We start from the raw sequence: 56,737 nt of genomic DNA on the forward strand, positions 1-56,737 counted from the left end.
CCCGAGCGGGCCAGATCCATAGCGGCGGTCGCCCCGGACGGGCCCCCGCCGACGACGACGACGTCGAATTCCTGCATCCTATCTCTCCCCGATTTCATTCGCCTGGCACCAGTGCGGCCCGTGTGATCGTTGCCCGTTCCATTACGCGCCATGCCATCGCGGCGGCCGCAAGGAACAGGAATGCTTCGAACAGGAACACACCGGCAAAGGCGTCTCCGTCACCCAAAGGTCCGCGCAACAGATCCACCGCGGCGGCCCCGGTCAGCCCGCCGAAACCTGCGGCGACCGCCTGCGCGGCACCCCACAGTCCCATGCGCGTGCCGGTCCGGCGCTCACGACCCTCGGCGGCAAGCGCCATCATCGACCCGATGGCCGCGACGGCGAACATGCCGTTGAAAAAGCCGAGCGCCACGACAAGCGGGGTCAGCGGCAGGGTGATCCAGGCAAGGCCAGTAAGCGAAATTATGTAAAGCGATGCCGCCGATCCGACGCAGCCCGAGATGACCCAGGATCGCAGCGACCCAAGCTTCAGACCCGTCGCTGCGATCCCGACCAGCAGCATGCCGATGAAGACGCCGCCGTTCTGTGCGCCGGATAGTGCCGTGGATTGGCCGGGCGTGAAGTCGAAAACGAGGCCGGCGAAAGGCTCCAGAATGAGTTCCTGCATGAAATAGGCATTCATTGAGAGGAATACGAAAAGGGTGAAGTTCCGCGCCTTTCGCTCGGCCCAGATTTCGCGCAAGCCGTCCAGGAAGGGCGTCGGGGGTTCAGGCACGGTCGGCGTTACCCGCGCCTCGATGCCCAGAACCGCCAACACGGTCAGTACGAAGGCTCCGCCGGTGACGACGGCGACCACGGCCATCAATCGTGCAGGCGTATAGGGGTCGAGAAACTGGCCCGACACGCCGGCCGTCACCGCGATACCAAAAATCATCATCAGCCAGGTGATCGTCGCGGCCGCAGCCCGCCTGCGCGGTGCGGTCGCCGTGGCCAGAAGCGCCAGAAGCGACGTGCCCGACGCGCCGACACCAAGGCCGATCGCTGTATAGGCCAGGATCGAGACGGTCAGCCCGGTGGCATAGGACGCCGCGAAAAGCGTCACACCCCAAGCGGCCGCCAACCCGCCGAGGGCCAGGACGGCCATGCCGCCGATGATCCAACGCGTGCGCGACCCGCCGGTGTCGGACGTGAACCCCCATCGCGGGCGGCTGAGCTGGATGCCGTAGTGCAACGCCACCAGCGCGCCGGGCAGGACGGCGGGCAACGCGAATTCCACAACCATAAGGCGATTCAACGTCGAAGTTGTCAGCACGACGACCGCGCCAAGCGCCATCTGCACCAGCCCTAGCCGAACGATCTGCGGCCAGGTCAGCGTCATGCCAGCCCCCGGAGGGCGAAGGCGGCGACCATCATGCCGGAAATATACAGAAGAACGCCGGTCCCGTTGTACCAAGGTGCCTTGGCTTTCGGATCGCGCAGCATTACCCGCATCGCCGCGAACTGACCGAGGATCAGGACCGCGACGACCGCCGCGAAGATCGGTTTGGACCACAGGAGTAACAGGCCAACGACCACCAGCTGCGGTACGGTCATCACCCAGCAGGCGACGCGCGCGGCGCGGTCAGGGCCAAGAGTGACGGGCAGGGAATTCACGCCCATCACGCGGTCGCCCTCCAGCGCCTTGAAATCGTTGAGGGTCATTATGCCGTGCGCGCCAAGGGCATAGAGCGCGGCCGTGGCCACGATTTCCCATCGCGGGGCACCTGCGACAAGAATCGCGGCCCCGGTGAACCATGGCAGCCCTTCGTAGCAAAGCCCGACAAGGCCCGGCCCCCAGATGCCGGAGCGTTTGAGGCGGATCGGCTCCACCGAATAGGCCCAGGCACCGATCACGGCGAAGACGGTCGCGCCAAAGCCCCAGGGCCCGAATTGCGATCCGACGGCCAGCGACAGAACGGACATGGCCAGCGCGATCCACAGACCCCAGCGGCCCGGAATGCGGCCCGAGGGAATCGGTCGGTCGGGTTCGTTGATCGCATCGACGTGCCGGTCGCACCAATCGTTGGCCGCCTGGCTCATCCCGCAGGTGATCGGTCCGGCCAGCACGATGCCGAGGAGGACAATCGGCCATTCCGCCCCGAGCGCCACGCCCGAGGACACGGCCCCGCACAGAAAAGCCCACATCGGGGGAAACCAGGTCACCGGCTTGATCAGCCGCAGCATGGCGGCCGGTTCCGGCAGGGTCCGGGCGGGACCGACGGGGGAGAGTGAAGTCATGTGTAAACGTAAGCTGACAGTGTGGGTCGCGGCAAGTGTAAACTTGCCGCGGGCAGCCGTCAGACGGAGTCGCGCTTGAGCAGACCGTATTTGCGCAACTTCACATAGAGAGACTGCCGCGACAGGCCCAGCATATCGGCGGCGGCAACACGGTTGTTCGACGTCAGATCGACAGCGGCGCCGATGCACATCCGCTCGATCACGTCGGTGGCCTGCGCCACGATGTCCTTGAGCGATTGCTTGCCCAGCAGATCGACGATCGAATCAAGGTCGACCGACGGATCTACCCCGTCCTTGCGCAGGGCTGTCGACCGGCTGGTGTCGCGGATGACGAGGCCGAAGATCGACCGGATGCCGGCCCGCAGGCGGGTCACGGAAATCTCGACCGACCGACCCTGCCCCGAGGCCTGGGTGATCTTGGTGGAAAACAGGCGGAGAGAGCCGGAGCGGCTGGCATTCGCCAGCAGAACCGACAGATCGACACTGCCGCGCACCAGGAAATCGGCCAGACTGCGGTCGCGCACGCCATCTTCCTGCGGCATTTCAACCAGATCGAGAAAACTTCCGTTCGCACCAAGGATCCGCCCGTCGCCCGTCGTGAAGACAATCGCATCGGGACTTGCCGCATAGAAGGCGGCCAGCCGGTCGGCGGCAGTCTCGCCCTCGGAAGCGGATTTGCGGCGCGACGTCACACGACACAAAAGCATGTGCGCCCCCGGAATGCGGAACGACGTCGGCGCGATGTCGATGTCGGAGCCGTCGATCCTCAGCGTCGCGCTGACGACGCCGTCGGGCTGACGTGCGGTGGCGACCAATTGCTCCACCAGATCGACATCCGGCCCGGCCCGCAAAAGCGATTCGATCGCCGTGTCCCGAAAATCCGGCAGATCGTGGCCGAACAGCTGCGATGCGGCGTTGTTCGCCTCGGTCACTTCGCGCCGGGCAACGTTGATGAACAGACAGGCGTCGGGCGTCGTTGCCATCAGAACGCGCAACCGCGTCTCGGTCGCGCGCTGCGCCTCGTAGTCCCGCTCCATCGCCATCTGGGCGGCCACCAGCTGCTGCTGGACCTCGGCCAGCGGGCGCAGGTCGCGGCCCAGCATCAAGACGTCCGTCTCGTGCCCGATGCGGTGGAAACTGAACGACATCGGCACGTCAATGCCGCTGGTCTCGTGGTGCAGGTTCAACTCGCTCAGCGGCAATTGCGAACTGCCCTGACGCAAATCCTCCAGACAGCGCTCAAGCTTGGGCACGCTTTCGGTGGTCAGATGACCCTGCAGGGTGACGCCGGCCCAAGCCTCGACATTCACGCCCAGATCCAGACCCGGGCGGACCCGAATGTCCGAGATCATGCCATTCCACGACACCAGAAGCGCCATGTCGGCGACCCCGGCGACCAGATTGGCCAGAATGTCGGACCGCGCATCCGGAAGCAGACCCTGAAACCAGGCGCCGGCCCCAGAGCCGTTGATGTTCATGAGGTGCCCCGCGTGCGTCGATCGGGGTTGCGGCATTCCGACAGCGCAAGGTCCAGATCATTCGTCACCACGTCGGCACCGGCCGCCATGCATCTGGATTTCGCGAGTTCCAGTCCGCCGCCGCCCAGAAGGACACGAGGGGCCGGACCCAGGTTGCGCGCGCGCTCGACCGTGGCCCTCAACGTGGCGAGGCTTTCCTGCCCCGAGGCGGAGATCATGACGATGTCTGCGTCCGACACCGTCGCATCGTCGCGCAGGATCTGCGCGGCTACGCCATGGCGCAAAAGCTGTGCCGCGAAGACCTGTTGTCCCAGACGATGCTGCCCGCCCACGGGTCGAACAAGATAGATCCGCCCGTGCGGCAGATCCGGCGCGAGGTCGAGATCGTCGAGCTGCTGGTCGGCCCAGTTGAGAATGTCGCGAAGCCGGGCGGACCCGATCGTCACATGGGCGAAGCCGGAACGGTCGGTTACCCAATCGGCCCCCAGACGACGCGCGACGGCGGGCACATAGACGTCGATCAGGTCGACAAGGCGGCATCCGTCATCAATCATCGCGGTCACGACCTGTCGCCAGGTGTCCGGATCGGGTGACACCACGGCGGTCGACAGGCGCAGGACCATGTCGTGACGGGCCTGCGGCTCCAGATCGATCGCAATCTTCCGCATCGCCCCCCGCGCCAGGCGGGAAACCTCTTTTTGATAAGAAACAAACGGATGATCGAACGACGGGGGCAGCTGAGAATCCTCCCGGAGGATGACCGGAAATGGTCCCGCCCATCGTCGGACATGGGTCGGGTGGTGTCAAATCAATATGACAAGTCCGGCCGGGGCTGCAATAAAACCCTTGCTTATATGATCCCACGGCGGCCTGAGCGTCAACTTTATCGGACCAAACGGGCGGCAGGTGTAAATCGACATTGACACATCGGGAGCCGGATGACACGATTTCAGCAGAACATCATCGGGGAGAAGAGATGTCGGACGACGCGCACCACCCAGCATTCGCTGCCGGTCTGTACACACCCGAACAAAGGGTGCGGCGCGACGCGACGATCTGGACGACCGTGCAGGGCATTCTGGCACCGGTGCAGTTTCTGGTGTTCCTCATCTCTCTGGGGTTGGTCGTGCGCTACGTATCGACAGGCGAAGGCTACGGCCTCGCCACGGCGTCGATCCTGGCCAAGACGGCCTGTCTCTACATCATCATGGTGACCGGCGCGATCTGGGAAAAGGCGGTCTTCGGGCAATACCTTTTCGCGCCTGCCTTCTTCTGGGAAGACGTGGTCAGCTTCGGCGTCATCGCGCTTCACACCCTGTATCTGTTCGGTCTGCTGACCGGCGCCATCGCGCCCCAGGCGCTGATGACGATCACGCTGGCGGCTTACGTCATCTATGTCGTCAACGCCGGCCAATTCGTCTGGAAGCTGCGCGCCGCGCGCCTGCAGGGGGCCGCCGCATGACCGAACATATGCCGCCCCCGGCCCAGGGTTGCCGCAACACCCCCGTCCTCAAGGAACGGGGTCAGCGCGAAGTGTTCTGCGGCCTGACCGGCATTATCTGGTTGCACCGCAAGATGCAGGACGCGTTCTTCCTGGTGGTGGGCAGCCGCACCTGCGCTCACCTGCTGCAATCGGCCGCCGGCGTGATGATCTTCGCCGAGCCGCGATTCGCCACCGCCATCCTCGAAGAATCGGATCTGGCCGGTCTCAACGATGCGCACGCCGAACTCGACCGTACCGTCTCCGAACTTCTGGCGCGGCGCCCCGACATCCGGCAGCTCTTCCTCGTCGGCTCCTGCCCGTCGGAAGTCATCAAACTGGACCTCGGGCGCGCGGCCGAGCGGCTGACCGTCGAACACGCCCCCCGCGTCCGGGTGCTGAACTACTCCGGTTCGGGGATCGAGACGACGTTTACCGAAGGCGAAGATGCCTGCCTCGCTTCCATGGTGCCCGTCCTGCCCAAGACCGACGCGCGCGAATTGCTGGTCGTCGGTGCCCTTCCGGACGTGGTGGAAGACCAGATGCTGGCCTTGCTGGACGCGATGGGCATCGGCCCCGTCCGCCTGCTGCCCGCGCGATCCATCGACGCGAACACCGCCGTCGGGTCCAATACGAAATTCGCGTTGGTCCAGCCGTTCCTGGGCGAAACCCATGACGCCCTGACGCGGCGCGGCGCGGCGCATATCGCGGCGCCCTTCCCGTTCGGCGACGAAGGCACGACCGCTTGGTTGCGGGCTGTGGCCGACGCCTTCGACGTATCCGACGCGACGTTCGCCGCCGTCACCGACGCGCCGCGGGCCCGCGCCCGCAAGGCCATCGCACAGGCGTCGGACGCGTTGACCGGCAAGTCGGTGTTCTTCTTTCCCGACAGCCAGCTGGAAATCCCCCTGGCGCGCTTCCTGGCGCGCGAATGCGGAATGCTGCCGGTCGAAGTCGGCTCGCCCTATATCCGCGACGCGCTGCACGGGCCCGACCTCGACCTTCTGCCCGAAGGACCGACGATTTCCGAAGGGCAGGACGTGGACAAGCAACTCGACCGCTGCCTTGCCGCCCGGCCTGACCTAACGGTCTGCGGCCTGGGCCTCGCCAACCCGCTGGAGGCGCAGGGCCTGAGCACGAAATGGGCCATCGAACTGGTGTTCACCCCCGTCCATTTCTACGAACAGGCGGGCGACCTCGCCGCCCTGTTTGCGCGTTCCCTCAAGCGCCGCGCGGTCCTCGATCGCGGCGCCTCCGCGGTGGCCGCGGAATGACCGGTCTGCGCCCAGAATTGCTGACGTGCGTGAACGCGCCCCGCGTGGCGGAACGCTGCCTCACGCCGTCGCCCATCTGGCGGATGGGCGCGTGAAGCTCACCGTCTGGACATACGAGGGCCCGCCCCACGTCGGTGCCATGCGCGTCGCCACCGCGATGAAGGGCCTGCACTACGTGTTGCACGCCCCGCAGGGCGATACCTACGCCGACCTTCTGTTCACCATGATCGAACGGCGCGACCATCGCCCGCCCGTCACCTACACCACGTTCCAGGCGCGCGATCTGGGGGCCGACACGGCGGGCCTGTTCCGCACCGCCTGTCAGGACGCCTACGACCGGTTCAAGCCCGAGGCGATCATCGTCGGCGCGTCCTGCACCGCCGAGCTGATCCAGGACGATCCGGGCGGTCTGGCCGAGACGATGGGCCTGCCTGTGCCCGTCATCGCGCTGGAACTGCCCAGCTATCAGCGCAAGGAAGGCTTCGGGGCGGACGAGACCTTCTACCAGATCGTCCGCGCGCTTGCCGGACCGATGGAGAGGTCGGAGCGGGTCACCTGCAACATCCTTGGCGGTACGGCCCTGGGCTTCCGCCACCGCGACGACATTGCCGAAATCACCAACCTGCTCTATGAGTTGGGGATCGAAGTGAACGTCTGCGCGCCGCTCGGGGCCACGCCCACCGACATCACCAAGATGGGCCGCGCGCATTTCAATGTCCTGCTCTACCCGGAAACGGGGGAGGCCGCCGCGCGGCATCTGGAGACGACCTGCGGCCAGCCCTACACCCGCGTGGTCCCCATCGGCACCGGTGCCACCCGCGCCTTCATCGAGGAGGTCCGCACGCTGTCTGGCTCCACCGCACCCATCGACGACCAGGGCCTGCGCCAGACGTGGTGGACGCGGTCGGTCGACAGCATCTATCTGACCGGCAAGCGCGTCTTCATCTTCGGCGATGCCACCCACGCGATGGCCATGGCGAAAGTCGCGCGCGACGAGATGGGGTTCGAGGTCGCGGGTCTGGGCTGCTACAACCGCGAATTCGCCCGCCCGATGCGCGCGCTGGCCAAGGAATTCGAGCTGGAGCCGCTGATCACCGATGATTACCTCGAGGTCGAGCGCGCCATCGAGGCCGCGCAGCCCGAAATGATCATGGGCACCCAGATGGAGCGGCACATCGGCAAGCGCCTGGGCATCCCCTGCGCCGTCATCTCCTCGCCCGTCCATGTGCAGGATTTCCCCGCCCGCTATTCCCCGGTGATGGGTTTCGAAGGCGCGAACGTTCTGTTCGACACGCTGGTCCACCCCCTCGTCATGGGGCTGGAGGAGCATCTGCTGCACATGTTCCGCGAGGATTTCGAGTTCAACGACGCCGCCGGCCCCAGCCACCACGGCGGCCACGCCCCGAAGCCCGTCGAGAAGGCCCCGGCCCCCGCCGCGGAGCCCGAGACGGCCCCCGCCGGCGAGGTCGTGTGGCTTCACGATGCGGAACGCGAGCTCAAGAAGATCCCGTTCTTCGTGCGCGGCAAGGCCCGCCGCAACACCGAGACCTTCGCAATGGGTCAAGGCATCACCGAAATTTCCGTCGACACCCTCTACGAAGCGAAGGCACATTATGCGCGATGACGTGACCCACCGTCCGTACCGTATCACGCTCGTGACGCTCGACCGGCATGCCGCCGGGCCTGCGGCCCGTGTCGCGCCAACGCTGGAGGCCGACTTCCCCGGCCTGCAACTCACCATCCACGCCGCCGCCGAGTGGGAGAAGGACCCCGCAGCATTGGATGCGGCACGCGGGGACATCGGCCGCGCGGATATCGTGGTGACATCGGTGATCTTCCTCGAAGACCACATCAAGGCTATCGTGCCCGACCTGCAGGCGCGCCGCGACGCTTGCGACGCGATGGTCAACATCGTCTGCGATCAGGAAATCGTCCAACTGACCAAGATGGGCGACCTGGACATGTCGCGCCCCGCATCCGGCGCGATGGCGATCCTGAAAAAGCTGAAGCCCGCCAAGAAATCCGGGTCCGCCGGGGCCGGCCAGATGAAGATGCTGCGCCGCCTGCCCAAACTGCTCAAGCTGCTGCCGGGCAAGGCGCAGGACCTGCGCGCCTGGTTCCTGTCGATGCAATACTGGCTGGGTGGATCGGACGAGAATGTCGACGGCCTGGTCCGGTTCCTGATCTCGCGGTATGCCAGCCGACCGGAATGGCACGGCACCGACGCGGCCTTGCCCATCGAATACCCCGACGCGGGCCTTTATCACCCCGATCTGCCGGGCAAGCATATCGCGACCGACATCCTGGACCTGCCGCTCAAGCCCGGCGCGGCCACGGTCGGCATCGTGCTTCTGCGGTCCTATATTCTGGCGGGCGACACCGCGCATTACGACGCCGTCATTCGCGCGTTCGAAGCGGCCGGCCACCGGGTCCTGCCGGTCTTCGCCAGTGGCCTTGATGCCCGTCCGGCGGTCGATGCCTATCTTGCCGGGCACATCGATGCGCTGGTTTCGCTCACCGGGTTTTCCCTCGTGGGCGGTCCCGCTTACAACGACAGCGAAGGCGCGGTGGCGATGCTCTCGGGTCTCGACGTGCCATACGTCGCGGCGCAACCGCTGGAATTCCAGACGCTGAACGAATGGGCCACCGGCGCGCAGGGCCTGTCCCCGGTGGAGGCCACGATGCTGGTCGCCCTGCCGGAAATCGACGGTGCCACCAACCCCACCGTTTTTGCCGGGCGCCACGCGCCGCAGGGCTGCACGGGGTGCAAGCTGCGCTGCGCGTCGCAAGGCGCGGTCAAGGCCATGGCCCCCTGCCCCGAACGTATCGCCGCGCTGGTCGACAAGACCGCCCGCCTTGCCACGCTGCGCCGCAAGGCCAATGCGGCCAAAAAGGTCGCGATCACGCTGTTCGGGTTTCCGCCCAACGCCGGGGCCATCGGCACCGCCGCTTATCTTTCGGTGTTCGAAAGCCTGTTGAACACCCTGCATCGCCTGGCCGCAGACGGCTATGACGTCACGCCCCCCGCCTCGGTGGAGGACTTGCGCGAGATTGTTCTGAAGGGCAACGCCGCCCAACAGGGAACCGAAGCGAATGTCGGTGCCGTGGTGACCGCCGACCAGATCGTCACGCGCACCCCGTGGCTGTCCGAGATCGAAGCCGTCTGGGGCCCCGCCCCCGGCCGGATCCAGGCCAACGGCCGCGAAGTCCTGGTGATGGGCGCGCATTTCGGCAACGTCTTCGTCGGCGTTCAGCCCACCTTCGGCTATGAGGGCGACCCGATGCGGTTGCTATTTGAAAAGGGCTTCGCCCCGACCCACGCCTTCAACGCCTTCTACCAATACCTGCGACAGGATTTTTGCGCCGACGTCGTCTTGCACTTCGGGATGCACGGCGCACTGGAGTTCATGCCGGGCAAACAGACGGGCATGGGTCCGAATTGCTGGCCCGACCGGCTGATGGGCAATATGCCCAACGTCTATCTTTATGCCGCCAACAACCCGTCCGAGGCGACGCTGGCCAAACGCCGCGCAAACGCGGTCACGGTCACGCATCTGACGCCGCCGCTGCAGAACGCGGGGCTCTACCGTGGCCTTGCCGATCTCAAGGACAGCCTGACCCGCTGGCGCGAGACGCCGGGCGCGGAGCGGGCCGAGCTGGAAACGCTGATCGCGGATCAGGCAGCCGCCGTCGATCTGGTCGGCGCGCCAGATACGCTCTGGCTCAAGCTGCTGGAAACCGAGGACGCGCTGATCCCCGACGGGCTGCATATCGTCGGTTGCACCCCTGATGCCGCCACCGTCGAAGCCACCCTTGACCAGATGTCCTTCGCAGATGCCAAGGCGCGCGATGCCGCCCGCAAGGCGCTGATGTCGGACGCCGAACTCGACGGGTTGATGCGCGCGCTCAACGCTCAATTCATCGCCCCCGTCCCCGGCGGCGACGTGATCCGCGCACCCGAAATCCTGCCGACGGGCCGCAACATCCACGCCTTCGACCCGTTCCGCATGCCCACCGCCTTCGCCATGGCCGACGGCGCGCGCCAGGCGCAGGCCGTGCTCGACGCGCACGACTCCATGCCGCGCACCATCGCGCTGGTGCTCTGGGGGTCCGACAACATCAAATCGAATGGCGGCCCCATCGGTCAGGCGCTGGCGCTGATGGGCTGCACCCCGCGGTTCGACAGTCATGGCCGTCTTTGCGGCGCGGACCTTGTGCCGCTGGAAACGCTGGGCCGGGCCCGCGTCGATGTGGTGATGACACTGTCGGGCATTTTCCGCGACCTGCTGCCGCTGCAGACCAAGTTGCTGGCCGATGCCGCGCTCAAATGTGCCGAAGCGGAGGAACCCTTCGCCCTCAACCCGATCCGCCAGCATGCACTCGCCTTCATGGCCAAGACCGATTGCGACATGAAGACCGCTGCTCTGCGCGTCTTCTCCAACGCCGAGGGCAATTACGGCTCCAACGTCAACCAGCTGGTCGATTCTTCGGCCTTCGACGACGGCGACGACCTGGCCGATGCATATCAGGCGCGCAAATCCTTCGCCTACGGCACCGATGGCGAAGCCTCGGCGCAGAAAGATCTGCTTCAGGATACGCTGGCGAACGTCGACATCGCCTACCAGAACCTCGAATCCATCGAACTGGGCGTCACTTCCGTCGATCACTATTTCGACACGCTGGGCGGCATCGCCGCGGCGGTCAAACGCGCCCGCGGCAGCGACCCGGCAGTCTATATCGGCGACCAGACGCGGGGTGGTGCCACCGTGCGCACCCTGTCCGATCAGGTGGCGCTCGAAACCCGCTCCCGCAGCCTGAACCCCGCTTTCTACGAGCCGCTGCTGCAACACGGCCACGAAGGCGTGCGCCAAATCGAGGCGCATATCACCAACACCGTCGGCTGGTCCGCGACCACCGGCAAGGTGGAGCCCTGGGTCTATGCCCGCCTGTCCGAGACGTTCGTTCTGGACGAGGTCATGCGCAAACGTCTGTCCGACCTCAGCCCGCAAGCCTCGATGCGCATGGCGAACCGCCTGATCGAGGCTTCCGACCGGGACTATTGGCAGCCCGACGCCGAAACACTCGCCCGGCTGCATGACGCCGCCGACGCAATCGAAGATCAATTGGAAGGGATCGCAGCAGAATGACCAATCTTATGATCCCCGGAAAGGCCGACCTATGAGCCCGCTCGACAACATCCCCCTGCTGAAAAAAGCCGCCGGACTGGACGGTGAAGGTTCCGTTCAGGTCCACCAGGACGCCTCCGACAAGATCGAGGGGGCCAAGGTCTTCTCCGTCTACGGCAAGGGCGGGATCGGCAAATCGACGACCTCGTCGAACCTGTCCGCCGCGTTTTCCAAAATGGGCAAACGCGTGCTCCAGATCGGGTGCGACCCCAAGCACGACAGCACGTTCACCCTGACGGGCATGTTGCAGCCAACGGTCATCGACATCCTCAAAAGCGTCGATTTCCATGCCGAGGAACTGCGCCCCGAAGACTACGTCTCGGTCGGCTATAACGGCGTGAAATGCGTGGAGGCCGGTGGCCCGCCCGCCGGGACCGGCTGCGGCGGTTATGTCGTGGGCCAGACCGTGAAATTGCTCAAACAGCACCACATGTTGGAGGACACCGACGTCGTGATCTTCGACGTGCTGGGCGACGTGGTCTGCGGCGGGTTCGCCGCGCCGCTGCAACACGCCGACCGCGCGCTGATCGTGACGGCCAACGATTTCGACAGCATCTACGCGATGAACCGCATCATCGCCGCCGTGCAAGCCAAGTCGGCCAACTACAAGGTGCGGCTGGCGGGCTGTGTCGCCAACCGCTCCAAGGACACCGACGAGGTGGACCGCTACTGCAAGACGGTCGGCTTCAACCGCATCGCGCACATGCCCGACCTCGACGCGATCCGGCGCTCACGCCTCAAGAAGAAGACCCTCTTCGAGATGCCCGACGACCAGGACGTGATCGACGTGCGCAAGGAATACATCCGCCTGGCCGAAACGCTGTGGAACGGAACGCTTCCCCTGGCCCCGGCCCCCCTGCCCGACCGCGAAATCTTCGAGCTGCTCGGATTCGATTGATGACCTACGACGCCACCCTGTCCCGCGTCGAGACCTACTTCGACCGTACCGCGACCAAGACGTGGGAGGCGCTGACCTCCGACGCGCCGGTCTCGGGCATTCGCGCCACCGTGCGCCGGGGCCGCGACCAAATGCGGGCGATCCTTCTGTCCCAGATGCCGCGAGACCTGACCGGTCTGCGCATCCTGGACGCGGGCTGCGGCACCGGGGCGCTGGCCGTCAAGATGGCGTCGCGCGGGGCCCAGGTGGTAGCGATCGACATCTCTCCGCAACTGATCGACATCGCGCGCCGCCGTGCCCCCGACGGCAGCACGATCGACTGGCGCGCGGGCGACATGCTGGACGCGGGTCTGGGCACCTTCGACCACGTCACCGCGATGGACAGCCTGATCTACTATTCCGAAGCCGATTTGGCCGCCGCCCTCGACGCGCTGGCGATCCGAACCCGCGGGTCGATCCTGTTCACGGTCGCGCCGCGCACCCCGCTGCTGATGGCGATGTGGAACGCGGGCAAGCTCTTTCCCAAGGCCGATCGCTCCCCCACCATGGTGCCGCAATCCGCCGCCCGCCTGTCGCGGCGCATGGACGCGACGTTGACGCCGGTCACGCGGGTCAATTCGGGCTTCTACATTTCCAACGCCATCGCCGCGCGCGGCTGACGGCACCGCGCGTCAATCCAGGCGGACAGTCTGCCCGAAAACTGTAAATGCACGTTGACACCTGATGGATCGGGTGTCACATTTTCGGGACACGCAGCTGCCCGGGGATAGCATGTCAGACCGATTCCATCTCATCCTGTCGGCCTCGGCATCGTCGGTGCACGCATGATGCCCCGCGCTGCCCTTCAGCGCATGACGATCAACATGCTGCCGTTCTCCGACGCGGTCAGCGAGCAATTGCCCCTGCGCCAGCTTCTGCGCTTGTCGCTCTTCCAGGTGTCCGTTGGCATGGCGTCGGTGATGCTGCTGGGCACGCTCAACCGCGTTATGATCGTGGAGTTGGGCGTCGCCGCGACCATCGTTGCCATGATGATCGCCATTCCCGTCCTGGTCGCCCCATTCCGCGCGTTGCTGGGCTTCCGCTCCGACACCTATCGCAGCGCAATCGGCTGGAAGCGTATCCCCTATCTTTGGTTCGGATCGCTCTGGCAGTTCGGTGGTCTGGCCATCATGCCGATGGCGCTTCTGGTGCTGTCGGGCGATCAGGTCGCTGGCCCGGACTGGGCCGGCACCGTCGGGGCCGCCCTCGCATTCCTGATGACCGGCGTAGGCATGCACATGACGCAGACCGCGGGCCTGGCCCTCGCCGCCGACCGCGCGACCGAGGAAACCCGCCCGCAGGTCGTTGCCCTACTCTACGTGATGTTTCTTGTCGGTATGGGCGTATCCGCCGTCATCATCGGCACCCTGCTGCGCGATTTTTCGGCCCTGCGCCTGGTGCAGGTGGTGCAGGGCACAGCCGTCGTCACGATCGTCCTCAACGTCATCGCTCTGTGGAAGCAGGAAAGGGTCAATCCCATGACGCGGGCGGAACGCGCCGTTCCCCGTCCGCCCTTCACCGAGGCCTGGCGCGATCTGACCGCGCAGGCCGGCGTCGCGCGCTTGCTGGTCGTCGTCTTCCTCGGCACGCTGGCGTTCCAGATGCAGGATGTCCTGCTGGAACCCTACGGCGGCGAGATCCTGGGCCTGTCGGTCTCGGCCACCACGCTGCTGACGGCGCTCTGGGCGATCGGCGCGCTGATCGGCTTCGGCCTGGCCGCGCGCGGGCTGAAGCGTGACCGCGATCCGCACCGCATGGCCGCCGCCGGCATTCTAATGGGCGTCGCCGCCTTCACCGCCGTGATCTTCGCAGCGCCGCTCGACTCTCCGGGCCTGTTCTATTCGGGGGCCTTCGGCATCGGGCTGGGCGGCGGGCTCTTCTCGGTCTGCACCCTGACCTCGATCATGGCCTTCGATGGGACCGGCACAGCCGGCAAGGGGCTGGCCCTTGGGGCCTGGGGCGCGGCACAGGCGACGGCCGCCGGCGCGTCGATCTTTGCGGGCGGTGCGCTGCGCGACGGGATCAATGCGCTCGCCCTCGCCGGGGATTTCGGTCCGGCGCTCGCCACGGCCGCGACGGGATATTCCACCGTCTATCACATCGAAATCGCGCTGCTTTTCATGACGCTCGTGGCCCTGGGGCCGCTGGTGAAATCGCGCAGCATCCATGCCGCCCCGTCCGCCACCCGCGGACTGGCCGACTTCCCAACATAATAGCAGGAGGAGACACCCATGCTCGGAACCACATTCTTCGGAGACTTCGATCTCGCCTCGGCGGCGATCTGGGGCTTCTGGCTCTTCTTCGCGATCCTCGTGGTCTATCTCCAGGTCGAGAACCAGCGCGAAGGCTATCCGCTGGTCGACGACGACGGCAAGGAAGCCGCGAGCCCGGGCCTCTTCCCCCTCGCGAAAGCCAAGACCTTCATCCTGCGCGACGGTCGCGGCACCGTGGTCGTCCCCCAGGAGCAGCGCCCCGACCGCGACGACTTGGCCCTGGCCCGCACCAGCGAGGCCGCAGGCTCTCCTTACGTGCCGACGGGTGACCCGATGGTCGACGGCGTCGGCCCCGCGTCCTGGGCGAACCGCGCCGATCACGCCGAACTCGACGGGCACGGTCACCCCAAGATCAAGCCGCTGTCGAACGTCGAGGGGTTCAACGTCTCGGCCGGCATCGACCCGCGCGGCCTGCCCGTCCAGACCGCCGATGGCGAAGTCGTGGGCCGCATCACCGACATGTGGATCGACGCGCCCGAGCAGATGGTCCGCTATCTGGTGGCCGACCTGAACCCCGAAGGATCCGGTCAGGAGCGGCTGATCCCGATGAACTTCGCCCGTATCAAGCGCAACCGCGTTCAGATCGACTCGCTGCACGCCGAACACATGGCGGGCATCCCCACCATCCGGAACAACGGCGAGATCACCCTCCTGGAGGAGGAAAAGATCATGGCCTGGTTCGGCGGCGGCACGCTTTATGCGACCAAGGCGCGGCTCGAGCCGCAACTCTGACGACACCCTCCGGGGCGCGCATCCGTGCCCCGGAGGATCACACGCAAGCGGGAGGAACGACCCATGCACCACGATGATTTCAAGTTCGAGCCCGTCCACGGATTGCCCGAAGCCCTGCCGGACGGAGAGCATATCCTCTGGCAAGGCTCCCCGGACCCCAAGCGTCTGGCGCGCAGCGCCTGGAAGGTGAACTGGGTCCTTGGATATTTCGCACTGCTGGCATTCTGGCGCGTCATGGCGTCGGCCGCCGATTTTCCGCTGACGCAAGCCCTGCTGCACGCCGTGCCCTTCGTCCTGGCCGCCGGCGTGGCCGCCGCGATCCTGTACGGCATGGCCTGGGCGCAGGCGCGCGCGACGGTCTATACGCTGACCAATCGCCGGGTCGCGATGCGCATCGGCGCCGCGCTGACGATGACGCTGAACCTGCCCTATGTCTGCATCACCAACGCGAACCTGGCGGTGTCCAAGGACGGCACCGGCAACATCGCCTTCGATCTGTCGGCCGACGGCACGCGCATTTCGTATCTGATGTCCTGGCCCCACGTGCGCCCCTGGCATTTCGCACCCGCGCAGCCCTGCCTGCGCGCGATTTCGGATGCCGCGCGCGTTGCCCGGATCTTTGCCGATGCCGCCGAAACCCGCGTGGCCGAGCCGCGGCTGACCCGCGACGACGCCCCCCAGACAGCCATCGCCGCGGAGTGACCCCCATGCAACGCAATCCCACCGCCTCCCTCGCCAACCAGATGAAGCACCGCGACCGCGAAATGGTCCCGCGTTTTCTGGTGCAAGCCATGTTCGCCCTGATGATCGGGACGCTGGCGCTCGTTGCCTACGCCCGTCTCACCGACCGCCCGTTGGAAGGCACGCGCCCGACGGCGACCATCGTGGAGGAACGCAGCTTCACCATGGTCGGCGACCGCGGCACCGGGGTCGGTCTTTTCGACGCAAACAACGTGCAAGTCGCTCATTCCAATGATAACAAGAAGGGGTTCATCGACGTCATCTGGGTGTCGGTGAATCGCGAGCGCCTTGTGCAAGGCGCAGACATGGCCGCCCCGATACGGGTCGTCCGCAGGGACGACGGGAAAACGGCCATCCTGGACGATGCGACAGGCTGGTCCATCGTCCTGATCGGGTACGGTCGTGACAATGTCGCGGCCTTCGCCGACCTTCTGGACAGCTGAACGGAGGACTAACGACCATGGGACTTCTCACCCGCACCAAGGAAACCGCACCCTGCGAGATCACCATCTCGCACCGGTTCGAAGAGCTTTCGGCGCATTGCAAGTTCCTCAACGGCGCCGTGATCGGCCCCGGTGATACCGTGGAGGTCGACGGACCCGAACTGATGGCCGCCTACGGCGAGGTCGTGTCCGACACGCGCACCGCGACGATCACGCGGGCCAGCGATCTGGAACGCCTCTGGACCCGCTGGACCGGCGATTTCGAATTCATGGAACTGTGCGAGTTCTCCTTCTCCGAAGAGGTCCTGTCATGAACAAGCCCACCCATTCCGCCTTTGCCGACACCGCCGAAGAGGCGATCGCCGCCCAGGATGCCGCCGCCGAACGCGATTTCGCCGATGGCATGACGTCCGAGATGGCCACCGAAGTCGCCATGCAGAACACCCTGCTGACGCCGCGCTTCTACACCACCGATTTCGAGGAAATGGACGCCATCGACGTCACCCCCGTGCGCGAAGACTGGGACAAGTTGATCGCACAGATGAAATCCGACCCCAACCGCGGCCATTTCAAGAAAAACGACGATTGGCAGGTCGACTGGGAAGGTATGGAGCCGGCCCTGCGCAAGGAGTTCATCGACTTCCTGATCTCGTCGTGCACCGCCGAATTTTCAGGCTGCGTGCTCTACAAGGAAATGAAGCGGCGCGGCAGCAACGACGACATCACCACTCTGTTTCAGCTGATGGCCCGTGACGAGGCACGCCACGCCGGGTTCATCAACGACACCCTGCGCGAGGCGGGGATCCGGGTGAACCTGGGCTTCCTGACGCAAAAGAAGAAATACACCTATTTCCGGCCCAAGTTCATCTACTACGCGACGTATCTGTCCGAAAAGATCGGCTATGCCCGCTACATCACCATCTTCCGCCACCTGGAGGAACATCCCGACAAGCGGTTCCACCCGATCTTCAAGTGGTTCCGGGAATGGTGCAACGATGAGTTCAGCCACGGCGAAGCCTTTGCCCTGCTGATCAAGACCGATCCCAAACTGACGTCGGGCGTCAACAAGCTGTGGATCAAGTTCTTCCTCACGGCGGTCTATTCGACCATGTGGGTCCGCGATCATCAGCGGCCCGTCTTCCACGACGCCCTCGGCGTCGATGTGACCTGGTACGGGCAGGAGGTCTTTCGCAAGACATCCGAGATCACCAAGCAGGTCTATCCCTTCACACTCGACATCGATCATCCCCGCTGGCTGAAGAACCTCAACAAGATGGAGGAAGCCTCCCGGCAGATCGCCGCCGCCAAGGCGCGCGGCGGGATCGAGGGGGGCGTGGCGCGCGCGGGCGGCATGGCCAAGGCGGCGTTCTACTTCGTTTCGACCCTGCTGATCCCGTCGATCCCGAACGAGGTGCCCGAAAGCCCCCGGATGGAGCCCGCATACTGACATGCTCGACGCCTGGATCATGACACCCTGGATCGCGGCGGTCTTCGCCGTCTTCGCTTGGTGGTTCGCCACCGGGGCGATCCTGATCGTGGTCCGACGCTCGGACGCGGGCGACCGGATGGCCCATGGCCGCTCGGTCGTCCTGGCTGTCCCGCTTCTGGCGCTCGGCATCGCGGGGTTGATCGTCACCTCCGGCGATCTCACGCCGCTCAACATCTATCTGTCCTTCGGCTCGGTCCTGCTGATCTGGGGCTGGATCGAGCTGGCCTTTCTGGCGGGCGTCATTACCGGGCCCGAACGCGGCGACTGCCCGCCGGGCCTGACCGGCTGGCCGCGATTCGTGCGTGCCTGGACAGCGATGTCCCACCACGAAATCGCACTGCTGCTGGGTCTGCTCGCCGTCGTCGTGGCCAGCCATCCGGCGGAAAATCCCTTCGGCCTTTGGGCCTATGTCATCCTGTTCTTCGCGCGCATCTCGGCCAAGCTGAACCTGTTCTTCGGGGCGCCGCGCATCAACACCGAATTCATGCCGCGCCCACTGGCCCATCTGAAATCATACTTCCGGCAGGGCCCGATCACACTGGCTTTCCCGATCGGCGTCACGCTGCTGTCGGCCGCGACGATCTGCTTCGGCGAACGGCTCGTCTCCGCGTCCGATCCTGCCACCGCGGTGGGGTTTGCCCTACTTGCGACGCTGGCCGGATTGGCGACACTTGAACACTGGCTGATGGTGGTGCCCCTGCCTGACGCGAAACTATGGCGCTGGATGCTTCCCGTGCCGAAGACCCATCAAGAAGGGACCGACCCATGAACTTCGACGCAATGTTCGACGCACAGCTTCAGGCCCTGAAGGATGAAGGAAATTATCGCTACTTCAAGGAATTGGAGCGCAAGTGCGGCAAGTTCCCTCGCGCCGCCAACCACGAAGACGGAGAGACGCGGGACATCACCGTCTGGTGTTCCAACGACTATCTGGGCATGGGCCAGCATCCCAAGGTCGTCGAGGCGATGTGCGAAGCCGTGCAACGCACCGGCACCGGCGCGGGCGGCACGCGCAACATTTCGGGCACCAACCACGATCACCTTTTGCTGGAGGCCGAACTGGCCGATCTGCACGGCAAGGAAAACGCCCTGCTTTTCACATCCGGCTACGTGTCGAACTGGGCCGCGCTGTCTACCCTGGGCAGCCGCCTGGCCGACTGCGTGATCCTGTCGGATTCGGGCAACCACGCCTCGATGATCGAGGGCATCCGCCATTCCAAGGCCAAGAAGGTCATCTGGAAGCATAACGACGTGAAGGATCTGGAGGCCAAGCTGGCCGCCCTGCCCGCCAACGTCCCCAAGATCGTCGCCTTTGAATCGGTCTATTCCATGGATGGCGACATCTGCCCGATGAAGGAAATCGTCGAGGTGTCCGAGAAATACGGCGCAATGACCTATCTCGACGAAGTCCACGCCGTCGGCCTGTATGGCCCGCGCGGTGGCGGCGTCTCCGAGCGCGAGGGCCTGGCCCATCGCATCACCCTGATCGAAGGCACGCTGGGCAAGGCCTACGGCGTCGTCGGCGGCTATATCACCGGGTCCGCCGCGCTGTGCGATTTCATCCGCAGCTTCGCGTCGGGCTTCATCTTCACCACCGCCCTGCCTCCGGCCGTGGCCGCCGCCGCGCGCGCGTCGATCATCCATCTGAAGGAAAGCAGCGCCGAGCGGATGCAGCAGCGCCGTCAGGTCGCCCGCCTGCGCAACGCCCTCGACCGCCAGGGGATTCCCCACATGATCAACGACAGCCACATCGTGCCCGTCATGATCAAGGATCCGGTCAAGACCCGAATGCTGGCCGATCATCTGATGGACGAATGGGGTATCTACGTCCAACCCATCAACTATCCGACCGTGCCCAAGGGGACGGAACGCCTGCGCTTTACCCCCTCCCCGCTGCACACGGACGCCGACATCGACCATCTGGTCAACGCGCTGTCCCATCTATGGAAGCAGTGCGCCATCGCTCACGCAGTGGCCTGACCGCCCCGCCGCCCTTCCACCCGAAGGACGGCTCCGCCCCCCATTGCCGCCCGCAACCGTCGCGACACGGCGTCGATGGCCAGCGTGATCGCGATCGTCACCGCCAGCAGCGCGAGCACCCGGTCCAGCCGCAGCTCGGCCACGTTCGTCTGAATGTGGAAGCCCAGCGTGGCGATCCCCAACAATCCGACGATCGCGGATTCCCGCACGATGATCTCCCAACGATAGAGACACAGTGCCACGAAATTGCCCGACAGACGGGGAAACAGCTCCCACCCCGCCAGCGTCAGTCCGCGCGCGGCGTCGGCGCGCAACGGCACGTCCGCCGCCTGCCGTCCCATCAGATGCGCGATGATCGCGCCGTTGTGCAGCGCCAGCGCCAGAACGGCCGGCAGCAGGGACAGGCCGAAGACCTGCAGGAACACGAAGGCCAGCATGTATTCCGGCAGGGACCGCAGCACGACCAGCACCCCGTGCCCCACCCACGATCCGGCCCGCCCCGCCACACGCGGCACGATCATCGGGAAGGCCACCACCGCCAGCAACGCCGCCCCCGCCAGCGCCAGTTGCGCCACCACCAGCGTCGCGATCGCGCCCGGCAGCGCCTGATCCACGAACACGCGCTCCAACCATCCCGTCCAATCGCCCCCCGTACGTACGGGGGCCGGCACCACGTCCCACAAGAACCGCCATAACGCACCGTCTCCCATCGGTGGATGCCTCAACAAGGTCAGCGCGATGATCGACGCACCCAGATACAGCGGTGCCAATCGCCAGATCATCCAACGCCGCATCGGCAGGATCAGCGCGAGAAAGATCAGCAGGCAGGCCGCCGCGGCCCCGTATTCGGCCTGCCGAAAATACGTCTCCAACTGAAAGCCCAGCGTCGGCAAGCCGACGAAGCCCAACACTGCGGACGACCGCAATCCGCATTCCAGACGGTAGAGCGTATAGGTCCGCATCTGCGGCAAGCTGCCCGGCAACCGCCCCCACAACAATGCAACCGCCCCGCCCACGCCCGGCGGCACGGGGTCGGGCGCTTCCTCCATGTATTCGGCAAACACCTTTGCGAAAATCCCGGCATAGGGCAGCCCGATGGCCAGCACCCCGGTCAGCGGCGACAGACCCGTGACGTTCAGCAAAAGCAGCGCCCAGAACAACTCGTGCACGGCGCGCACCGAAACGCACAGCCACCGAACCGGCGCGCGGTGATAGACTGGGGCCAGGATCAGGCCCGCGACCGCCCCGAAGGCCACGCCGCAGAACGCGAAGGCCAATGTCAGCCCCGTCGCCCGCGCCAATCCGCCCGGATCCGAAAAATCCGGCGACAGCAACCCCCGCCCCATCGCCGCCAGCGTCAACCAGGGGTCGGGACGCACCGCCGACAGATCCGCAAGGACGAAGGCAACGGCGGTCAGCACGGCGAACCCCGCGCAGACGTCCCGCGCGCGCAACGTCACGTATAAAGCTCCATCAATCGTGCGGCATCGACGTCCGCCGTGGCCGCGTCCAACACGATGCCCCCAGCCTTCAGCCCCACGATGCGGGTGGCGGAACGCAGCGCCTGGCCGGTATCGTGCAAGACCATGATCGAGGTCCCGAAATCGCCCGACAGCGCCAGCAGCAGCGCGTCGCCCTGCGCCGGGTCCAACGCCGACACAGGCTCGTCCGCGAACACCGTCGCGCCGCCGCGCAGCATCGCACGGGCCAGCGCCACCCGCTGCCGCTGCCCCCCCGACAGCGACGCGACCGGGCGACGGCCAAGCCCGGTCAGACCGACGCGGTCCAGAACCTCCTCGACCGACCGACGCTCGGCCGTGTTCGGCCGGATCAGCGTGCGCAGGTTGCGCGCCGCGCCGAAGTCATCCAGCCGTCCCATCCAGACATTGTGAAAAACCGACAACGCATCGACCAAGCCGTGATCTTGCGCCACCACCGCAACCCGGCCATCGGCCCGGTCGTGCAACGCGCGCAGCAGGGTCGATTTACCCACACCGCTGCGCCCCATCAGGGCCACACGCTCCCCGTCCGCGATCTGCAGCGTGACGTCCCGCAGGACGGCCTCCTTCCCCCAGCCGAGCGTTTCCGACCGGAGCGCCAGCGTCATCAGTCGATGATGTCCAGATCGCGCGCCGTATCCTCGATCGGTTGATACAGCGCATTGTCTGCCGGGATGAAGGCCGCGCGCGGGAAGGACGCCAGAAGATCGGCATCGTCCATGCCCAGAAGCGCGTCGCGCACCCGCGCCGTGAAGCCGTCGCCGAACCGCGCGTCCACATCGCCCCGGATCGTCCAGTTGTAGTCGGGATATGGCGGCGTCTGCCAGATCACGCGGGTCGCGTCGGCCTCGGGCGCGCCTTCGGCCACCGCCTTGTTGTAAACGGTGTAGTTCAGCGCCCCCACCTCATAGGCCCCCGATGCGACCAGCCGAAGCGTCTGACCGTGATCGCCCGAATATCCGACATCGGAAAACAGCTCTGACGGGGACATCCCCGTCTCCTCGCGCAGCCAGAATTCCGGCATCAGGCGACCGGAGGTGGAGGTTTGCGCCCCAAAGGTGAACCGGCGGCCCGCGATATCGGGAAACGCCTCCGACGCCTCGATCCCGGTGTCCACATTCGCGATGAAATAGGTGACGAATTCCTCGTCTTCCGACCCCTGCGCCAACGCCTGGCTGCCCGGCACGGCAATCCGGGCCTGAACACCCGACAGCCCGCCGAACCAGCCCAGCTGGATCTGATCGGCGCGGAACGCGGTGACGGCGGCGGCATAGCTCTTGACCGGCACGTATTCGACATCCACGCCCAGTTCGGCTTCCAGATAATCCGCGACGGCCCCGAACCGGGCGATCAACCGGGTTTCGTCATCGTCGGGAATGGCCGAGAAATAGAGCGTCTGTGCCCCAGCGGGCAGGGTCGTCAGCAAAAGCAGGACAAGGGCTTTCATGGGGGCACCGGCGGCAAGGAAAGGATGCTCTTCTAGAACAACCCTCGCCGCCGGATTGCAACCCGGCTCAGACCACCGCCAGGACCACGACCATCGCCAGCGCATAGATCACGATCGCGCCGCCGATCAGCAGGTAATGAAAATTGCCCGCCGTCTGCGCCCGCAAGATCGACTTCATCTGACCCATCAGATCGGGCCAGGTGTAGCTGACGAAATCGCCTTGGGTGAAAACGGCCTTGATGCGACCTTCCGAGTCGACGACCGGCAGACGGCGGAACCGCTCGTTCGACATCATGCGCAGCCAGTCCAGCATATCGTCGGTTTCGCGCGCCACACGCGGATCGGCGGTCATGATATCCGACAGCTTGGTCGTCTTGGCGTCCAGCCCCCGACCCACCAGCTTGTTCATCACATCGCGCTCGGTCACGACGCCCAGCACCTTGTCGTCGCCGTCGGTCACGATCACACAGCCGTAGTTCAGGTCCGACATGGCCGACACCGCGTCGAAGATCGTCATGTCGGGCGGCCCGGTCAGCGGCTTGGTCTTGGTCTTGTATTCCGCGCGGTCCATCAGGCGATTGCCCGCCCGCTGTTCGGTTTGTGCCATGGTCGTCTCCTGCAAATCGGTTCGTCTCTAACCTAGCCGCTGGCGCCCCTGCGTCAAATGGCAGCTACAGGTCGACCTCCACCACGCCCCCGGCCCGCGCCGCGCGGCTTTGGCACAGGATGATGGCCCCCTGCCGCTGCGCCTTGGACAAGACAAAGTCGCGGTGCTCCACCTCGCCGGAAATAAGTCCGCATTTGCACACGCCGCAGATGCCGTCGCTGCATTTTACATCCACCGTCACACCGCTTTTCGCCAGCATATCGGTCGCGCTGCGATCTGCCGGCACCGTGATGTCGCGCCCCGACCGGGCAAGGCGAAGGATGAAAGCGTGGTTTTCGTACTCGGGGCCGTCGGGGACGGAGAAATACTCAAGATGCCTGGCGTCCTCGGGCACGCCAGCCGCTTGCGCAGCGGCCATCGCCGCATCCATGTAGGGCCCCGCCCCGCAGGCATAGACATGGGTTCCGTCCGGCAGACCCGCCATGGCCGACGGCATGTCGCAGCGCGTATCTTCGTCCGTCACGTGCACCGACACCCGGTCCGCCCAGGGAACCGCGGCCAATGCCTCCAAAAACCCCATCGTCGTTCGTGACCGGCCCGAATAATGCAGCGCAAAAGACGCGCCCGCATGGTGCAACGCATGACCCATCGCGATCATCGGCGTGATCCCGATGCCGCCGCCCATCAGCAGGGAATGGGTCGCGTCATGCAGCGGGAAATGGTTGATGGGCCGCGATACGAACACCTTTCGACCGGGCGCGAAGATGCGGTGCATCAGCTTCGATCCACCCCGCCCCCCGTCTTCGCGCAGCACGCCGATGCGGTACCGCGACCGATCCGCCGGGTCGCCCCACATCGAATACTGGCGCAGGAATTCGGGGGCGACCACCACATCCAGATGGGCACCGGCATCCCATTCAGGCAGGTCGGATCCGTCCGGCAACACCAGGTCATAGGCGACGACGCCGTCGGCCATTTCGATTGCCTGATCGACAAGCACTTGAATGACCGGCGCTTGACCGTCAGCCGTATAGATATGATCCGTCGGCACCTGCCCGGTTGCATCCCGCGCGCGATATTCCTCGGCCGTGATCATCGCCTGATAGGCCTCGATCCCCGCCTCGCGGTCCATCGGGGCCGGGTAGGGATAGGGATGCGGGGCCAAGGGCGCGGGATAGACGGCCAGCGTCTGATCGGCGTAATCCACCTTCAAATCGGGCTGCAGATCGCGCGCATTCACCGGTTTGCGCGTGGGCCGATACGCCCCGTCCTCCTCGATCTCCAGATCCCACCACCATTTTTTGACGGGGTTCAGACCGCCCCGCCCTGCCGCGTCGTCCAGCTTGGCCAGCAAAGGGGCCGCCTGCGGGATATTCATCGCGGCCCACCGGAACGGGGCTTCCGCAAACAGCCCTTCCAGGTTCCAGGGGCAAGTCTTCATGCACCGCCCGCACATTGCGCCGCCTTCGGTCCCGATCCGGTAGGACGCGCATTTCTGGCTGTCGGATTTCCAGATCTCATAGCCGTTGAACATCAGCTTCGGACCCGCCGTGATGGCCCCCGACGGACATTCGCGCGCGCATTTGTTGCAGCTTCCGCAAAAGGTCTGCAGCCCGAAGTCGATGGGCCGGTCGTGCGCCATCGGCAGGTCGGTCGTCACCACCCCCGATTTCAGGCGCGGGCCAAGGAACGGGTTCAGGATCACCTCCCCGATCCGGCTTACCTCCCCCAACCCCGACAGCAACAACAGGGGGGGCTGCAACACCTCCCCGTCCATCACCGTATGCGCCTTGGCCGAATAGCCCAGCCGCCGGATCTGTGCCGCGATCACCCCGCCCAGCAGGGAAAACCGTAGATACGCGCGCATCGATTGGGCGACGCTGATCCAGTCGTCACCCGACGCGCCCTCCATCGTCTCGAACCCCTGATCCACGATCATGCTGATGGCCTGGTCGTGGGGCGGGTCGATCACGTCGCCGCGCGCGTCGTGGCTGTACCACGTCCAATCCGGGCACCGGCTGATGCCGACCGCATCGACGCCCAGCCAATACGACGTCGCCTTGATCAACTCCGCCGCCGCTTCGGGGGCCACCGCGACCTTTTCGGCCGCCACCTCTCCGTCCTGCAACAATACGAACGCCCCAAGCGCGCGCCGCTGCGCCATCGACGGTGCGGCCTTGCGGACGTAATGCCCGCCGCGTGCCTGATCCTGCAACGGCTTGCCCATATCCCCGAATTGCACCCGCGCGAACAGATCGGCACGCTTGGGAACCCGCGGCACCCGCGGCTCGTCGATATAGGTCGTGGGCTTATCCACCCGTTTCAGCGTCTCGAACGGATGCCCGCCGTCCACGAACCGCCGACCGGCATAGGGCACGGCATTGCCCGCCGATTTCACCGTCCCCCGCCCCAGCTTCCAGTCCAGCCCGAACGCCGATTTCGGCTGAACCGTCGCCAGCGGCAAATCCATCGCAAGGTCCAGGGTCGTCGTCACGACCGCCAGGCCGAACCGCGTACCGACGTAAGGATGCTCCAGCCCCCCTGCCCCGAACGTCGCCACCCCCGCCGCCACCGCCAGCCGCGCCAGATCCACATCCGACGCGGAAACGCTGTGCCCCTTGGCATCGAACCCCAGCAACCGAATGTAATTCGACAGAACCGCTGCCGTTTCCGCCGCCAGCATCCCGGCGCGGTGGGCCTGCGCGCCCACGATCCAGTCGCAGCCAGGCTCCTCCGCTTCCACATCGCGGGGGTTTTCATACATCAGCACGATCGCATGGGTGTGCCCCGACACCGGCGTCGGCGGGGCCAGCGCCGAATCCCGCAGATCCGCCATGATTCCGTCGATGCCAGAGGCCAGCGTCTTGGTTTGCCGCGTCGCCAGATCCCCGGCCAACCGGGTCACGTCTTCATTGACGATCGGTGCGTTCAGCAGGGCCGCTTTCGGCACCGGCCCGATCCCCACGATCGCCGCGTCGCAGAAATATCCGAACCCTTTCAGATGCCGCGCGCGTTCGTCCGGGTCCGCCGGAATGTCGGATTGCACGCCGTTTACCAGACCATCGCGGATGGCATCCAGCATCGCCTGATGCTCCCGCATCGCATTCACGATCGACCGGGGGTCGGCATCCTGGAACGTCAGCGGCACCATCGCCGGGATGGCCGTCAGGTCGGGCATCGTGCCGCGCGCCAACCGCTCCACCGGATACGGACCCAGGTGTGGCGGGCGATCCTTGGTGGAGAAGAGGCGGGATTTCATCGCACGACCGTGACGCCCCGCCGGTCGGACTTCAAGCGGCCCCCTGCCCCATCGGGTCGAAAACCGGCACGCCGGTCGGCGCGAAGTGCCGGACATTGCGCGTCACGACCGTCAGGCCGTGCACCTGCGCGATTGCCGCGATCATCAGATCGTTCTCGCTATTGCCGATCCGGGCCGCCATCTGGCCCCAGACCATCGCAGCCGCGGTGTCCATCGGCAGGATGCGGTCCTTGAATTCGACGTCGCGGACGTGGTCGATCCAGGCGCGCAGCGCATCGGCGAATGCCGGATCGTGCCGCCGCACCTTGTGGATCCCTGTCTCCACCTCCGCCAGCGTCACGACCGACAGGAACAGCGTGTCGACGGGACGCGCCGCCGCCCACGCGGCCACCTGCGGAAATTTTTGCCGCCGCCGCAAAAGCGACAGCGTATCCGTGTCCAGCAGGTACATCAGAATTCGACATCGCGCGGTCGGGTATTCGCCAGCCGGTCCCATTCGAAGTCCGGCTCATCATCCCGCGCCTGCGGCATGTCCTTGAGCAGTTCGCCGAACAGCACGGGCTTGCGCAACAGGCGCAGCGCGTCCCAGTCCGCCTGCGACACGACAACGACCGCCGGCGCGCCCCGTTTGGTGACATGCTGTGGCTCGCCGGCCATCGCGGCATCGACCACGGCGCTGAACTTTGCCTTTGCATCTTGAACGGACCACATCGCGTTTCTCCTGACTATCTGACTAGTCATATGGTCAGTCGTGCACGATTCGGCAAGTCTTTCCCCGCGGGGAAATCACGCGTCGCTATCAATCTCCCGCCAGAAGGCCTCGATCGCCTTCTCCAACCGCTCCCGGTCCAATGCGCCGAAATCCACATCCGCGCGCAACTCCATCTTGCCCTGCGTCGCCGTCGCCCGCACGCCCGGCCCCACCGGCACGGTCAAGGCGACCCGCCCCCGCCGCCCCTTTGGCGCGCCCCGTGCCTTGGGGGGCAGCGGGGCGGCCTGCGCGTCGATCGCGTGGCGCAGAATGGCAAGCTCCTCAATCGCATCCCGCTCGGGCTTGGCCCGCAGTGCGTCCGACACGACCCGCACAAAGGCCGGATCCGCGTCCAACCGATCCGCCAACGCAAGTCCAACAGACCGCGGCAAAGCGGCAGGATGATCGAGCACTTTCTCCAACCGCGCCATGACTGTGGCGAACCGCCGAATATAGCTGCGCTTCTGCGGCGAAACGCTGGCGAAAAGGGCGTTCACCGCCGCATCCACAGACTCGCAGCCATCCACGCCGTCGGACGCATAGGCGCGCGCCAGCTGCGCCATTTCGGCGAAGCTCACGTCCTTGCGGATCAGGTTCTCGTCGACCATCCGGCGGTACAAACCCGCGTCCGATTCTCCGCTGGCCAAAATGCCTGCGGGAATTCGCGCCCATGCCGCATCACCCGTTTCGGCCAGCAACTCCCGAAACGCCGTCAGACGGCGCAGACCCTGGACCAGTTCGAACCCGCCCTGCCCGTCCGCCTCGACCCGGATCGGATTGCTCAACCCGATGTCCCGAAGCGACGCCTTGAGATCATCCAGATCCAAGTTGTCCGACAGCCGCCGATCACGCGTCAGCTTGGTTGTGCGGACGGCCGCCACGTCGACCAGATCGGTGATCAGCCCCAGCTTCTTCAGCCGGACGAATTCATGTGCCAACCCGTCATTTTCCGCGCGGATATCGGCCTCCATCTTCTCACGGTAGCGACGCGCGTCCCCAACCTCGCCGATGGCCGATGCCATGGGTCCGCGACGGGCCGATTTCATCTCGATCTCGGGCGGTTGCTGAATTTCGGCGGGTGCATCGTCGTCCGGCAGATCGACATCAAAGATCCGGCGTTTGCGGCTCATGCCTCATCCTCCATCTTGTCCCAGGCCACCAAAACGGTATCCCTGAATTCCGCATAGGCACTGTCGAAGGTGGAGCGCGCCCGCCTCCAGGTTTCCCGCGTCATGTCACGATAGTCGATTTCATAGACCGAGCTCAGAAACCGGCCCGATTGTTCCACCGCGCGGGTGTGTTCGATCGGGTTCTCGGCCATCCGGTCGCCAAACACCTTGTGAAAGGCGTCTCGCATCGCGCGGTGCAAATCGTTGCCCGGCTCAAAACGGGTCAGGATGAACCGAACGTCGAGGAACGTCTTGCCGAAATCCGATTTCCCCGCGGGGAAACCCTCGAACCCAACCAGATCCTCCAAGGCTTCCGACAGCTGCCCGATGAAGGACGTGGTGGAGTCGTACTCCCAATACCCTGGGCCCGACGGGATATAGAGGACATCGGCGGCAAACACCGCGTTCATCGATTGATACCCGATCGCCGGGGGGCAGTCGAAGATGATCATGTCATACGCATCGCGCGGCAACGCATCCAGCCATCGAGACACGGCGGCGAAGAACGACCAGTCGGGGTTCATGTGCCGATATTGGGCCGACGCGAACTCCACGAAGGCGGCGTTCGCGCAGCTGGGCACGATATCGATCGTGGACCAACACGTCGGCTTGATGAAATCGCCTTGGCGCAAATCCCCAAGACCGGTGTCGGCAATCGAGGCGGGCAGGCGGCGTTGTGGCGGTTTGCGTCCGGTCTCGGCCCCCTGAGCCGCGTCGTTCATCCGCTGCGTCTCGTGAATCAGGTCGCGGGCCAGAATGCCCCAGACCGTTTGTTCTTCATTCACGTCGCTCAATCCCATCGAATGGCTGAGCGTGGCCTGAGGATCGAAATCGACACAAAGCACGCGGTAGCCGTCAAGCGCCGCCGCATGTGCCAGGTGCAGCGCCGTCGTCGACTTGCCCGCGCCGCCCTTGAAGTTGCTGACCGCCACCCGGATCGCCCGCTTGCCGGCCGGACGCCGGGGCATCAGCGACTTGCGATTGATCTTCAATTTGCGACGCAGCTCGTTCACCTCCTCCAGACTGAACCACCGCTGCCGTCCATCCTGCTCCACCTCGCCGGAGGGCAGGGATGGGTCGGCAGCCAGCCGACCGCGGAACGTGTTCTGATTGACCCGAAAGATCAGCTCCGACACCTCCCAGGAGGAGAACCGTCGCAGCACCTTCTCATGGCCCGGAGAGAAAGTCTGCTTGCGGATCCAGCCCTGCATCTTGAGTGAGCTGTCGCGCATGGCCTGCAGGTCGCGGTAGTCGAGCATGATGTCGCCTCAACGTTATTCAGTCTTCGGAACCGAAATACGCCGAATTTGACAAAGGCGCAAATCCTCGATTACCGAATTACGGACTATCTGATTTCCCTGCGGGGAAAAGGGGTCAGGGGCGCGGGGCGGACGCCGTGACGTGATTCGCGCAAAGCCCTCGAAGACCCTTATCTTGGGGTGACAGACCTTGATGCATACCCTGGCTTGAGGGGACATCATCAGCACATGGCGTGACACTCAAGATGTCCCCCTATACCATATCTATACCAATTTCATTATTTGAAGAATTAGGCCTTCGGCAAAGCGACTTGACAGAATCGCGAAATCCAACGCAAATCAGGACAACGGCCGGGATAACGGTTGATTGAGCAGCGGCGGCGGGAGGACCAGATGGGTCTCGGCCAGATTTCACACGGACGACAAGCCCTGACGGGACGCAGCTCGGCCGCCATCAAATACGATGTGCTGACGGCTTTGGGGGCCTGGGCCTGTAACGGAGACAAGCATGCCCAGCGGTCTGTCCTTCGACTCATCACCCTCATCACCGCGCGGTATAATTGGCAGGACGACACCCTGACAACGGGCCAGAGAGAGATCGCGACGCTTTGGTCCGTCGATCAACGAACCGTCAAACGCGAGATGGCGCGGATGCGGGATTTGGGTTGGCTGATCCTCAAACGGCCTGCCGCGCGCGGACGGGTCGCCTGCCACGGCCTTGGACTCGACGCGATCTTTGCACAAACGCAATCCTGCTGGACCAACGTCGGGCCCGACTACGTCGCGCGGATGACCATAACGCCCACCGCGGACACCGCGCCAAACGTCGTCGCCTTCCCGACACTTGCCGACGGGGCCTGGGGTAGGATCGCAGCGCAGTTGCAGGCCGAGGATGCGGGCCTGTTCAACGCCTGGTTCGCGTCCTTGGTCTCGCTTGGTGAACGCGACGGTGTGCTGCGGTTGAAACCGCCGTCCCGATTCCACGGCTCTTTCGTACGCACGCATTACATTGGACATCTGCAGGTGTTGGCGCAGCAGCAGGGCTTGACCGTGGATCTGGTGGAATAGGGCTGGGGCGTATGGCAGGGAAACCCGGATTTCTGGATGTGCAGGTGCCGATGTTCGTCCCGCTTTGGCGCCGCGTGCTGGCCGTCGTGGTGTTTGCGGGCTGGACCGTGATGGAGGTCGTGAACGGGGCCTGGGGGTGGGCGGCGCTGTTCGGCGGATCGGCAGCGTATCTGGCGCATCAATTCTTCATCGCGTGGGAGGGGCCGGCGGGAGACTAAAGCCGGGCCTTGGCCATCATCATATGCACCCCCTTTTCGCGGTTCACCGTCTGAGTGATGCGCAGATCGCCGGCCAGCGAGCAGAGCATGTAGGCCTGTTCGCGCGTCAGATCGGTCTTGCCGACAATAAGCGTAATCATGTTGCGCGTGGCGATCTGTGCGCAGATGTCGAGCGACGGATCGGTGGCCAACGTGATCCAATGCGTCGGCGTTTCCGCGACGATCATCGCAGCCATATCGTCGCGCAGCGTCAGGCGGAAACGCCCCTCCAGCGCGGTTTCGATCGCCGTGACATTGACCTCTCCGTCACCTTGGCACCCATGGCCATCCCCGACCGAGAAGAGCGCGCCGCCGGTATGGATCGGCAGGTAGAGCGTGGTCCCCGCCACCAGTTCCTTACAGTCGAGGTTGCCGCCGTGGCCCCTCGGCTCGATGGTGGAGATGCGGCCCCAGGCGGGCGGGGGCGCGACGCCCATGACGCCGAAAAACGGGGCCAGCGGCAGGTCGTCACCCCAAGGCATCCGCGCGGTCATGGCGTCCGCATCGAGTGGGATGGTGACATGGGTCAGTTGGTCGAAATCATGGGGCAGGGTGCCCACAAGCGGGCGGCTGACGTTATAGCCCCAATCCTGGCGCAAGGCGACGTCGAGGATGTCGATCTGCAGGACCTGACCGGGTGTCGCGCCGGTGACGGCGACAGGGCCAGTCAGGATGTGACCGGGCATCGCGGGGACACCGCCGGCATGGATCGCGTGGAGTTCGGGCGGCACATGGAAACCGTCGCCAGGCAGGACCTGCGGCGTGCCCGAAACGGTGCGGATGGTGATCTCGTCGCCGCTGGAGATCGTCGCGATGGGTGGCTGGGTCGCGTCGAAAAAGCCCCAGTGAACGGTGTCAGGTGCGGCGTCCAGAATCATGCCGACAGTCTCTGTTCGGCCAGTTCGACCCACCACGAACACCCCGTGGCGATGATGTCGTCGTTGAAGTCGTATTCCGGGTGATGCAGCCCCGCGCTCGGCCCGTTGCCGACCTGGATGTAGGCGCCGGGGCAGGCTTGGAGCATGTAGGCGAAATCTTCGCCGCCCGTGGTGCGGGGCGCGTCGGTGTTCACGTCGCCCGCCACCGCGCGGGCCGCCTGTGCGGCGTGGTCGGTCTCTGTCTTCTGGTTGACCATGACGGGGTAGGGGGCTTCGTCGAAGACGAAATCGGCCGTGGCCCCATAGGCGGCGGCGGTCATGTCGATGATGCGATTGATATCGTCGATCGCCTTTTCACGGGTCGCGGCGTCGAAGCTGCGGATGGTTCCGCGCAAGGTCGCGGCGTCCGGAATGACGTTGAAAGCGTCGCTATCGGTGCGGAACGCGGTGACCGACACAACCAGCGGGTGTTGCGGGTCGGCGTTGCGGCTGACCACGGATTGCAACGCGACGACGATGGCGGAGGCCGTCAGCGTGGTGTCGACGGTGTTGTGGGGCCGCGCGGCGTGGCCCCCGCGGCCCCGCACCTCGATCCGGAAGCTGTCGACGGCGGCATAGAAGGGACCGGACCGGATGGCGAAGGTGCCGGCGGGCAGCAGGGGCGAATTGTGCATGCCATAGATTTCGTCGATGCCGAAGCGGTCGATCAGACCGTCCTGCACCATGGCTTCGGCCCCGGCGCCGCCCTCTTCGGCCGGTTGAAAGATAACGGCGACGGTTCCGGCGAAATTGCGGGTCTCGGCCAGGTATTTTGCCGCCCCCAGCAGCATCGCGGTATGCCCGTCGTGGCCGCAGGCATGCATCTTGCCGGGTGTGGTGCTGGCGTGTGCCGCCCCCGTCGCCTCCAGGATGGGCAGGGCATCCATATCGGCGCGCAAACCGATGGTTTTTCTGGGTACAGAGCCATCGGAACCCGCTGACCCGCGCCCGTGGATCAGCGCCACGACGCCGGTGCGACCGACACCCTCCACCACGTCATCACAGCCGAACTCACGCAGTCTTTCGGCGACGATTCGGGCCGTGCGGTGGACGTCGTATTGCAGCTCCGGGTGCATGTGCAGGTCGCGGCGCCATTGAGTGATTTCCGGCAGCAGGTCTGCGAAACGGTTGCGGATGGGCATGTCAGATCTCCGGTCGGATGGTGTGGACGTCGAAGGCGGACTCCAGCGCGCGACCCACGGACAGCATCGGCCCTTCGTCGAACAGGTTCCCCCACAGCGATATGCCGTGGGGCACACGGTGCGGGGGGCCGCCGGTGGGCAGGGGCGTGCCGCCGCCAAGCGCACCGGGGGAGCGGGTGGGTTGATCGCTGAACCCGTTGCGCAGGTGCAGACAAGGATGGCCGGTGAAGTTCGATGCGATCAGCATGTCGGCGCCGCGCCACGGACCGATCAGCACGTCGATCCCGGTCATCAACTCGTCCATCGCCTGCATCGTGCGGTAGCGCAGGCGGTCAAGCTGCACGTGATCGACGGCCGACAGGAAGCGCGCCTTGCGAAAGGCGTTCGGCCAGGCGGGCGCGTCCTGCCACGTCAGCGTGTCGTCGCGCCCCGAAAGGGTCAGATCCTCGAACGCGGCGGCGGCTTCGGCAAACAGGACGTCGAGAAGGCTTTCGTAGGGCAGGGCGGGCAGGGACACCTCGATCGTCTCTAACCCCAGGGATTTCGCGGTTTCCAGGGCCGCACGGTCGGCATCGGTGGCCGCGCGCGCGAACGCATCGGGGATGTATCCGATCCGCAGGCCGTCAAGCGATGCCGTCGCATCCCAGTGGAACGGGGCGGCGATGCTGCCACGGTCCGACAGGTCGGGACCGTTGAGGACCGACAGGACAAGGCCGGTGTCGCCAACCGTTCGGCAGATCGGTCCGACTTTGTCGAGCGACCAGGCCAGCGGCATCGCGCCGGCCCGCGACACCCGCCCGAAGGTGGGGCGCAGGCCGGTCGTGCCGCAGCGTTCGGAGGGCGAGACGATGGAGCCGAGCGTCTCGGTCCCGATGGCGAAGGCGCACAGGCCCGCCGCCGTCGCACTGGCCGATCCGGCGGAGGAGCCCGACGCCCCCTCGCTGGTGTTCCACGGATTGCGCGTGCGCCCGCCGTACCACAGATCGCCGTAGGCCAGCGCGCCCAAGCTGGTCTTGCCCAAAAGGACCGCGCCCGCGCGGCGCAGCTTGCCCACGATGGCGGCGTCCGTGTCGGGCACCCGGTCGGCATAGGGCTCACCGCCCCAGCCGGTGACGATGCCGCGCGTGTCGAACAGGTCCTTCAGCCCGTAGGGCACCCCGTGAAGCGGGCCGAGCGAAATGCCCTGCAAGGTCAGCGCATCCATCGCGGCGGCTTCGGCGCGGGCGATGTCGGGGGTCACTGTGGCGAAGGCGTTGAGTTTGGGGTCCAGCACGGCGATGCGGTCGAGGTAGATCTCGACCAATCGCGCGGAGGTCAGCGCGCCGGTGCGGATCCAATGGGCCAGATGCGTGACCGGGGCGAAAGCGATATCGGTGTCGCCTTGGGGCAGGGGGGCCGTGACGGGCGGCAGGCGCAGCGCACCGCGCCCGTGGGGCATGGCGAAGCCGGGCAGGCGGGGGTCGAAGGTGCTGGCCGGGGGCGCATCGCCCAGATCGACGCCGCGCCGGATGCGGGCGCGGCGGATCTGATCCTCGAGATTGTCCAGCATCAGGGCGCGTTCGGCCTCGGTGTATTCGATGCCCATGATCGCTTCGGCGGCGGCGATATCGGCGGGGTTCATTCCCCCGCCTCCCTCAGTCCATCGGCGAATTCGACCTTGAGGGCGGCGAACCGGGCCGACAGGTGGTCGTGCATCGCCTGTCGCGCCGCAGCCGGGTTGCGGGCGGCGATCGCGTCGATCAGCACCTCATGTTCGGACTGCGGCACGGCAAGGGTGGTGCGTGCGCGGGCCTTGGCGCGGACCTGCACCCAGTCCGGGTTGGAGCGGATACGGTCGAGCAAGGCAAAGGCCGTGAGCAGGGGTCTATTGCGGGCGCATTGCGCGATCAGCCGGTGCAGCGCCCCGTCCCAAAGCTCGATCGTCTGGGCGTCCGCGGCGACCTGCCGGTGGGCCAGCGTGCGCAGGCGGGCGATTTCGGCGTCGGTCATGCGGGTGGCGCAGAGCGCGGCGAGTTCCGGCTCGATGCACAGCCGTGCCTCCATCACCTGAATGGGGTCCGTCTCTCCGGCGATGCGGGCGGCCAAGTCGCCGGTCGGGTCCTCCGGCTGGCCTGCGAAGGTGCCGCTGCCCTGTTTGCGCCAAACCAGTCCCTCGACCTCCAGCTCGTCCAGGGCCTGGCGGATCAGGCGGCGCGAGGTGTCGAAAGTTTCCGCCAGCGCGCGTTCGGTGGGCAACCGGCCATCGACGGGCAGATCGGCCTCGATCAATCTCATCAGGCGATGTTTGAGCGGCTGCGTCATGAATCCGTGGCATGCGATTGGCTGGGCTGGCCCAAGGCTATGCGCCGGGCGTCGGCTTGGGCAATGGCGGCGTCGATGTGGTCCCGTGTCGGGCTGCCGGAAAAAGTAGCGCGGGTCGGCATTCCGGTGGTGAAATGGACGTAGCGTTCCTGTGCGACCTGCCACAGACGGTCGAGTTCGCCCAGCGGGTCGGCGTGATCGTCGGCGCGCAAGGACAACCAGGGGTGATCTTCGCCCCGGTGAATGGTCAGGCCCGCCGCCTGTCGCCCGCGTTTGTCGCCGCCAGCGGCTTCCCCGGCGCGCATTGCGGAAATCAATCTGGCAGCAAGGGGTCCGGTGCTGTCGGCAAAGGTTCGGGACGTCGCCTCGATCACCTGCGGCCCGGCCAGCATGTTGCCCGCAACCGAATGGTCGTCCGCGATCAAATGGCCGCACCAGTCGGTGCACTCGGCCCCGGTGTGGGCGGCAAACCGGCCCGAAGCATCCAGCATATGCGCCTGTCGGATCGCCTGCCCGGCGTCGCGGGACACGAGGTCGGCCAAGACGGTTTCGGCGGGTTCGGTTTCAAGTCGGACGCGGCCTTCGGTGCCCCAAATCGGGTTGCAGAACGCCTGGCTGGCGACAGCCGTGCGCGCGCCGACATATGGCACCACAGCCCCGCATGCGAAAAAGCGGGACGCCACGATTAGGCCGATATCGTCCCCGTCGCGCGCAATCAGAGACCAGGTCATCTGCCCACCGCATAGGCCTGCATCAGACGGGGGGTCGCGGCGGCGCGTAGGGTTCCATCGGCGTCGCGCAGGGCGGCGGTCAGCCGTCCGACGGACCACGGCTCGGCCACGTGGACGATGTGACCGCGGGCGCGCAGGTCGGCGATGACGGCGTCGCCGAAATTCGGCTCGATCATCATTTCGCCGGGCTTGGCCTCCCGCGGATAGAACGACCCTTGGAAATGCATCGAATGGAACAGCGGCGCATCCATCCCCGCCTGCAGGTCAAGGCCGTGGTGGACGAAGCGCAGGAACCAGATCAATTGCCACTGATCCTGCTGATCGCCGCCCGGTGTGCCGAAGACCATGCGGCGCCCATCGGTGTGGATGGCGAGCGTGGGCGTCAGGGTCGTGCGGGGGCGCCGTCCGGGGGCCAGCGTCGTGGGCAACCCGTCTTCCAGCCAGAACATCTGCGCGCGGGAATTCAGCGGGAAGCCCAGGCCGGGGATCACCGGGTTCGATTGCAACCAGCCGCCCGAGGGGGTGGCGGCGACCATGTTGCCGGCGGCGTCGATGATGTCGAGGTGAACGGTATCGCCGCGCTTTTCCGTCAGATGCGCCATCGTCGGTTCCTGGGGTGCTGCGTGGGCGGCCCCGAAATCGCGGGCAGCGCGGGCGATGTAGGCGTCGGCCAAGTGATCGTGACCGGCACCACGCCCGGGCCGCTGTTCGGTGCTGGCGGTCGCGTGGATCAGTTCGGCGCGGTCGGCGTTGTAGCCGTCCGACAGAAGATGCTCCATCGGGATGTCGGAGTGCAGCGGGTCGCCGTAATAGGCTTCGCGGTCGGCATAGGCGAGTTTCATAGCCTCGATGACGGTATGGACGAAATCGGCGCCCATCGGGTCCATCGCGGCAAGGTCGTGGTGTTTCAGGATCGCCAGCGCCTGCAAAAGGACGGGGCCCTGCGACCACGGCCCGGTCTTATGCACGGTCCAGCCGTGGTACTCGTAGGAGAGGCTGGGCTCATAGGTGGCGGACCAGCCCGCCATGTCGGATTTGGTCAGGACGCCTTTGTGCTTCGCCTCCGAGACGTCCATGACCTCGGCGTGGGCAAGGTAGGTTTCGATCGCGTCGGCGACGAAGCCGTCGGACCATTCCGCGCGGGCCGCATCGATCTGCGCCACGCGGTCGTCGCCGGCGGCTTCGCCCGCCTTGACAAGTCGTTCGTAGGTGCGCGCCAGATCCGGGTTTTTGAACAGCGAATGGGGTTCAGGGGCATGGCCGCCCGGTGTCCAGACGTCGGCCGAGGTGGGCCAGTGTTCGGCGAAATATTCGGCCAGTCCGGCGATCTGGTTCGCAACGCGCGGCAGGACGGGATGGCCATCGCGGGCGTAGCCGATGGCGGGGGCCAGCACGTCGCGCAGTGACATCGTGCCGTGATCGCGCAGCATCAGCATCCAGCCGTCGAAGGCGCCGGGAATGACGGTGGCCAGCAGGCCCGAGCCGGGGATGAGCTTCAGGTCCTGGGCGCGGTAATGGTCGAGTGTGGCACCGGCGGGGGCGGGGGCTTGGGCGCACAGAACCTGCACATCTTCGCCCGGCTTCTGGAAGATCGCGGGCATGTCGCCGGCGGGTCCGTTGAGATGCGGTTCCACGATCTGCAGCGTGATGGCGGTGGCGACAGCGGCGTCGAAGGCGTTGCCGCCCCGTTCCAAGATGCCCATGCCGACGGCGCTGGCGATCCAATGGGTCGAGGTGACGACGCCGAAGGTTCCGCGGATTTCGGGACGTGTGGTGAAGGTCATTGGGTCGTCCCTTTAGTGTTCGCGGGGGTCGAGCGCATCGCGCAGCCCGTCGCCCAGAAGATTGAAGCCCAGCACCACGAGGAAGATCGAGATGCCTGGCCACATCGCCATCCACGGGGCCTGATTGAGGAAGTTCTTGGCGGTGTTCAGCATCGACCCCCACGACGGTGCCGGCGGCTGTTGCCCCAGCCCGAGAAACGACAGCGACGCCTCGGCGATGATGGCGGTCGCGATGGTCAGCGTCGCCTGCACCAGAATCGGCGGCAGGACGTTGGGAAGGATGTAGCGCGACAGGATGAGGTGCGTGGGCAGGCCGATGGCGCGGGCCGAGTCGACGTAATCCTCGACCTTGATGTTGATGACCTGCCCGCGCGTCAGGCGGATGAACAGCGGCGTGGCCGAGATGCCGATGGCGATCATCGCATTAGTAAGCGACGGCCCCAGGAACGCGGCCAGCGCGATGGCGAGGATGAGGAAGGGGGCGGCCAGCAGCGCCTCGGTGCAGCGCGAGATGATCGCGTCGATCCAACCGCCGAAATAGCCTGCGACCAGACCCAGCGGCACACCGACGGCGACGGCGATGCCCACGGAGATCACGCCCGCCAGCAGCGACGCCTGCGCCCCCCAGATCATGCGCGACAGGACATCGCGCCCAATCTCGTCGGTGCCCATCGGGTGCGCGGCGGACGGCGCCTTGCGCACCATCCCCCAGTCGGTCGCCGCCGGATCGGGGATCGGCAGGATCGGAGCGAGGAGGGCGACGGCGACGAAGAACACCACCAGGATGCCGCCCAGCATGGCGGACTTGTGGGCGCGAAATTTCTTCCAGACGCGGTTTTCGGGGCGCGGCAGATCGTCGGCGACGGCCAGATCGGCATTGGTATTGGCGGCGACCATCAGGCGGCCCTCAGACGGGGGTTGAGCAGGAAATAGGCCATGTCGGCCAACAGGTTCATCACGATGAAGCCGACGGCGGTGACCAGAACGATGCCCTGAACAACCGCGTAGTCGCGATTGAACACCGCATCGACCACCAGCTTGCCGAAGCCGGGAATGGTGAAGATCTGTTCCGTCAGCACAGCCCCGGCAATCAGTTCGCCAAACAGAAGCGCGGTCAGTGTCACGATAGGGGTCAGCGCGTTGCGGAAGGCGTGTTTCAGGACGACCTTGCGTTCGGACAAGCCTTTGGCCCGGGCGGTGCGCACGTAGTCGGAGGTGAGGACGCCGAGCATGGCCGAGCGTGTGTGCCGCATCAGCGTCGCGGCCAGCGCGGTGCCCAAGACGAAAGCGGGCATCAGCATGGTCTTCATCGAGAGCCAGAAATCGTCGCCCGGCGGAACGTAGCCGGAGGCGGGGAGCAGTTGCCATTTCACCGACACCAGCAGGATCAGCATGATGCCCAGCCAGAAATTCGGGATCGACAGGCCGGACAGGGCCACGACGTTGGCGACGTAATCGGTGATGGTGCCCTTGCGATAGGCGCTCAGGATGCCCGCCGGGATGCCGATCAGAACCGCGAAGATCAGCGACATGAGCGCCAGTTGCAGTGTCACCGGCAACTTCTGCGCGATGAGTTCGGTGACGGGTTGGTTGGTGCGGAACGACGTGCCCAGATCGCCCTGCAACGCGTTGCCGACCCAGGTCAGGTATTGCACCGGGATCGGATCGTTCAGGCGGTATTTTTCGCGCAGGAATTCCAGAACCTCGGGGTCGCGCTCTTCGCCCGCCAGCACCAGCAAGGGATCGCCAGGCAGCAGTTTTTGCAACGCGAAGACGAAGACCGAGATCAGCAGGAGCGTCGGGATCGCGACGGCGACGCGGCGGAGGAAGAAGGCGAGCATTGTGGGGCTTTCGCGTTGGGGTGGTCCGCCCCGGACGGGACGGACCGATGGCGCATCATTCGGTGAGCGAAACACCTTCCAGACGGATCATGCCGTCGGGATAGGGCGTGAACCCCTCGATGTCGGCGTCCAGCGCGGTGATCCAGCTTTGGTGGTAAAGATAGACGATCGGCAGATCCGTGCTCAGTATCGCGCGGGCGGCGTCATATTGGGCCTTGCGGGCCGCCATGTCGGCTTGGCTGCGGGCGGCATTGAGCGCCTCATCGACGTCCGGGTTGGAATAGCCCGAGTCGTTGATACCGCCGTCCGTCGTCATGAACTGGTGGATGTTGCCATCCGGATCGACCCGTCCCGACCAACCGATCTGGCTGGCGTAGAAATCACCTGCGGATTGATCGGACAGCAGCGTCGCAAACTCCTTCGACACGATTTCCACCCGGATGCCGGCTTCGGCGGCCATGGATTGGACCACCTGCATCAGTTGCAGCGGGATCGTTGTGTTGGGCACCTGCACCACCAGGTCGATGCCGTCGGGGTATCCGGCCTCGGCCAACAAAGCCTTGGCTTTTTCGACGTCGCGGCCTTCGATGGGATAATCGGCGTTGTACCACGGCGAGGTGGGCGGGAACGATTGGTTGCCGGGCGCATAGGCACCTTCGAACACGACCTGGTTGATTGCCTCGCGGTCCATGGCATAGCTGAACGCCTGCCGCAGGCGCGGGTCGGAGCCGAAGGGGTCGTCGCCGTTTTCGCCGTTGCCGACGTTGAAGGTGATGCCCTGATAGCCGAGCGACACGGCCGAGACCACGTTGAACCCCTCGTCCGCTTCGGCCTGTGCCAGGTCGGTTGGGGCCAGGCGTTCCAGGATGTGGATGTCACCCGATTGCAGGTTCGCCAGACGGACCGTGGTGTCGGGGATCGGCAGGAAGGTGACGGTATCGAAGTTGATCGCGTCGGCGTTCCAATAATCGTCGAACTTGTTGAGAACGATCCGGTCCTGCGCTACCCGCTCCCCGAACGAAAACGGGCCGGAGCAGACGGGGTTCAGCCCGAAATCGACGCCCGCCTCGGCCGCCGCCGTGGGCGACATCATCATGCCCGCGCGGTCGGCCAGCTGCGCCATGACGGTGGCATCGGGACCGGTCAGGTTCAGCGTCAGGGTATAGTCGCCGGTGACGTCCACGCTTTCGATGGACGACAGCTCCGACTTGCGGCGGCTTTCTTCCAGCGTCTGGGAGCGGGTGATGTTGTCGGCCACGGCCTGCGCGTCGAAGGTCGTGCCGTCGTGGAAGACGACGCCTTCGCGCACGGTCATGTCGATGGACAGGCCGTCGTCGGCGACGGTCCATTCGGTCGCCAGTTGCGGGATGATCTCCAGATCGGGGGTGATGTCGACCAGCTTGTCGCACAGCGACGCATAGACGATGCGGCCGACGAAGGTTCGGCTTTGATCGGGGTCCAGAATGTCGGCGTCGGATTGCAGCGCGATGCGCAGATCCTGCGCCATCGCGCCGGTCGCCATCAGTGCGAGCGCGGCGGTCGTGAGGGTCAGGTGCTTCATATCGTATCCTCTCTGTCGTGGGGGGTTGGCGTGGCGACGGGGATGATCTTCGCCCCCTCCGTCGCCTGTCGATACAGCTCCAGCCGCGCTTGCGTGGCGGGGCTTCGGCGTGTCGGAGTGGTGGTGCGCGGGCTGGCCGGGATGTCGCGCCAGTGGTGGCAGGCGGTCATGTGGTCGTCGGATGCCGTCTGGGGCGCGGGAACATCGGTGCGGCACAGGTCGGTCGCGTGCGGGCACCGCGTATGGAAGGCGCAGCCGGGCGGCGGGTCCAACGGGCTAGGCATTTCGCCGTCGATGCGCGGGCGGGCGGCCGTGCCACGGTCGTCCGGGTCTGGAATCGCATCGAGCAGGGCGCGGGTATAAGGATGGCGCGGCGTGTCGAACAGGGCGTCGGCGGGCGCCTGTTCCACGATCCGGCCCAGGTACATCACCGCCACGCGGTCCGACATGTGCCGGATCACCGCCAGATCATGCGCGATCAGGATCAGTGTCAGACCAAGGTCGCGACCGAGATCGCCCAGCAGGTTGACCACCTGCGCCTGAACGCTGACGTCGAGCGCGCTGACCGGCTCGTCCCCGATGATCAGACGCGGGCCGGTGGCCAGCGCGCGGGCGATGCCGATACGCTGCCGTTGTCCGCCCGAAAATTCGTGCGGATAGCGGGCGGCATGTTCGGGACGCAGGCCGACTTGGGCCAGCAGGTCAGAGACCTTGGCCCGACGGTCGGCCTTGGACATGTTCGGCGCGTGCACTTCCAGCGGTTCGCCAACGAGGCGGCCCACGGACATGCGCGGATTGAGCGACGAAAACGGATCCTGGAAGATGAATTGGACATCGCGGCGCAGGTCGGACAGGGCCCTGCCCTGTGCAGTCGTGACCTGACGGCCGTCGAAGATCACGTCGCCGGTCGTCGCATCCAGCAAACGCATCAGCAAGCGGGCAAGGGTGGATTTGCCGCATCCCGATTCCCCGACGATCGCAAAGGTTTCGCCCGGCACGATCGACAGCGACACACCGTCGACAGCCTTGACCAGACCCTTCTTGGCGAAAAGGCCCCCGCCGGTCGGGAAATGCTTGGTGACATTCTGGGCCTCCAGGATCGGTTTCATCCCGCCACCCGCAGCATGTCTTCCAGCGGGGCGAAATGGCAGGCTGTCAGATGGTCGGGGCCCACGTCCGTCAGGGGGGGTCGCGTGGCACACGTCCGAGCGGCAAAGGCGCAGCGCGTGCGGAAGCGGCAGCCGTCCGGCATCGTGTCCATGGTCGGCACCGTGCCCGGAATCGTCGTCAACCGGCCGCGGGGGCCGGTCAGGCGCGGCACGCTGGCCATCAGCCCGATGGTATAGGGGTGTTGTGGGTTCGCGAACACTTCGGCCACCGGGCCGCGTTCGACCATCTGGCCGCCGTACATCACGGCAACGGTGTCGGCGACTTCGGCCACGACGCCCAGGTCGTGGGTGATCAGGATCGTCCCCATGCCGGTGTCGCGTTGCAGGTCGCGGATCAGTTCCAGGATCTGCGCCTGGATCGTCACGTCGAGCGCGGTCGTTGGCTCATCCGCGATCAACAGGCGGGGATCGTTGGCCAGGGCCATGGCGATCATCACGCGCTGACGCTGACCACCGGACAATTGGTGCGGATAGACGTCGAGACGATCTTCGGGCGATGGCAGCCCGACACGGCGCAACATCTCCAACGCGCGGGCCCGACCTTCCGCCTGCGTGCAACCCTTGTGACGCACGACGGTTTCCCCGATCTGATCGCCGATGCGGAACGCGGGGTTGAGCGATGTCATCGGCTCCTGAAAGATCATCGCCATATCGCTGCCGCGCAGGTCGGACGGCAGGGTTTCCCGTGTCATATCAAAGGTCGTGCCCGCGAAATTCATCGTTCCCGACGGGATGCGCGCGACGTCGGGCGGCAACAGGCCCATCAGCGCCATGGCCGTCACGCTTTTGCCGCAACCCGATTCCCCGACGATGCAAAGGATCTCTCCGGGGGCGACGGTCAGGTCGATATTCTCGACCACGCAAGCGGTCTGACCCTTGAACGACAGGCTGAAGTCACGGACCGTCAGAAGGGGGGCAGGCTGCGTCAGGGGGCCACTCGCTGAATTTCTGAACCAATCATCAATTGGTCCGTCGGTCGAACGGGTTAAGTCAACTGCTTTTGCGGCGGGGATCGCCGCAATCGGATCGCTGACAGGAATGCCGGTCAGAATTGCTGAAAATTTAGGCGGGTTGGTCCGCGACGCTGCGGTCGTCCGCAGTCGGCCAAAGAAACGGTCGAAGGGTCGCCAGAACGCGGACCGCGTCTTCCTCGTGCGCCAGATGGCCCAGCCCCTCGAGCGGCACATGCCGCGCGTTCGGCATCTTGGCGGCCATCCCGGCGGATACTTTCGGTGGAACGGCCTTGTCATCCGACCCGGTCACGAACAGCACGTCGGCCTGCACCGACGGCAGGCGCGACAGCAGCCCGTCGAGTTGCCATTGCGCCATCATCGACAGGGTGCCCGACACATGGCCGCGGGTGCTGACAAGCCGGCGATAGAAGTCGAGGTCCGGCGCGGTCAGGTTGGACCCGGTGCCCGCGATCAGCCGTTCGACAGACCCGGGCCGGCTGGCGTTGGCGGTGAAGATATCGGCGACGAAGGGCATCGCGGCCAGGGCCTTCGCCATCAGGGGAAACAGTACACCGGCCACGCCGGAGAAGTTGCTGATGGCTGCATTGATGCCGACGACGCGGTCGCAGCGCCCCATTTCCGCCAGCCGCAGCGCCAGGGCGGCACCGGCGGAATGGCCGATGATGACGTCCGGCGTCCAACCTTCGGCATCCATCAGGGCGGCAATATCTTCGGCCATCGGGTCAAGGCCGAAGCGCCGTTGCGCCCCCGCACGGGTGAAGCCCTGACCGGGCAGGTCGAACATCGCGACGCGGTGGGTGGTGGTCAGCAGGGGGAAAAGGTGGCGAAAGCTTTGCGTGCCGCCGCCCGCCCCATGGATCAACAGGGCAAGCGGGCCGTCGCCGTCTTCCTGCACGTGCCAGTCGTGCGGGCCGGCGCGGACGGCCCGCGACAGATGGGCGAAGGGCCAGTCGGGGGGAACGCGGGTCATGTCAGGGCCGCGCCGACGACCTGCGACAGACGGGCGGCGTCCGCGCGGGGCAGGGGGAGGTAGGGGGCGTTCAAATCGCGTGCAAGGCTCTGCAAGGCGGGTTCGGGACGTTTGCCGGTGTCGATGACCAGCGCGTCGAGGCCACGCAGCGCCCGCGCGATCCGCGTCACGTCGGCCGCCGCCTGTTTGCGGTCGCGGCTGCCGTCGAGCGCGATGTTGCTGCGCCCGTCGGTCAGCAGGATCATGGTCGGTGTCATCCCCTTGCGGCGGGCGGTCACGGCCACGGCCTGTGCTTTTCGCAGGCCGTGGGCCAGGGGGGTGCCGCCACCGCCGGGCAGGGCGGCCAGCCGGCGCTTGGTCTGCACCAGCGACCGGGTGGGCGGCAGCAGAAGTTCCGCCCCGTCGCCCCGGAACGCGATCAGCGCGACATGATCGCGGCGGGCGTAGGCTTCGGCCAGCAAAAGCTCGACGGCGCCCTTGGCCTCGGCCAGGCGGGCGAGGGCTGCGGAGCCGGAGGCGTCGACGGTAAAGATCAAAAGACGGTCGGATTTTTCTTCGTACCGACGGTGCCGCAGGTCGGATTTGCGCACGATGGGTCCGGTGCGAACCGGGTCGGCGCGGCGGCGGATCGTCTGCCAAGGTGCGGCGGCGCGCAGGGTCGCGATCAGATCGACGCGACCCGTGCCGGACGCGCGTGCCGGAAGCGGACGACCCCGGCGGTTGCCCTGACGTTTGGCCCCGGCGCCGGTGCCCTTGGCACTGCGGTCGGCCTTTTGCGCCAGTTTTGCCAGCAGGTCGGGCGGCAGCGCGGCGCGCACGGCGTCCAGAAGGATATCCTCGGGGATCTGCGTGCCGGGGTCGGGATCGGCCTGCGGTTGCGGCGGTTCAGGCGCGGCATCCGGGGCGGGCGGTTCGGGGATCTGCGTCGCGCGGGGGGCCAGGACCAGCTCGGCGGCGCGGGTGGCATCGGTCAGCGTGACGGTGCCGCGTCTGTCTAACGCCGCGATGCCGCGTGCCGCGCGCAGGGTCAGCAACGGCCCACGCGGATCGTGAATGCCCAGCGTCGCGGCCAAGGTCACGATCTGCGCGACGATGTCGTCGGGGACGCCGACGCCGGCCGGGCAGGTCCCGGCAACGGGGGTGTCATGGGCCGCGGCGCGATCCGCCAGCGTGACGTGAAAGGCGCAGCGCGCGGCGATCGGCGCGGGAACGGCTTCGTCCTCGATGCCTTCGTCCACGGCGATCAGGATCGTGGCGTCTTCGTCCAGATGCGCGGCCAACCGGGTGGCGAGCCACGGCGTCGCCCGTTCAGCCATCGGCAAACGCAGCGGCCCGGGGCGGGCCAGCAGGCCGGTGGTCCGCCGCAATTCGCCTGCCGCCAGCGACGCCGTCACATCCAAGCCGCCGTCCAGGGCGTCGGGCCCCATGGTGGGATGCAGCTTGGGACCGGGGCCAAGGACGCGGTCCAAAAGTTCGAGGGCCGCGGCCTGCGCCGGACCCATCCGGGCGCGCAGGATCACCCCGCCTAAACCGGCATCCGCGCGCAGCAGCGCCGTGATCAGCCCAAGGTCGCTCACGCGCCCAGAATATCCTCGACCGTGCGGGTGACCCGTGCGCCGGATCCGGCGTCGTCCAGCGGATCGCGGCGCAAGCGGTGGCGCAGGGCCAGGGGGGCCACGGCGCGGATATGCTTGCGCGTCAGCGCGGTGTCATCGCGGAAGGCGGCGAAGGCGCGCGCGGCGCGCAGCAGAACCAATTCGCCCCGCAGCCCGTCGGAGCCGAGCTTGAGGCACAATTCCGCGATGTCGCGCAGGACAGTATCGTCGGTCTTGAGCTTGGTAAGGGCGGTTCGGGCGGTGACGATCCGGTCGCGCAGGGCCGCATCCTCGGCCTGCCAGCGCAGCATGAAGGCCGAATGGTCGGTCTCATAGGCGTCGCGCCGTTTGATGACGTCGATCCGCGCCTCGATATCGGTGGGGGAGGCGACGTCGACGGAGAGGCCGAACCGGTCGAGCAGCTGGGGCCGCAGTTCCCCTTCTTCGGGGTTTCCGGACCCGACGAGGACGAAGCGCGCGGCGTGGCGGATCGACAATCCCTCGCGCTCCACCACGTTTTCGCCCGATTGCGCCACGTCGAGCAGCAGATCGACGATGTGATCCTCCAGCAGATTGACCTCGTCGATATACAGGTATCCACGGTTCGCAGCGGCCAGCAGGCCGGGCTGAAACGCCTTTTCCCCCCGTGTCAGGGCCTTTTCGATGTCCAGCGCGCCGGTCACCCGGTCTTCGCTGGCCCCCAGCGGCAGGTCGACGACGGGCGTCGGAATGTCATGCGTTGCCGTGCCGACACCTTCGGCCCAATCGGGGCAATCGTCGGGTTTCGCCGAATTGACCGGACAGCCCCGCACCGCGTGGATCGGCGGCAACAGGGCCGCCAATGCCCGAACGGCCGTCGATTTGCCGGTGCCCCGGTCGCCGAACACCAGAACGCCGCCGATGGACGGGTCGATGGCCGTCAGGATCATGGCCGTCTTCATGTCGTCCTGACCGACGATGGCCGAAAAGGGGAAGGGCTGTTTCATGCGGCCTCCGACCGGTATGTGCGTTCAAGGGGGGAGCGTCCGTCCCACGTGCCCCGTTCGTCTGCGACGGCAAAGCGGGCATAGAGTTCTTCGCGGAACCAGCCCTCCTTCCGCACGGCGCGGATGGCGTCGCCATGCGGACCGGTGCGGGCAAAATTTGTCACGGATGCGGCGTCGGGCCAGATCGAAAAGGTAACCTGATGCAGCCACGGCACTTCGCCGATGCCGATCTTGAACAGGACATTTGGGTCCCGTCCGATCACGCGGGAAATGTCGGGCACCCGGGTCCAGAAGCGCGGCACGATTCCGGGCCGCACGGTGGCGCGGGTCAGAACGGCCAGCGGGCCGTCGGGCGCGATCTTGGCCGGGCTGAAGGGGCTGACACCGGACCACGCCCCCCGAGCGGAGGTGGGGGACAGAAAGACGGTCCAATCCTCGGCAGCGCGGTCGCGGTAGCGGCGGAAGACCATCTCCTCTTCTATACGTGTTTTGGCGGTTTCCAGATCGGGCCATGTCGCGAGGATGGCATAGACGGCCGTGTTGGGCAGGGGGGTGAACCCCTCGCCGGTGCCCGAACCGCAAAGCTTCCAGAACCCAACATCGGGGATGCGCCCCATTGCGCCGCGCGCAAGACCCATTTGCGTCAGCGCCCAGGCGCGCGCGCGCCATGGGCCGAAGCGAAAGAAGCTGAGGCTGACCACCTGCGTCATGGGATTCCCTTGAGTGTCAGGAAAGCGTGACAGAATATTTGCCGTATGGAAAGACGACGGTCGGAAAAGATTGTAAATCCAGACTGACACTTCTAGCATCAGGAGTATGAACAATTCCGATGCCTCCACTCTGGATACCAGCGCCGCCATGACCCAGGACACCCGTGCGATCGTGATCGGAGCCGGCCTCGGCGGTCTTGCCGCCGCCATGCGGCTGGGTGCCAAGGGCTACGCGGTTACCGTCCTCGACCGGTTGGACCGGGCGGGGGGGCGCGGATCGTCGATCAGCCAAGACGGGCACCGTTTCGACCTGGGCCCGACGATCGTGACCGCCCCGCAGGTGTTCGAAGACCTGTGGCGCGCCTGCGGTCTCGACTTTCACCGCGACGTCGATTTGAAACCGATGGAGCCGTTCTACGAAGTGCGCTGGCCCGACGGGACGAAATTCCGCGCGACCGGCGACGATGACAAGATGATCGAGGAAGTCGCGCGGATTTCGCCGGACGACGTCAAAGGCTATATGAAGTTTCTCAAGGACGCGGAGGCGCGCTACGTCGTCGGCTATGAGGGCATGGTCGCCAAGCCGATGCACAAGCTCTGGTCCACGATCAAGGTCCTGCCGACATTCGCCAAGCTGCGCGCCGACCGGTCGATCTATGGCCATGCCGCCGCGCGGGTAAAGGACGAACGGCTGCGGATGGCGCTGTCGTTTCATCCGCTGTTCATCGGCGGTGACCCGATGCACGTGACATCCATGTACGCGCTGGTCGCCCACCTGGAGAAAACCTACGGCGTGCATTACGCCATGGGCGGGGTGCAGGCGATTGCCGACGCAATGGCGTCGGTCGTGCGCCGTCAGGGCGGCACGATCCGCCACGGGGTCGAGGCCGACGAGATCATCGTGACGGGCGACCGCGCGACCGGCGTGCGGCTGACGAGCGGCGAAATACTCGACGCGCCGCTGGTGGTGTCGAATGCCGACGCGGGCCATACCTACGATCGCCTGCTGCGCAACCGTCCGCGCAAGCGGTGGACCACGAAGAAGCTCGGCAAGAAGCGCTGGTCGATGGGTCTCTACGTCTGGTATTTCGGCACGAAGGACACCCGCGCGATGTGGCGCGACGTCGGCCATCACACCATTCTGAACGGTCCGCGCTACAAGGGTTTGCTGCGCGATATCTTCCTCAAAGGGAAGCTGTCGGACGACTTCAGTCTTTATATCCACCGCCCCTCGGTCACCGATCCGACGGCGGCGCCGGCCGGCGACGACACCTTCTATGTGCTGTCGCCCGTGCCGCACATCGGCTGGAAGGACAGCGTGGACTGGACGACCGAGGCGGCGGCCTACAAGGACAAGATCGCCGCCGTATTGGAAGAGCACATGCCCGGCTTCCGCGACCGGATCAGCACCGAGATGGACTTCACGCCCGAGACCTTCCGCGACCGTTATCTGTCGCCCAACGGCTCCGGCTTCTCGCTGGAGCCGCGCATCCTGCAATCGGCGTGGTTCCGGCCGCACAACGTCTCCGAGGAGGCGAAGGGCCTGTTTCTCGTCGGTGCCGGCACGCATCCCGGCGCAGGGCTTCCGGGCGTGGTCAGTTCGGCGGAAGTGCTCTCCAAACTCGTTCCCGACGTCAGACACGCGGTGGACGCGCCGCGAATGGCCGCCGAATGATCGCGGCCTCCTCCATCGATGCGGGGGATCTGGCGCATTGCCGCGAGGTGATCCGCACCGGGTCCTATTCGTTCCACGCGGCCTCCAAGCTTCTTCCCGCCGACGTCCGCGACCCGGCCCTCGCGCTCTACGCCTTCTGCCGGCTGGCCGATGACGAGGTGGACGAGGGCTACGACAAGGCCCGCGCCGTCATCCGCTTGCAGGAGCGGCTCGACCTCGCCTTCGACGGACGCCCCGAAGACGCGCCCGAGGACCGGGCCTTCGCCGCCATCGTCCGCGATTTCGACATGCCCCGCGCTCTGCCCGAAGCGTTGTTGGAGGGGTTGGCCTGGGATGCGAGCGAGCGCCGCTATGCCACCCTGTCGGACGTGCGCGGATATTCGGCGCGGGTGGCGAGTGCCGTGGGCGCGATGATGTGCGTGCTGATGCGGGTGCGCGATGCGGATGCGCTGGCGCGGGCCTGCGACCTGGGCGTGGCGATGCAGCTGACAAACATCGCCCGCGACGTGGGCGAGGATGCGCGGGCCGCGCGCCTTTACCTGCCGACCGATTGGCTGGACGACGCCGGGATCGACGCCGACGCGTTCTTCGATGATCCCCAGGCCAGCCCCGAAATCCGCCGCATGGTCCGCCGCCTGTTGGCCGAGGCGCATCGGCTTTATCTGCGGTCCGAGTCCGGGATCGGATGCCTGCCGCTGCGGGCGCGTCTGGGCATCGCCGCCGCCCGTTGCATCTATGCCGGTATCGGCACCGTCCTGCGGGCGCAGGGACACGACAGCATCACGCGCCGCGCGCGCACCACGAAGGCCCGTAAGCTGGCCCTGATGGGGCAGGCGGGGCTCAAGGCCGGGGCGGCGACGCTTTTGCCACGCTCTCCGGTCTTGTTCGCGCCACCACTACCGGAGGTCGCGTTTCTTGTGGATGCGACTGCGACGGGCGCGCGTCGACCCGTCGGGCGCACGGCTGCCCTGATCGACGTGATGGCGGATCTGCGCCAACGACAGGGCACATTCGGCGTTGCCGCCGAATGACCCGGCGCTAGATCAGTCTCATGGATTTGACACTTTTCGCGATCTTCCTTGCGGCCTGCGGCGGTGCGGGGGCCACGGGCATGCTGTTCCCGCCGGGTGCTTGGTATGACACCTTGGACAAGCCGTCGTGGACACCGCCCGACTGGGCGTTCCCGGTTGCCTGGACGACGATCTACCTGTGCATTTCCTTCGCCGGATCGCGGGTCGCGGGGGCCGAAGGCAGCGGTCCGGCCATGGCGTTCTGGGCGATGCAGGCGGCGTTCTCCACGCTTTGGACCCCGGTGTTTTTCGGCCTGCGCCGCATGAAGGGCGCGCTGTTGGTGATGGCGTTTCTGTGGCCGGCCGTGGCGGGGGCCACGTGGTTCCACCTGCAGGTCGACGTCTGGGCCGGGATTGCGTTTCTGCCCTATCTGACCTGGGTGACGGTCGCCGCCGCGCTGAACGCAAGCGTCTGGCGGCTGAACCCCGGCGTCGACCCCTTGCGTCCCAATCAGGCCTGAGGCCAGCTGCGCCGCCGCGGCACACGGACGGCCAGCATTGGTTTAAGCAGCGGGTTGGCATAGCGGTTCAGGTCCAGCGCTTCGTGTACGCCGCGCACCGTTTCGCCGTTGATCACCGTCTCGACCACGGCGCGATTATAGAATGGCGCGTCCAGCATGGCCTTCACCTGTTTCGGCGTGGTCCCCGGATCGGCCCGCGTCTCCCGCCGTAAAAGCCAGTTGGACCGGCGAAAATCGGTGCGCGGCGGGGCCGGCACGTCGCGCCCGCGCCCCTGTCCGTCGAAGGCCAGCGCGGCTTGCAACGTTGTCCCATCCAGCCGGTCGGCGTCGTAGAAACACGCCGCGCCCGCCTTGGTGGGAAAGCGACCCCAGGTCCAATAGCTGAAATCGTCCTCCAACCGGCGGGTGCCGAAATTGGCGTCGAAATAGCCGTGGCCCGAAAACTGCCAACCCGGAGCATCCAGGTCCACGCGGATGCGCGACACCGGCGCGAAGGGGCGCCAGACATGCGCGCCGTCGTCGGTCAGCGGCAACTCCACGTCCGTGACCGCTTCGGGGGTGACGACGATGCGCCCGCGCATCCGGCTGACCAGCGGGGGGGACGAAATCTCGTTCACGTCGATGCGCAGTTGCGACCCGGTCCAATGCATTTCCGACGGACCGATGCGCAGGCGCGTGGGCGTCGTGCGCAGCGCGTCGCGGCCCCGATCGGTCATGGCGAACCGCCCACCGGGGCCATAGGTCGCCACGTTCAGGCAGCAGTTGTTCGCCGGGTCGCCCCGCCCGGACCAATGATACCAGGGCGAGAAGACGGACCCGATGAAGCCGATGATCGAGATGGCGTGTGCGCCGTCGTCGCTTATGCCGTCGACGTACCACCAGGCATAGCCGCCGGGCGGGGGGCGCAGGTCGAAGTTCGGTCCTGCAGAATCGCCTCGGCCGCATGCCGCGCGGAGAGCGTCGCCATCGGCACCCCCGCCCCCGGATGCGCACCCCCGCCCACCAGATACAGACCCGGAACCGCCGTGCGCGCCGTCGGCCGCTTCAGCCCCGCCGTCAGACCCGCGGGGGATCGCCCGTAGAGGGCCCCCTGACTGCCGGGAAACAGCGCCGCGAAATCCGCCGGTGCGGTCATCGTCGCAGGCGATGGGACGGGCGAAAACGTCAGGCCGAAGCGGGCCAGCCGCTGGAACGTCCGGGTGTGACATGTCTGTGCCTCCTGGGCGGTGTCTTGGGTGTTCGATGTGGCGGGGGGGGCATTGCGGATGATCTCGAACCGTTCGCGACCCCCGGGACGTCTGCCGCCGCCGCGATCCTGCGCGCAAATATAAAGTGTGGCGTCTTCGGGGGTCGCCCCTTTGGCCAGGGGGCCGAACTCCGCCATCGGATCGTCGCCGAAGAACACGTTGTGCGTGGCCAGTTCGGGACCTGTGGGCGTCGCCGCAAAGGTGTGAACATGGGCGGACAGGCTGCGCGGCCCGACCGCATGCGCCGGCACCGCGCGTGTGACGCCGTCGCCCAGCAACCCTTCGCGCAGGGCGCGCGGATCGCCGTTGAACAGGACACGCGACGCCGGAAACCGGTCGGTCGCGGTGACGATGGCCGTCACGCCGGTGCCGTCGGTTTCGATATTCGTGACATGTTGATCGTAGAGGATGGTCGCGCCCCGCGTCTGCGCCAGACGCGCGATGGCCTGGGCCAGCCGGTGCATCCCGCCGTCGACGGACCAGACGCCCCGCGCCTCGGCATCCGCGATCAGCGACAGAAGGGCGGGGGCGGTCTGCGGCACCCCGCCGACATAGGTGGCGTAGCGGGCGTAAAGCTGCGCCAGCTTCGGTTCCCGAAAGGCGGAGCGCAGCATCGACATAAGACTGCGGTGCGGGGCCATGTCGGCAATCAGCGACGGATTGCGCATCACCCGCGCGGTCAACGCCGCCTGCGAGGGCGTCGCGGCCTGCATCATCGGCGCATCGAAGGCATCGAACAGGCGGCACGCGCGCGCTGTGAACCGGTCGAAGTCGTCGCGGGCCGTCGGGCCGAACGCCGCTTCGACGTTTCTGCGATTGGCTTGCGCGTCGGCCATCAGGTCCAGTCGCGTGCCGTCGGACCAGAAATGCCGGGCCAGGATCGGGTTGGCGCGCAGGGTCACGTGATCGGTCAGCGATTCGCCGACATCGGCAAACAGGGCCTCGAACACGGGGCGCATGGTCAGAACCGTGGGTCCTGCATCGACCGGGCCCGCGTCGGACGGCAGGGTGCGCATCTTGCCGCCGGGGGTCGCGGCGCGTTCCAGGACGGTGACGGACAGGCCCGCATGGGCCAGACGCAGCGCGGCGGCCAACCCGCCGATACCGGCCCCCACGATGTGGACACTCTGCCTGTCTGTCTTCGGGGTCATGCGCTCCTCCTGCACCATAGTGTTGACACCTGACACTCAACTGTCCAGTGTGATTTACAGTTTTGTCGGATGGACCGATGGAACACCTTGTTTCCAGAGGGGGGCGCCATGGGCTTGTCCGACCGTATCGACCGCGCCATCGGCACCGCAATTTCCCGCGGTCAGGCCCGGCCTTCGCCCGGCAAGCTGGCCTCCGCTTTGCATTATACCGTCACGCCCGGTGGTGCCCGCATCCGTCCGACGCTGCTGTTGTCGGTCGCGGCCGCCTGCGGCGACGACCGCCCGGTGCTGGCCGATGCCGCTGCCTGCGCGCTGGAACTGATCCATTGTGCGTCGCTGGTCCATGACGATCTGCCGTGCTTCGACGACGCCGATATCCGGCGCGGCAAGCCGTCGGTCCACCGTGCGTTCGGTGAACCGCTTGCGATTCTTGCGGGCGACTCGCTTATCGTCATGGCGTTCGAGGTGCTTGCCCGTGCTGCACCCGAAGACCCGCTGCGCGCCGCCAAGCTGATCGAGATTCTGGCCACGCGGACCGGGATGCCGGGCGGGATCTGTGCCGGGCAGGGCTGGGAAAGCGAAACCGAAGTGGACGTGCGCGCCTATCACCGCGCCAAGACCGCCGCGCTGTTCGTGGCCGCCTGTCAGATGGGGGCCGTCGCCGCAGGGCATGACGCCGACGCCTGGGAAGACCTGGGCGACCGCATCGGAGAGGCGTTCCAGGTGGCCGACGACCTGCGCGACGCGCTCTACGATGAGGAAACGCTGGGCAAGCCCGTGGGGCAGGACGATCTGCACGGACGGCCCAACGCGGTTACGGAACTGGGCGTGCAGGGGGCGATTGCCCGGATGCGCGACATCCTGGGCGGGGCCATCTCCTCGATCCCGAAATGTCCCGGCGAGGCGCATCTGGCCAAACTGGTCACCGCGCAGGCCGAGGTCCTTACCCCGCTGAAATGGCGCGCGGCACAGGTGCCGGGGGAATAGGTGGCTGCAGCCGCCTTTCGTCCGGGCTGGACCCATCGCCTGATCGCCTCGCCCCGGTTCCAGGGCTGGGCCGCGCGTTTCCCGCTGACCCAAGGTCTGGTGCGGCGCGATGGCGAGGCTCTGTTCGATCTGGTCGCGGGCTTTTGCCACAGTCAGATCCTGTCGGCGCTGGTTCAACTCGATATTCCCGACATGCTGATGGAGCGTCCGGCAAATGCCGCCGCCCTGGCCATGCGGTGCAAGGTTCCCGAGGCGCGGATGCAGGTCCTGTTGCAGGGGGCGGCGTCACTTGGCTTGCTCAAGCGCAAACGTGACGGTCGTTTTGCCCTGACCCGCAAGGGTGCCGCGCTGGTGGGCGTGCCCGGCCTGCGCGACATGATCCGACATCACGATGTCCTGTACCGCGATCTTTCCGACCCCGTCGCCTTCTTCAAGGGCGAGGTCGAGACGGAGCTGGCGGACTTCTGGCCCTATGTCTTCGGCGGCGACATGGGGGCAGCGGAGACGGAGCGTTACTCGCGTCTGATGACCGACAGCCAGGCGATGGTCGCGGACGATACCCTGCGGCGCGTGTCGCTGACCGGCGTGCGGCGCCTTTGCGATGTGGGCGGCGGAACCGGTGCGTTTCTGACGGCCGCCGCCGCTGTCCGTCCGGATATGGCCCTGGTGCTGTTCGATCTGCCACAGGTGGTGCCCGCCGCGACGGCGCGGTTCGATGCCGCCGGCCTGTCAGGTCGCGTTGACATCGTGCCGGGATCGTTTCGAACAGATCCGCTGCCAGCGGGTTGCGACGCCATATCCCTGATTCGGGTTCTTTACGACCACGACGACGCCACGGTCGCCGGTCTGTTGTCGAAGTGCAGGGCCGCCCTTCCGCCCGGGGGCCGCCTGATCGTGTCAGAGCCCATGTCCGGTGGATTGCGGCCCGAACGGGCCGGTGACGCTTATTTTGCACTCTATACCATGGCGATGCGGACTGGTCGGACCCGGTCATTCGACGACATCGCGATGCTGTGCCGGGCCGCCGGTTTCGATGTGGCCAAACCGGCCCGTCCCTTGCGCCCGTTTGTGACGTCCGTGCTGCAGGCATCTGTTTCTTCGTGACAATGCAAACTTACATTGACACTCAACAAGTGTCAGACATACGTTACACTATCTGATGTCACCCAAGCCGAGTCTTTCGGCCAGCGACATCGGAGCCGGAGATCGGGGAGGATCACTTGGAGACACAGGCCATCATACTCAGCGGGTCGCGCGCCGTTTCGGTCGACATGCTGCCGTTGATCGCGCCCACGCCTTCCGATGTGGTCGTCGCCGTTCACCATTCCGGCATCTCCACCGGCACCGAGAAGCTGTTCTGGTCCGGCGAGATGCCGCCGTTTCCCGGCATGGGTTATCCGCTGGTCCCCGGCTACGAGGCTGTGGGCGAAGTGGTCGAAGCCGGTCGTCTGTCCAATCTGAACGTCGGCGACACGGTCTTCGTGCCGGGTGCCAATTGCTACGACGGGGCGCATGGCCTGTTCGGCGGCGCGTCGCGCACCTTGGTCAGCGACGCGATCCGCACAATTCGTCTCGACTCCGGTCACGGGGCTCGTGGCGCACTGCTGGCGCTGGCCGCAACGGCCCGTCACGCACTGGCCGGTCCCCGCGCCGATCTGCCCGACCTGATCGTCGGCCACGGTGTTCTGGGTCGCCTGCTGGCCCGACTGACCGTCGCCGCCGGGGGCAAGCCGCCTGTCGTTTGGGAAAAGAATGCCGATCGCCGGACGGGGGCAGACGACTACATTGTCATCGACCCCGATGCCGACGATCGCCACGACTATGGCGTGATCTATGACGCGTCGGGCGACGCAAGCCTG

The 56,737-nt window shown here is 66.1% G+C and carries 52 protein-coding genes (1 of these 52 cut by a window edge); 22 read left to right on the plus strand and 30 right to left on the minus strand.

All coding sequences use genetic code 11. From position 1 onward, the window contains the following. Window positions 1-94: 94 nt before the first annotated feature. The 4 genes from JDO7802_RS00005 to JDO7802_RS00020 are packed head-to-tail and all read right to left on the minus strand — an operon-like array spanning window position 95 to window position 4,423. Window positions 95-1,378: a BCD family MFS transporter gene (locus tag JDO7802_RS00005; protein ID WP_055081660.1), complete on the minus strand. Its 1,284-nt coding sequence runs from the start codon at window positions 1,376-1,378 to the stop codon at window positions 95-97. Further along, window positions 1,375-2,277, minus strand: a complete 903-nt coding sequence (gene chlG / locus JDO7802_RS00010) for a chlorophyll synthase ChlG (RefSeq protein ID WP_055081661.1) — start codon at window positions 2,275-2,277, stop codon at window positions 1,375-1,377. Before chlG ends, JDO7802_RS00005 begins: the two co-directional genes overlap by 4 nt. Window positions 2,278-2,336: 59 nt before the next feature. Continuing rightward, window positions 2,337-3,755 (minus strand): transcriptional regulator PpsR, encoded by a 1,419-nt coding sequence (ppsR, locus tag JDO7802_RS00015; protein ID WP_055081662.1) that lies wholly within the window; start codon window positions 3,753-3,755, stop codon window positions 2,337-2,339. Then, window positions 3,752-4,423, minus strand: coding sequence for a hypothetical protein (locus tag JDO7802_RS00020; RefSeq protein ID WP_055081663.1), 672 nt, complete (start codon window positions 4,421-4,423; stop codon window positions 3,752-3,754). Before JDO7802_RS00020 ends, ppsR begins: the two co-directional genes overlap by 4 nt. Before the next feature lie 308 nt (window positions 4,424-4,731). Between JDO7802_RS00020 and bchF the strand changes: the two genes are divergently transcribed. From bchF to hemA, 14 genes are all read left to right on the plus strand, one after another. Continuing rightward, a complete protein-coding gene (gene bchF / locus JDO7802_RS00025) occupies window positions 4,732-5,217 on the plus strand; it encodes a 2-vinyl bacteriochlorophyllide hydratase (RefSeq protein WP_055081664.1) in 486 nt (161 codons plus the stop codon). Further along, window positions 5,214-6,509, plus strand: a complete 1,296-nt coding sequence (locus tag JDO7802_RS00030; protein WP_055081665.1) for a ferredoxin:protochlorophyllide reductase (ATP-dependent) subunit N — start codon at window positions 5,214-5,216, stop codon at window positions 6,507-6,509. The genes bchF and JDO7802_RS00030 overlap by 4 nt, the downstream gene beginning before the upstream one ends. Before the next feature lie 91 nt (window positions 6,510-6,600). Then, window positions 6,601-8,133, plus strand: coding sequence for a ferredoxin:protochlorophyllide reductase (ATP-dependent) subunit B (gene bchB, locus JDO7802_RS00035; protein WP_055081714.1), 1,533 nt, complete (start codon window positions 6,601-6,603; stop codon window positions 8,131-8,133). Beyond that, the gene (locus tag JDO7802_RS00040; protein WP_055081666.1) at window positions 8,123-11,656 is read left to right on the plus strand and encodes a cobaltochelatase subunit CobN; all 3,534 of its coding nucleotides are present in this window, start codon (window positions 8,123-8,125) and stop codon (window positions 11,654-11,656) included. The genes bchB and JDO7802_RS00040 overlap by 11 nt, the downstream gene beginning before the upstream one ends. Before the next feature lie 31 nt (window positions 11,657-11,687). Continuing rightward, the gene (bchL, locus tag JDO7802_RS00045) at window positions 11,688-12,593 is read left to right on the plus strand and encodes a ferredoxin:protochlorophyllide reductase (ATP-dependent) iron-sulfur ATP-binding protein (RefSeq protein ID WP_055081667.1); all 906 of its coding nucleotides are present in this window, start codon (window positions 11,688-11,690) and stop codon (window positions 12,591-12,593) included. Then, on the plus strand, window positions 12,593-13,252 hold the full coding sequence (bchM, locus tag JDO7802_RS00050) for a magnesium protoporphyrin IX methyltransferase (protein ID WP_055081668.1): 660 nt from the start codon (window positions 12,593-12,595) through the stop codon (window positions 13,250-13,252). The genes bchL and bchM overlap by 1 nt, the downstream gene beginning before the upstream one ends. Window positions 13,253-13,417: 165 nt before the next feature. Next, entirely contained in the window at window positions 13,418-14,845 is a 1,428-nt protein-coding gene (locus JDO7802_RS00055) for a PucC family protein (protein ID WP_144430462.1), read from the plus strand. 18 nt (window positions 14,846-14,863) lie between these two features. Further along, complete coding sequence (puhA, locus tag JDO7802_RS00060) at window positions 14,864-15,637, plus strand: photosynthetic reaction center subunit H (protein ID WP_055081669.1); 774 nt, start codon at window positions 14,864-14,866, stop codon at window positions 15,635-15,637. Between the two features lie 63 nt (window positions 15,638-15,700). Next, entirely contained in the window at window positions 15,701-16,339 is a 639-nt protein-coding gene (gene puhB, locus JDO7802_RS00065; RefSeq protein ID WP_055081670.1) for a photosynthetic complex putative assembly protein PuhB, read from the plus strand. A 5-nt stretch (window positions 16,340-16,344) separates the two neighbouring features. Next, complete coding sequence (gene puhC / locus JDO7802_RS00070; protein ID WP_055081671.1) at window positions 16,345-16,821, plus strand: photosynthetic complex assembly protein PuhC; 477 nt, start codon at window positions 16,345-16,347, stop codon at window positions 16,819-16,821. Window positions 16,822-16,838: 17 nt separating this feature from the next. Further along, window positions 16,839-17,135, plus strand: a complete 297-nt coding sequence (locus tag JDO7802_RS00075) for an O2-dependent cyclase accessory protein (protein ID WP_055081672.1) — start codon at window positions 16,839-16,841, stop codon at window positions 17,133-17,135. Next, complete coding sequence (gene acsF / locus JDO7802_RS00080; RefSeq protein ID WP_055081673.1) at window positions 17,132-18,268, plus strand: magnesium-protoporphyrin IX monomethyl ester (oxidative) cyclase; 1,137 nt, start codon at window positions 17,132-17,134, stop codon at window positions 18,266-18,268. The genes JDO7802_RS00075 and acsF overlap by 4 nt, the downstream gene beginning before the upstream one ends. A 19-nt stretch (window positions 18,269-18,287) precedes the next feature. Further along, window positions 18,288-19,079, plus strand: a complete 792-nt coding sequence (puhE, locus tag JDO7802_RS00085) for a putative photosynthetic complex assembly protein PuhE (protein WP_055081716.1) — start codon at window positions 18,288-18,290, stop codon at window positions 19,077-19,079. Continuing rightward, entirely contained in the window at window positions 19,076-20,290 is a 1,215-nt protein-coding gene (gene hemA / locus JDO7802_RS00090) for a 5-aminolevulinate synthase (protein WP_055081674.1), read from the plus strand. Before puhE ends, hemA begins: the two co-directional genes overlap by 4 nt. On the opposite strand, the gene JDO7802_RS00095 is transcribed toward hemA, so the two are convergent. The 9 genes from JDO7802_RS00095 to JDO7802_RS00135 form a co-directional block, all read right to left on the minus strand. Next, window positions 20,275-21,750 (minus strand): PhnE/PtxC family ABC transporter permease, encoded by a 1,476-nt coding sequence (locus tag JDO7802_RS00095; RefSeq protein ID WP_245624068.1) that lies wholly within the window; start codon window positions 21,748-21,750, stop codon window positions 20,275-20,277. The genes hemA and JDO7802_RS00095 overlap by 16 nt on opposite strands. Next, window positions 21,747-22,397: an ATP-binding cassette domain-containing protein gene (locus tag JDO7802_RS00100; protein ID WP_055081675.1), complete on the minus strand. Its 651-nt coding sequence runs from the start codon at window positions 22,395-22,397 to the stop codon at window positions 21,747-21,749. The genes JDO7802_RS00095 and JDO7802_RS00100 overlap by 4 nt, the downstream gene beginning before the upstream one ends. Next, window positions 22,397-23,236, minus strand: a complete 840-nt coding sequence (locus tag JDO7802_RS00105) for a putative selenate ABC transporter substrate-binding protein (RefSeq protein ID WP_055081676.1) — start codon at window positions 23,234-23,236, stop codon at window positions 22,397-22,399. Before JDO7802_RS00105 ends, JDO7802_RS00100 begins: the two co-directional genes overlap by 1 nt. A gap of 67 nt (window positions 23,237-23,303) precedes the next feature. Next, window positions 23,304-23,843: a CBS domain-containing protein gene (locus JDO7802_RS00110; RefSeq protein WP_055081677.1), complete on the minus strand. Its 540-nt coding sequence runs from the start codon at window positions 23,841-23,843 to the stop codon at window positions 23,304-23,306. Window positions 23,844-23,907: 64 nt separating this feature from the next. After that, window positions 23,908-27,102: a 4Fe-4S double cluster binding domain-containing protein gene (locus JDO7802_RS00115; RefSeq protein WP_055081678.1), complete on the minus strand. Its 3,195-nt coding sequence runs from the start codon at window positions 27,100-27,102 to the stop codon at window positions 23,908-23,910. Between the two features lie 31 nt (window positions 27,103-27,133). Further along, window positions 27,134-27,553 carry a type II toxin-antitoxin system VapC family toxin gene (locus JDO7802_RS00120; RefSeq protein ID WP_055081679.1) on the minus strand — a complete coding sequence of 140 codons (420 nt, stop codon included), beginning with the start codon at window positions 27,551-27,553 and terminating at the stop codon, window positions 27,134-27,136. Next, complete coding sequence (locus JDO7802_RS00125) at window positions 27,553-27,813, minus strand: type II toxin-antitoxin system Phd/YefM family antitoxin (protein WP_055081680.1); 261 nt, start codon at window positions 27,811-27,813, stop codon at window positions 27,553-27,555. The genes JDO7802_RS00120 and JDO7802_RS00125 overlap by 1 nt, the downstream gene beginning before the upstream one ends. 75 nt (window positions 27,814-27,888) lie before the next feature. Then, the gene (locus JDO7802_RS00130; protein WP_055081681.1) at window positions 27,889-28,983 is read right to left on the minus strand and encodes a ParB N-terminal domain-containing protein; all 1,095 of its coding nucleotides are present in this window, start codon (window positions 28,981-28,983) and stop codon (window positions 27,889-27,891) included. After that, the gene (locus JDO7802_RS00135; protein ID WP_055081682.1) at window positions 28,980-30,281 is read right to left on the minus strand and encodes an AAA family ATPase; all 1,302 of its coding nucleotides are present in this window, start codon (window positions 30,279-30,281) and stop codon (window positions 28,980-28,982) included. The genes JDO7802_RS00130 and JDO7802_RS00135 overlap by 4 nt, the downstream gene beginning before the upstream one ends. Window positions 30,282-30,674: 393 nt before the next feature. Between JDO7802_RS00135 and JDO7802_RS00140 the strand changes: the two genes are divergently transcribed. Beyond that, window positions 30,675-31,349: a DnaA N-terminal domain-containing protein gene (locus tag JDO7802_RS00140; protein WP_055081683.1), complete on the plus strand. Its 675-nt coding sequence runs from the start codon at window positions 30,675-30,677 to the stop codon at window positions 31,347-31,349. An 11-nt stretch (window positions 31,350-31,360) separates the two neighbouring features. Beyond that, on the plus strand, window positions 31,361-31,567 hold the full coding sequence (locus JDO7802_RS00145; protein WP_055081684.1) for a hypothetical protein: 207 nt from the start codon (window positions 31,361-31,363) through the stop codon (window positions 31,565-31,567). On the opposite strand, the gene JDO7802_RS00150 is transcribed toward JDO7802_RS00145, so the two are convergent. From JDO7802_RS00150 to crtA, 15 genes are all read right to left on the minus strand, one after another. Continuing rightward, complete coding sequence (locus JDO7802_RS00150; RefSeq protein WP_055081685.1) at window positions 31,564-32,484, minus strand: acetamidase/formamidase family protein; 921 nt, start codon at window positions 32,482-32,484, stop codon at window positions 31,564-31,566. The two genes, JDO7802_RS00145 and JDO7802_RS00150, sit on opposite strands and share 4 nt — an antisense overlap. After that, window positions 32,481-33,665, minus strand: coding sequence for a M20 aminoacylase family protein (locus JDO7802_RS00155; RefSeq protein ID WP_055081686.1), 1,185 nt, complete (start codon window positions 33,663-33,665; stop codon window positions 32,481-32,483). Before JDO7802_RS00155 ends, JDO7802_RS00150 begins: the two co-directional genes overlap by 4 nt. Window position 33,666: 1 nt before the next feature. Further along, entirely contained in the window at window positions 33,667-35,286 is a 1,620-nt protein-coding gene (locus JDO7802_RS00160; protein ID WP_055081687.1) for an amidase, read from the minus strand. After that, window positions 35,283-35,966: a FadR/GntR family transcriptional regulator gene (locus JDO7802_RS00165; protein ID WP_055081688.1), complete on the minus strand. Its 684-nt coding sequence runs from the start codon at window positions 35,964-35,966 to the stop codon at window positions 35,283-35,285. Before JDO7802_RS00165 ends, JDO7802_RS00160 begins: the two co-directional genes overlap by 4 nt. Next, window positions 35,963-36,697 carry a DUF1028 domain-containing protein gene (locus JDO7802_RS00170; RefSeq protein ID WP_055081689.1) on the minus strand — a complete coding sequence of 245 codons (735 nt, stop codon included), beginning with the start codon at window positions 36,695-36,697 and terminating at the stop codon, window positions 35,963-35,965. Before JDO7802_RS00170 ends, JDO7802_RS00165 begins: the two co-directional genes overlap by 4 nt. Next, window positions 36,694-38,481, minus strand: coding sequence for a gamma-glutamyltransferase family protein (locus tag JDO7802_RS00175; RefSeq protein ID WP_055081690.1), 1,788 nt, complete (start codon window positions 38,479-38,481; stop codon window positions 36,694-36,696). The genes JDO7802_RS00170 and JDO7802_RS00175 overlap by 4 nt, the downstream gene beginning before the upstream one ends. A gap of 12 nt (window positions 38,482-38,493) precedes the next feature. Continuing rightward, entirely contained in the window at window positions 38,494-39,378 is an 885-nt protein-coding gene (locus JDO7802_RS00180) for an ABC transporter permease (protein ID WP_055081691.1), read from the minus strand. Continuing rightward, entirely contained in the window at window positions 39,378-40,322 is a 945-nt protein-coding gene (locus JDO7802_RS00185; protein WP_055081692.1) for an ABC transporter permease, read from the minus strand. Before JDO7802_RS00185 ends, JDO7802_RS00180 begins: the two co-directional genes overlap by 1 nt. A 55-nt stretch (window positions 40,323-40,377) precedes the next feature. Continuing rightward, window positions 40,378-41,883 (minus strand): ABC transporter substrate-binding protein, encoded by a 1,506-nt coding sequence (locus JDO7802_RS00190; protein ID WP_055081693.1) that lies wholly within the window; start codon window positions 41,881-41,883, stop codon window positions 40,378-40,380. Beyond that, window positions 41,880-42,992, minus strand: coding sequence for an ABC transporter ATP-binding protein (locus JDO7802_RS00195; protein ID WP_055081694.1), 1,113 nt, complete (start codon window positions 42,990-42,992; stop codon window positions 41,880-41,882). Before JDO7802_RS00195 ends, JDO7802_RS00190 begins: the two co-directional genes overlap by 4 nt. Next, on the minus strand, window positions 42,989-43,912 hold the full coding sequence (locus JDO7802_RS00200; protein WP_187298066.1) for an ABC transporter ATP-binding protein: 924 nt from the start codon (window positions 43,910-43,912) through the stop codon (window positions 42,989-42,991). Before JDO7802_RS00200 ends, JDO7802_RS00195 begins: the two co-directional genes overlap by 4 nt. Window positions 43,913-44,114: 202 nt before the next feature. Continuing rightward, complete coding sequence (gene bchO, locus JDO7802_RS00205; protein ID WP_055081695.1) at window positions 44,115-44,996, minus strand: alpha/beta fold hydrolase BchO; 882 nt, start codon at window positions 44,994-44,996, stop codon at window positions 44,115-44,117. Further along, on the minus strand, window positions 44,993-46,498 hold the full coding sequence (locus JDO7802_RS00210) for a VWA domain-containing protein (RefSeq protein ID WP_055081719.1): 1,506 nt from the start codon (window positions 46,496-46,498) through the stop codon (window positions 44,993-44,995). The genes bchO and JDO7802_RS00210 overlap by 4 nt, the downstream gene beginning before the upstream one ends. A gap of 71 nt (window positions 46,499-46,569) precedes the next feature. Then, a complete protein-coding gene (bchI, locus tag JDO7802_RS00215) occupies window positions 46,570-47,577 on the minus strand; it encodes a magnesium chelatase ATPase subunit I (protein ID WP_055081696.1) in 1,008 nt (335 codons plus the stop codon). After that, on the minus strand, window positions 47,574-48,287 hold the full coding sequence (gene crtA / locus JDO7802_RS00220; protein ID WP_055081697.1) for a spheroidene monooxygenase: 714 nt from the start codon (window positions 48,285-48,287) through the stop codon (window positions 47,574-47,576). Before crtA ends, bchI begins: the two co-directional genes overlap by 4 nt. Before the next feature lie 148 nt (window positions 48,288-48,435). Here crtA and JDO7802_RS00225 point away from each other — a divergent pair, with 148 nt between their 5' ends. Genes JDO7802_RS00225 through tspO form a run of 3 tightly spaced genes read left to right on the plus strand, consistent with a single transcriptional unit; the run spans window position 48,436 to window position 51,493 of the window. Continuing rightward, complete coding sequence (locus JDO7802_RS00225; RefSeq protein WP_083480949.1) at window positions 48,436-49,962, plus strand: phytoene desaturase; 1,527 nt, start codon at window positions 48,436-48,438, stop codon at window positions 49,960-49,962. Further along, the gene (crtB, locus tag JDO7802_RS00230; protein ID WP_055081699.1) at window positions 49,959-50,993 is read left to right on the plus strand and encodes a 15-cis-phytoene synthase; all 1,035 of its coding nucleotides are present in this window, start codon (window positions 49,959-49,961) and stop codon (window positions 50,991-50,993) included. Before JDO7802_RS00225 ends, crtB begins: the two co-directional genes overlap by 4 nt. A 20-nt stretch (window positions 50,994-51,013) precedes the next feature. Further along, entirely contained in the window at window positions 51,014-51,493 is a 480-nt protein-coding gene (gene tspO, locus JDO7802_RS00235) for a tryptophan-rich sensory protein TspO (RefSeq protein WP_055081700.1), read from the plus strand. On the opposite strand, the gene crtC is transcribed toward tspO, so the two are convergent. Beyond that, window positions 51,484-52,401 (minus strand): carotenoid 1,2-hydratase, encoded by a 918-nt coding sequence (gene crtC, locus JDO7802_RS00240; RefSeq protein WP_497706855.1) that lies wholly within the window; start codon window positions 52,399-52,401, stop codon window positions 51,484-51,486. The genes tspO and crtC overlap by 10 nt on opposite strands. Beyond that, window positions 52,353-53,891: a 1-hydroxycarotenoid 3,4-desaturase CrtD gene (gene crtD, locus JDO7802_RS00245; RefSeq protein ID WP_055081721.1), complete on the minus strand. Its 1,539-nt coding sequence runs from the start codon at window positions 53,889-53,891 to the stop codon at window positions 52,353-52,355. Before crtD ends, crtC begins: the two co-directional genes overlap by 49 nt. 108 nt (window positions 53,892-53,999) lie before the next feature. On the opposite strand from crtD, the gene JDO7802_RS00250 reads away from it, so the two are divergent. The 3 genes from JDO7802_RS00250 to bchC all read left to right on the plus strand — a co-directional run. Further along, window positions 54,000-54,878: a polyprenyl synthetase family protein gene (locus JDO7802_RS00250; protein WP_055081701.1), complete on the plus strand. Its 879-nt coding sequence runs from the start codon at window positions 54,000-54,002 to the stop codon at window positions 54,876-54,878. Next, window positions 54,879-55,982: a methyltransferase gene (locus JDO7802_RS00255; protein ID WP_055081702.1), complete on the plus strand. Its 1,104-nt coding sequence runs from the start codon at window positions 54,879-54,881 to the stop codon at window positions 55,980-55,982. A 116-nt stretch (window positions 55,983-56,098) separates the two neighbouring features. Further along, window positions 56,099-56,737, plus strand: the 5' portion of a protein-coding gene (gene bchC, locus JDO7802_RS00260; protein ID WP_055081703.1) for a chlorophyll synthesis pathway protein BchC. The gene runs 303 nt beyond the window's last position; only the first 639 of its 942 coding nucleotides appear in the window; the start codon lies at window positions 56,099-56,101; its stop codon lies off the right edge, out of view.

Origin of the sequence: Jannaschia donghaensis (assembly GCF_001403795.1) — a bacterium.
Classification (GTDB): Bacteria; Pseudomonadota; Alphaproteobacteria; order Rhodobacterales; family Rhodobacteraceae; genus Jannaschia; species Jannaschia donghaensis.

Excerpts from the sequence above, each read along its gene's own strand:
- bchI (WP_055081696.1), bottom strand. The coding sequence starts at position 47,577 with ATGAAACAGCCCTTCCCCTTTTCGGCCATCGTCGGTCAGGACGACATG.
- JDO7802_RS00155 (WP_055081686.1), bottom strand. The coding sequence starts at position 33,665 with ATGCCCATCCGCAACCGTTTCGCAGACCTGCTGCCGGAAATCACTCAA.
- JDO7802_RS00145 (WP_055081684.1), top strand. The coding sequence starts at position 31,361 with ATGGCAGGGAAACCCGGATTTCTGGATGTGCAGGTGCCGATGTTCGTC.
- JDO7802_RS00100 (WP_055081675.1), bottom strand. The coding sequence starts at position 22,397 with ATGACGCTGGCGCTCCGGTCGGAAACGCTCGGCTGGGGGAAGGAGGCC.
- JDO7802_RS00030 (WP_055081665.1), top strand. The coding sequence starts at position 5,214 with ATGACCGAACATATGCCGCCCCCGGCCCAGGGTTGCCGCAACACCCCC.
- JDO7802_RS00210 (WP_055081719.1), bottom strand. The coding sequence starts at position 46,498 with ATGGGTCCGGCGCAGGCCGCGGCCCTCGAACTTTTGGACCGCGTCCTT.
- JDO7802_RS00055 (WP_144430462.1), top strand. The coding sequence starts at position 13,418 with ATGATGCCCCGCGCTGCCCTTCAGCGCATGACGATCAACATGCTGCCG.
- JDO7802_RS00120 (WP_055081679.1), bottom strand. The coding sequence starts at position 27,553 with ATGTACCTGCTGGACACGGATACGCTGTCGCTTTTGCGGCGGCGGCAA.
- acsF (WP_055081673.1), top strand. The coding sequence starts at position 17,132 with ATGAACAAGCCCACCCATTCCGCCTTTGCCGACACCGCCGAAGAGGCG.
- JDO7802_RS00130 (WP_055081681.1), bottom strand. The coding sequence starts at position 28,983 with ATGAGCCGCAAACGCCGGATCTTTGATGTCGATCTGCCGGACGACGAT.
- JDO7802_RS00190 (WP_055081693.1), bottom strand. The coding sequence starts at position 41,883 with ATGAAGCACCTGACCCTCACGACCGCCGCGCTCGCACTGATGGCGACC.
- crtA (WP_055081697.1), bottom strand. The coding sequence starts at position 48,287 with ATGACGCAGGTGGTCAGCCTCAGCTTCTTTCGCTTCGGCCCATGGCGC.
- JDO7802_RS00140 (WP_055081683.1), top strand. The coding sequence starts at position 30,675 with ATGGGTCTCGGCCAGATTTCACACGGACGACAAGCCCTGACGGGACGC.
- JDO7802_RS00020 (WP_055081663.1), bottom strand. The coding sequence starts at position 4,423 with ATGCGGAAGATTGCGATCGATCTGGAGCCGCAGGCCCGTCACGACATG.
- bchL (WP_055081667.1), top strand. The coding sequence starts at position 11,688 with ATGAGCCCGCTCGACAACATCCCCCTGCTGAAAAAAGCCGCCGGACTG.
- chlG (WP_055081661.1), bottom strand. The coding sequence starts at position 2,277 with ATGACTTCACTCTCCCCCGTCGGTCCCGCCCGGACCCTGCCGGAACCG.
- JDO7802_RS00180 (WP_055081691.1), bottom strand. The coding sequence starts at position 39,378 with ATGGTCGCCGCCAATACCAATGCCGATCTGGCCGTCGCCGACGATCTG.
- hemA (WP_055081674.1), top strand. The coding sequence starts at position 19,076 with ATGAACTTCGACGCAATGTTCGACGCACAGCTTCAGGCCCTGAAGGAT.
- JDO7802_RS00160 (WP_055081687.1), bottom strand. The coding sequence starts at position 35,286 with ATGAACCCCGCCGATATCGCCGCCGCCGAAGCGATCATGGGCATCGAA.
- bchM (WP_055081668.1), top strand. The coding sequence starts at position 12,593 with ATGACCTACGACGCCACCCTGTCCCGCGTCGAGACCTACTTCGACCGT.
- JDO7802_RS00135 (WP_055081682.1), bottom strand. The coding sequence starts at position 30,281 with ATGCTCGACTACCGCGACCTGCAGGCCATGCGCGACAGCTCACTCAAG.
- puhB (WP_055081670.1), top strand. The coding sequence starts at position 15,701 with ATGCACCACGATGATTTCAAGTTCGAGCCCGTCCACGGATTGCCCGAA.
- crtB (WP_055081699.1), top strand. The coding sequence starts at position 49,959 with ATGATCGCGGCCTCCTCCATCGATGCGGGGGATCTGGCGCATTGCCGC.
- JDO7802_RS00125 (WP_055081680.1), bottom strand. The coding sequence starts at position 27,813 with ATGTGGTCCGTTCAAGATGCAAAGGCAAAGTTCAGCGCCGTGGTCGAT.
- crtD (WP_055081721.1), bottom strand. The coding sequence starts at position 53,891 with ATGACCCCGAAGACAGACAGGCAGAGTGTCCACATCGTGGGGGCCGGT.
- JDO7802_RS00175 (WP_055081690.1), bottom strand. The coding sequence starts at position 38,481 with ATGACCTTCACCACACGTCCCGAAATCCGCGGAACCTTCGGCGTCGTC.
- JDO7802_RS00040 (WP_055081666.1), top strand. The coding sequence starts at position 8,123 with ATGCGCGATGACGTGACCCACCGTCCGTACCGTATCACGCTCGTGACG.
- JDO7802_RS00105 (WP_055081676.1), bottom strand. The coding sequence starts at position 23,236 with ATGAAAGCCCTTGTCCTGCTTTTGCTGACGACCCTGCCCGCTGGGGCA.
- JDO7802_RS00005 (WP_055081660.1), bottom strand. The coding sequence starts at position 1,378 with ATGACGCTGACCTGGCCGCAGATCGTTCGGCTAGGGCTGGTGCAGATG.
- JDO7802_RS00150 (WP_055081685.1), bottom strand. The coding sequence starts at position 32,484 with ATGATTCTGGACGCCGCACCTGACACCGTTCACTGGGGCTTTTTCGAC.
- JDO7802_RS00110 (WP_055081677.1), bottom strand. The coding sequence starts at position 23,843 with ATGGCACAAACCGAACAGCGGGCGGGCAATCGCCTGATGGACCGCGCG.
- tspO (WP_055081700.1), top strand. The coding sequence starts at position 51,014 with ATGGATTTGACACTTTTCGCGATCTTCCTTGCGGCCTGCGGCGGTGCG.
- bchO (WP_055081695.1), bottom strand. The coding sequence starts at position 44,996 with ATGACCCGCGTTCCCCCCGACTGGCCCTTCGCCCATCTGTCGCGGGCC.
- puhC (WP_055081671.1), top strand. The coding sequence starts at position 16,345 with ATGCAACGCAATCCCACCGCCTCCCTCGCCAACCAGATGAAGCACCGC.
- JDO7802_RS00195 (WP_055081694.1), bottom strand. The coding sequence starts at position 42,992 with ATGAAACCGATCCTGGAGGCCCAGAATGTCACCAAGCATTTCCCGACC.
- JDO7802_RS00225 (WP_083480949.1), top strand. The coding sequence starts at position 48,436 with ATGACCCAGGACACCCGTGCGATCGTGATCGGAGCCGGCCTCGGCGGT.
- JDO7802_RS00165 (WP_055081688.1), bottom strand. The coding sequence starts at position 35,966 with ATGACGCAGCCGCTCAAACATCGCCTGATGAGATTGATCGAGGCCGAT.
- puhA (WP_055081669.1), top strand. The coding sequence starts at position 14,864 with ATGCTCGGAACCACATTCTTCGGAGACTTCGATCTCGCCTCGGCGGCG.
- ppsR (WP_055081662.1), bottom strand. The coding sequence starts at position 3,755 with ATGAACATCAACGGCTCTGGGGCCGGCGCCTGGTTTCAGGGTCTGCTT.
- puhE (WP_055081716.1), top strand. The coding sequence starts at position 18,288 with ATGACACCCTGGATCGCGGCGGTCTTCGCCGTCTTCGCTTGGTGGTTC.
- bchF (WP_055081664.1), top strand. The coding sequence starts at position 4,732 with ATGTCGGACGACGCGCACCACCCAGCATTCGCTGCCGGTCTGTACACA.
- JDO7802_RS00075 (WP_055081672.1), top strand. The coding sequence starts at position 16,839 with ATGGGACTTCTCACCCGCACCAAGGAAACCGCACCCTGCGAGATCACC.
- JDO7802_RS00250 (WP_055081701.1), top strand. The coding sequence starts at position 54,000 with ATGGGCTTGTCCGACCGTATCGACCGCGCCATCGGCACCGCAATTTCC.
- JDO7802_RS00170 (WP_055081689.1), bottom strand. The coding sequence starts at position 36,697 with ATGACCTGGTCTCTGATTGCGCGCGACGGGGACGATATCGGCCTAATC.
- JDO7802_RS00185 (WP_055081692.1), bottom strand. The coding sequence starts at position 40,322 with ATGCTCGCCTTCTTCCTCCGCCGCGTCGCCGTCGCGATCCCGACGCTC.
- JDO7802_RS00115 (WP_055081678.1), bottom strand. The coding sequence starts at position 27,102 with ATGAAATCCCGCCTCTTCTCCACCAAGGATCGCCCGCCACACCTGGGT.